Here is a 55249-nt window from a genome sequence, read left to right on the forward strand (position 1 = left end):
CACCGCGCCCGTCAGCACGACGATGTGCAGCGGCCAGATCCGCGCGATCCGCTTGCGCAGGAACGGGGCGATCCCCGCGACGCCCTGCGCGCGCAGGCGCTCGTGCCAGGTCAGCCAGATCACGAAGCCGGACAGCAGGAAGAAGAAATCGACCGCGAGATAGCCCTTGGCGAGGACTCCAAGCACGGCTGGTGGCAGGCCGGCGATCGACAGGCGGATATGGTAGAGGACGACGAACCAGGCGGCGATACCGCGCGCGCCGGTCAGCGCCCGAAGTTCGGCTCTCACGCGGTCGCCGGTCGCGTTTGCGACGTGCCGCGCATCGGCCTGAACGTCTGTTCGCTCCGCTTGCGGCCCAGATACGTGTCGAGGCCGATCTGCGCGCCGATCAGCATGTAGATAAACGGCTGGAACGCGATCGCGATGAACGCGGCACCGAGCAAGTAGACGATGTGCGCGCTCTGCAACGCAGCGGCGAGCGGTCCCGCCCAGGCGAGTTCGCCCTCGGGATCGCGGTAGCGGCGGCGCAGTACCTCCATCCGGACGATGCCGATCAGGTTGATCGCCAGCCAGAGCGCCAGCCCGGGATAGCCCTGTTCGCCGAGCATCTCGAAATAGGCGCTGTGATAGGCGCGCGCCTTGTCGACCTCGACCTTCGATCCGCCGGTGATCGCGCCGCCGTCGGCGGTCTTCAGGTCGTAGCGGATGTGGTTGCCGAGGAAGGCGTTGAACCCGCCGCCGAACGGATGTTCCTTCGCGTAGCCGATCGTCCACTTCCAAACCGCCAGCCGGGTCGAGGCGGACTCGTCCGCTTGATAGGTCTTGATGGTGTTCATCCGGTTGGTGAAGGTCGATGGGAGGAACGGCACGGCGGCCACCCCGAGCGCGGCGATCGCCGCCAGATACAGACCCTTGCGCTTGACCGCGCGCAACGACAGCAGCGCGAGCAGGCCGATGCACAACAGCCCGGTGCGGGTCGACGTGCCGACCGGGATCAGCAGGCACGCGAAGACGAGTGCAAGGCAGAAGCCCTTCAGCCGCCAGTCGCGCTTGAAGATCGTGCCATACCCCATGAACCAGAATATCACCGGGATGATCGCGATCGCGACGGTGCTGATCGTGCTGCCTTCGTACAGGCCGGAATTATTGTCGACCATCAGGTTCAACTGGCCATAGCCGCCACCGCCGCTGGCGATCGTCTTAATCCCGCCGACGATGATGATCGACGAGGCGGACAGCACCATGAACACCAGCAGCGCCTCGATCCGCAACCGCGTCCGCAGCGTCAGCGGCAGGAACGCAGCGAAGATCAGCGCCTTCCACACCCAGTCCCATTTTTCGAGTGCCTCGACCGGGAAGTCGGCGGCGAGCGTGGTGGCCCAGCAATAGAGCATCAGCACGACGATCAGGACCGACCGCGCGCCGACCCGCGTATCGCGCTTGTCGTCGGCGAGGATCCAGCCGCCGACCGCGAGTGCGACTGCGATCAACGAGATCGGGATGGTGTTGAGCAGCAGGTAGGTGAGGCGCTGCGGCGAGACGATATCGATATAGACGTAGACGAGTACCAGCAGGAACGGCCGCCGGAAGCCCATCCCGAAGAACGCGAGCAGGAACGCGATGAATGCGAGATCACGCACCGGGGCGGGTTTTCGTGTCGGGTTTGTCGGGCGTATCGTGCGGGCTCGGCTCGCGATCGAGGTCGGGGCGCTTGAGCAACAGGAACGCGGCGAGCATCATCAGGCCGTGGCTGAGGCCGAGCGCGAGGTTGTCGATCATGATGCGGCCTCCTTCCGGCAACAATGCTAGGACCGAGAGCCTTACGTCGGGTCGGTTGACGCGCCGTTAAGCGATGTGGTGGCAAGCGGATAGCACGATGCGCATTCTTCATATCCTCGATCACGGCCTGCCGCTGCAAAGCGGCTACACGTTTCGCACGCGGGCGATCCTCAAGGCGCAGGAAGGGCTCGGCTGGACGGTGGCGGCGGTGACCGGCCCGCGGCACGGAACCGCGCCGGCTTCGGTCGAGTCGGTCGACGGGCTGACGTTTCATCGGACTACGGCGGGGCTGACGTCCGGCCCGATCGGCGAGGTCGCGGGGATCGCCGCGTTTTCGCGGCGAATCGAGGCGGCGGTCGATGCGTTCAAGCCGGATATCCTGCACGCGCATTCGCCGGTGATCGATGCGCTCGCCGCACTGATCGTGGCGCGCAAACGCAAGCTGCCGCTCGTCTACGAGATCCGCGCGTTCTGGGAGGATGCGGCGGTCGGCAACGGGACCGGCACGGCGACCTCGCTGCGCTACCGGGCGACGCGGGCGCTCGAGACCTGGGCGGTGCGGCGTGCGGATGCGGTCGCGGTGATCTGCGAGGGGCTGCGCGGCGACCTGATCGCGCGCGGGATTGCGGCCGACAAGATCATCGTCTCGCCCAATGGCGTCGACCTCGACCTGTTCGGGACCGCGCCACCGCGCGACGACGCGCTCGGCGCGGAGCTGGGGCTCGACGGTGCGGACGTGGTTGGGTTCATCGGCAGCTTCTACGACTACGAGGGGCTCGACGATCTGATCGCGGCGATGCCGATACTGGTCGCCCGCCGTCCAAAGGCACGGCTGCTGATGGTCGGTGGCGGGCCGATGGAGGCGGCGTTGCGCGCGCAGGCGGCGGCCTCGCCGGTGGCGGACGCGATCCGGTTCATCGGTCGGGTCCCGCATGACGCGGTCGAGCGCTATTACGGGCTGGTCGATATTCTCGCCTATCCGCGCAAGCGGATGCGGCTGACCGATCTGGTCACGCCGCTGAAGCCGCTCGAGGCGATGGCGCAGGGGCGGCTGGTCGCGGCATCGGATGTCGGCGGCCACCGCGAACTGATCCGCGCCGAGGGCAAGGCGAGCGATACCGGCACGCTGTTCGCGCCCGACGATCCGGCCGCGATCGCGTCTGCACTGGCGGCGATGTTCGACGATCGCAGCGGTTGGGAGGCGCGGCGCGCGCAGGGCCGGGCGTTCGTCCAGGCGGAGCGTAACTGGTCGTCAAACATTCTACGCTATGCTCCGGTCTATCAGCGGCTCGTTTCCGCCGCAGCACGGGAAAATTCATGGTCGCGTTCCTCCGTCAAAGCCTGATCCGCTCGCTCCCCGTCTATGGCGCGGGCGTCGGCGCGGTGATTGTCGCGGGCAGCGTCCTGCTGGTGCCGACGGCTGTGCTCGAAAGCCTGGTCTGGACCACGGGGGTCGCGGCGCTCGTCCCGGCGGCAGCGCCGCCGCTCGGCACGACGGCGCGCCTGTTGCTGGCATTGGGCGGCGGTGCGCTGACCGCGGCGCTGCTCTGGTCGTCGCTGTTCCTGTTGGTAGGGCCTGGCGGGCTGCTGGTACGGCGGCCGCGCCGCGACGACGATTTGCCGGTGGTCCGCCGCGCTGACGCGCATCCCGACGCGCCGCCGCGCAAGCCGATGTCGGCCGCCGATCTGGGGACGCCGATGATGGAGGTCGGCGTCGGTGCCGCGCGCGACGAGCGTCCCATTCCGGTCGATCTCGATCTGCCGCTGGCGGCGTTCGACCCGAAGGCGATTCTGCCCTCGCCGATGGCCCCCGCGCGCCCGGTATCGTCGCTGATCCACGTTGCGCTGAACGCCACGGAGGGCATGACGCCGAGTAAGTCGTCGATCTCGGAGATCGTTGCCGGCGGCGAGACGCGTGTTCCGTCCGACGCTCCGGCAGCGAGGGGTCACCCGTATGTCGAGCCGCCAATGCCGGAGCCGGCGGTTGTCGCGCCGACGATGGTTCCTCCTGAGGCGTCGGATACTACAGAAGCGATTGAACCGCCGGCGGAGTCGGCGCAACCGCAAACGATCGAGACCTTGTTGCGACGGCTGGAGCAGGGCGCCCGGCGTCGGCGTCGGCTCGGCGCCCATTAATCGCGCACGTACCGGATCGAACTGAAACCGCTTTTTCTCTCTCTACAGCTCTGATACCCAAGCTTCGAAAACATCGAGGAGGGATCATGGCGGCGACCATAGACGAGCTTGCCCTGGACGGGCGTGCCGACCGAGCGGGACATCCCGTCGTTCCGCCCTCCGAGCAGGGTGCCTCGCGCTACGCCTGGTACGTGCTGTCGATCCTGTTCCTCGTCTACGTGCTGAACTTCGTCGACCGGCAGATCATCTCGATCCTGGCGGAAGACATCAAGCGCGACCTGGGGCTGAAGGACCAGGATCTGGGCTTCCTGTACGGCACCGCGTTCGGCGTGTTCTATTCGCTGTTCGGGATCCCGCTGGGGCGGCTGGCGGATAATTGGCATCGCGTCAGGCTGATGACGATCGGGTTGTCGCTGTGGTCGGTGATGACCGCGCTGTCGGGTTTCTCGAAGACCGGCGGGCATCTCGCCGCGGCGCGGATCGGCGTCGGCATCGGCGAGGCGACGGCGAGCCCGTCGGCCTATTCGATCATCTCCGATTATTTCCCCAAGCGGCTGCGCGCGACCGCTTTGTCGATCTATTCCGCCGGGCTGTATGTCGGCGGCGGCTGCTCGTTGTTCATCGGCGGAATGATCGTGCAGGGCTGGAACAAGGCGTATCCCGGCGGCGGACCGCTTGGGCTGGTCGGCTGGCAGGCGGCGTTCATGGCGGTCGGCGTGCCGGGGCTGTTGTTGGCGGTGTGGATCGCGACGCTGAAGGAGCCGATCCGCGGACTGGTCGAGGGCTTGCCCGAGCCGGAGAAGCATCCCGCCCCGTTCCGCGCATTCGGTGCCGAACTGGTGACGATCGTGCCGCCGCTGACGTTGATCGGTGCGGCGATGGGCGGTGCGAAGGCGCTTGGCTATAATCTGCTCGCGCTGGCGGTGGTGGTCGCGGCGGTGTCGGGGCTGATCGCGATCGGCGAGCCGTGGCCGCAATGGGTGGCGATCGGGATCGGTGTCTACGCGGTGTTCTCGTGGGCGTCGGCGTTGAAGCGGCGCGATCCGCCGACCTTCGCGCTGATCGTCGGGACGCCGGCGTTCCTGTGCACGGTGGTCGCGTACGGGCTGAACGCATTCCTTAGCTACGCGGCGAGCTTCTGGGCGGCGCCGTATGCGTTGCGTGAGCTTGGCGCGACGCCGGCGTCGGCGGGGTTCATGATCGGCAGCCTCGGCGCGACCGCAGGGTTCCTGGGGCTGACGATAGGCGGGGTGGTGTCGGATCGGTTGCGGCAGAAGAATCCGGCGGGGCGGCTGTGGGTGGTGATCTTCGGCGCGGTGGTGCCGGTGCCGTTCCTGGTGCTCGCCTTCACCGCGTCGTCGCCGACCGCGTTCTATGTGGGAATCTTTCTCGCGCAGTTGACCGCGTCGTGCGCGCTGGGCGCGGCGGCGGCGACCACGCAGGACATGGTGTTGCCACGGATGCGGGGGACGGCGACGGCGACGTTCTTCATCGGCACGACGCTGATCGGGCTGGCGCTCGGGCCGTATATGGCGGGGCGGGTGTCGACGCTGACCGGGAGCCTGTCGATCGGCATGCTGTCGTTGCTAGTGGTGACGCCGATTACGCTGGCGTGTGCGGTGGCGGCGTACCGTTTGGCGCCGGGGGCCGAGGCTACGCGGGAGGAGCGGGCGCGGGCGGCTGGGGAGGGGGTCTGAGCTTTGCTATCCTCCCCCGGCAGGGGGGCGCAGAAGGTGACGGAGGGGGAGGACCCCAAGCAGGCGTTGCTCGTTCCTCCCCCTCCGTCTGGCAAGGGCCAGACACCTCCCCCTGGTGGGGGAGGATCGCGCGGTTCGAAGGTCCGCGTGACCCGCACTCACTTCCCGTTCGTCCTGAGTAGCCGTCGAGTAGCTGCGACAGCAGCGTATCGAGACGGCGTATCGCAGGACAGGCTGGCGCACGGGACCGGTGCTTCGATACGAGCCCTCGATACGCTTCTTCGAAGCTACTCGGTCTCTACTCAGCACGAACGGTGGTTGGGGCCTTACCCCGCCTGGAACACGCCGCAGGCGATGCGGCCGCCGCTGTTGCCGGACGGATCGGTCATCAGGTCGTCGGGACCTGCATGCACCACGAAGGCCGAGCCGTCCGTATCCATCAGGCCTGCCATCGTCGCGCCGGGGATCGTGATGCCGATCGTGCCGCGACCGTCGGCGCCGATGATCAGGTTGGGCAGGTCGCCTTCATGCGGACCTTGCGGGTTCATGCTGCCGTGCTTCATGTTGGTAGGGTTCCAGTGACCGCCCGCGGTCGTGAAGTCGGGCGCGTCGCAGCGGCCGACCGCGTGGATGTGTGCGCCGTGCGTGCCGGGCGGCATCGCTTTCGCATCGAGCGTGAAGCGGAGGCCGCCGGCGACTTCGGTCGCGGTCGCGCGGCCAACGTCTACCCCGTTGGCGTTCTGGAGCATCGCGGTGGCGCGCTGGCCGCCCGCCATCGGTGTACCGGTATCCATGCCGGTCTTGTCGCAGGCGCTCAGGCCCATCGTGGCTGCGCCGAGTAGCGCCAGTGTCGCAATCCGCATGTCGTCTCTCCCTGTTGATACGCTGCGAACCCTCCGCCGTGGCTCAGGTTCCGCCCCCGTTGCCGAGACTCCACCGCGCGACCGGTTCGTAGGTCGCGCGATCGCGTCCGAGATGGCTCTGGTACAGGACGAGATGGCGCAACGGGAAGGGGGCGCTGGCGAGTCCGGCATGGACCGCCAGCCATTCCTCGATCGCAAAGCCCGTGCCCGCCGACCGCGGCAATCGCGCGACGGTGATGTGCGGCAGATAGGCGCGGCGTTCGGGTTCGAGCCCGGCGCGGACGCAAGCCTGGTCGACCTTCCGATGCAGCGCGGCGAGCGCGTCGTGCGGCGTCACGCCCGCCCACAAGGTGTCGGTCCGCCCGCGCTTCTCGAACCGGCCTACCCCGGCAAGCGAGATGCTCGGCACCGGTGCCACGACCTGGCTGAGCGCGACCGCGACATCCTCCGCGACCGGCCGCTCGACCTCGCCGATGAACCTCAGCGTCACATGGAGTTGCTCGTCGTCCTGCCAGCGGGCGGCAGGAACGCCCTCCATGATGTCGAGCAAGTCCCGGCGGATAACGGGCGGTGGGCGGAGGGCGACGAATAGACGGATCATATGTTGCGGGATGATAGCCGCCAACCCGCGCACCGATGCAACCACTCTGCTTGAAAAGCGTCCTGTAAAAGACGATATTCACCGTAACCGGCATTATGCCGGACAAAGGAGCTGATTTCACCATGGCTAACTGGTCTGACCCCCGGCCCCGCGCCGCGCCGTTCGGAACGGCGGCTACGGGCCAGCGTACCGAGGCCTATGATGCTGGCCTCCGGTCGTACATGCTGTCCGTCTACAATTACATGGGCTCGGCCGTCCTGCTGACCGGCGTCGTCGCGATGCTGTTCGCGATGGGCGGCGTCGAGTCGCCTGCCGCACAGGTGTTCATGAGCGGCGGCATCCTGAAGTACGTCATCATGTTCTCGCCGCTCGCGATCGTGTTCGGCATGAGCTACGGGCAGAACCGGATGAGCACTGGCACGATGCAGATGCTTTTCTGGGGCTTTGCCGTCCTGATGGGCCTGTCGATGTCGACCATCTTCCTGGTCTACAGCGGCACGTCGATCGCCGGTGCGTTCTTCGCTACCGCCGCCGGTTTTGCCGGCCTGAGCTTTTATGGCTACACCACCAAGCGTGACCTGTCGGCGTTCGGGACGTTCCTGATCATCGGCGTAGTCGGCCTGTTGGTCGCGAGCCTGATCAACATCTTCCTGCAGTCGAGCGTGATGCAGCTGGTGATCAGCGCGGTCGGCGTGCTGCTGTTCGCGGGCCTCACCGCCTACGATACGCAGCGCACCAAGAGCCTGTACGCGCAGGTCGCTGGCACCGACATGGTCGGCAAGGTCGTGATCATGGCGGCGCTCAGCCTGTATCTCGACTTCATCAACATGTTCATGTTCGTGCTGCGTCTGTTTGGTAGCAGCCGTAACTAACGCCCGCTAAGGGTGTGACGAACGCAGGGCTCGGCGGGACACCGCCGGGCCCTTTTCTTTTGGCCTTGAGACAGGAATGGGACGCGCAATGCGGCTCTCGATCGACGTGCGTCTGGATTACGGGATCACCGGAGACGCCGACGTGCTCCTCCAGATCGAAGCCGCGGCGATGGCCGACCAGAAAATCGAGTCCGAATCGCTGACCCTCTGGTCCGACAGTGCGATCCGTGCGGTGCGCGGCGAGGACGGCATCGGCCAGCGCTGCTGGTCGCGCGGGCACGGCCGCTTCACTGCGGAGTACAAGGCGATCGTCGCGGTTAGCCGCGAGCGCGTCCAGCTTGAGCTGTATCCGGCGACACCGCCGCGGATGCTCAATGGCGAACTGACGCCGTATCTGATGCCGAGCCGCTATTGCCCCTCCGACCGGTTCGAAGGCTTCGTCGCACGCGAGTTCGGCGGCCTCGAAGGCGGCCCGCTGGCCGCGGCGCTGACCGAATGGGTGTACCAGTCGCTCGACTATCGTTGCGGCTCGAGCAGCGGCGAGACGACCGCGCTCGACACCTTCGCGTCGCGCTCGGGAGTGTGTCGCGATTACTCGCATCTGCTCGTGTCGCTGGCGCGTGCCGGCGGGATTCCGGCGCGCTGCGTCTCGGCCTATGCGCCCGGTGTCGATCCGCCCGACTTCCATGCGGTGGCGGAGCTGTGGCTTGCTGGCGACTGGCGGCTCATCGACGCAACGAAGATGGCGACGTGCAGCGATATCGCGCGGGTCTGCGTCGGGCGTGATGCGACGGATATCGCGTTCATGACGGTGTTTGGGCAGGCGTATCTGTGGGAGCAGACGGTGAAGGTGACGCCGCTGGATTGATTAGCGTTACCCGCTCCTCTTGTTCTCCCGCGAAGGCGGGAGCCCCGTCTGGATCCCCGCCTTCGCGGGGAAACAAAGATGACTTCGACCGTTGGTCATCGCAAAGTTTTAAAAGGGACGTTCGCAATGACCGACATAGACAAGAGCGCGCTGGACAGCCTTTCGGTGGCGCCCGACGATCAGAACGCCGAGGGGAAGAGCTCGGGTCGCGATCCGCGCCAGGAAGCTGGGCAGGACAAGTCGATCGGCAAGCGTCTGCAGAAGAATCCCGACAGCGCCGATGCGCGCCTCGATAACGGGCTCGACGAGTCGATGGACGGTAGCGATCCGATTTCCGCGACTCAGCCTGGATCCGGCAGCGAACCGGCAAAGTCGTCGGGCTATGACGAGGAAGCCGAACGGGCGCTGCGCGAAAAGCAGGCGTAACCTCTCGACATTGCTGAACAATCAGGCGTCGGTCGGCAGCGACCGGCGCCTTTTTGTTACCTGAAAGCCGCGGTCGACGATCAAATCGCTCGATTTGGATCGCTTCGTCGCAGCGTTGTTGCAGCGCAACAGCTTTCATGGTCGCTTGGCGTTACGGAAAGATGACGCGCGATAGGGTCGTTGTTAACCATCCGAGCGCATAGTCTACCGGTCCTTGACGAGAGCGGGGTGACGACATGGCTTCCAGAATGAAACCGGCACAGGGCTCGATGACCCTCGCCGAGATGAAGGAATTCGCGGCTTTTCCGAGTTCGACGCAGCGCTACATCCGGCGGTCGCTGGATGTCGGTCTTGACCGCGACGACGCGACCGAGCGCTGGTCGCGCGACGTTGTCGAGGCCGCGAGCATCCGCGCGCAGGCGCGGCTGTACAATTCGCTCCCCGACCTGCGCGTGATGGTCCCCGACGACAGCGGGCTCGACGCGATCGAACCGTTTCTGGCGCCGCTGATGACGCTCGTAGCGTTCGATCTCGGGCAGGGGCGTCTGACGAGCTTCTCGTCGCTTCGGTTCCTGTACGAACGGTTGATCGGTGCGGAAGTGCGGCCGTGGCTGCCATCGGCCTTTTGCGCCGCCGCGGCATTGCCGCATCTCCATCCTGAACTGCGGCGCAAATTGCTCCAGTCGATCAGCGAAGCCGCGGCGACTGCGTCGGGTTGGTCGAACCGTCAGCCGGCGTTCTTCCCCTATTGGGTCGAGAAGGTCGATACGGGCACGACGCTGGCGAACTGATCTAGCGGCACGCGCGCCATCCGGTCGCGCCGCGGTCGGCTTGGTCGAGGTGCAAATGGTCGGCATGCGCGGCGTTGTAGTCGGGGGACAACGTCGTCGCGAACAGCCGGCACGCGCCGTCGCGGACTTCGCGCAGGAAGGCGGCTTTTGCAGCGTCGCCCTGCCAATCGCGCGCGACGGTGATGCGGGTTCCGTCGGTCAAGCGGAAGCCGGCGATATCGACGGCGTCGGCGGTGGAATGCTCGCTCCAGGTGCCGGCATCACGTCCGTAGATCCGGCGGCAACTATAGCTGCCGAAATGATCGATGCTGGCGACGCGCGTTCCGAAATGCCTTTGCGCGGCGGGCTGGACGACCGACCATTCCCACACCGATAGCGCCGCCGCGACCGGGCAGGCGATGCCGAGCCCAGGCGGCGTGTAGGCGATCCGCCGAGCGCCGTCGTTCGCCAGGCGCAGGCCATCGGCATAGCCGCATCGGCCCTCGCCCTGTCGCGGCGGCAGGATTGTGTAGCGCACGCCAGCGCGATCCAGCAGCCTCCGGCATTGAGGAAAGTCGCTGGTCAGCGCGGTCAGCTTGCGGCCGGTGAACATCCCGATCGGCTCGCCGAGATCGAGCGGGATCCAGGGCAGGTCCTGCGGTCGTCCGCGCAGCGCCGCCCATAGCAGCAGGATCAGCGCGGTCATGATCACGAGGCCGACGGCCCATCCCAGCGTCCGCCTCAGGGCGCGCACCCGGTCAGCCTCGCACCGCATCGTCGAGCGGCTCGGACGTGACGGGATAGCCGAGATCGTCCGGAATGCAGAGATGCTCGACACCGCCGCGCAGCGCCGCCCACGGCGTCACCGTGCGGATTGGATACGCCCGCGCATCGGCGACGGCCGCGTCGTAATCGCCGTGTTGCGCCAACCGCTCAAGGTTGCGGCGGGTCGGGAAGATGATGGTGGCACGGCCGGCATCCGCCTCGGCGAGCACGTCGGCGGCGGTCGCCCAGAACAGCCGGACATTCTCGGTCGCATCGACGCGGGCAGCGGGGGCGTCGGTAGGCAGGCGAGCGAGAAAGAACCGCGTATCGAAGATGCGCGAGGCGGCATGCGCGGGCAGCCAGCGCGCGAAATAGTCGAGCGCTTCGACGTCGATCCGCAGGTCGGCTTCCGCCAATAGCTGCGCGAACGGCATCCCGGCGTGCAGCCCAGCCCTGAGCGTTGTGATCAGTCGTTCGGAAATCGCAGGCGCTATCCCGATCGCCAGTCCGACCTCCTCGATCGTCTCGCGAATCGCGGCGATCCGCGCGGCGGTGTCGTCGTCGGGACGCTCGAGCATTGCCGCCAGCGCATGATCGCCGGGATCGACCCGACCGCCCGGAAACACGAGCGCGCCGCCTGCGAACGCCATCGCCTTGGCACGCTCGACCATCAGGATCTGGGGTGGCCCGACCGGCGCATCGCGGAACAGGATCAGCGTTGCGGCGGGAATTGCGGGAGGCGAGGGGGCGGACATCGTTCGCAATAACGCGCGAACGGGATAACGGGTAGCGGCTGCTACAAATTTGCGGCTGGTGACCCCTACGAGAATCGAACTCGTGCTTACGCCGTGAGAGGGCGTCGTCCTAACCGCTAGACGAAGGGGCCGTTAGCAGAAGCGGGCGTCTACGGAAGGTGGTGGCAGGCGTCAAGACACCTGCCGACTTTTCCTGCGACGCCCGCCGTTTTGTCAGGCCGCGACCTTCTTGCGCTCGGCCATTTCCTCGTTGAGCATCTCGGCCAGCAGGAAGGCGAGCTCCAGACTTTGACTCGCGTTGAGGCGCGGGTCGCAGTGCGTGTGGTAGCGATCCGCCAGCGACTGCTCGGTCACGTCGACCGCGCCGCCGGTGCACTCTGTCACGTTCTGCCCGGTCATCTCGGCGTGGATGCCGCCGGCGTGCGTGCCTTCCGCGCGGTGGACCGCGAAGAAGCCGCGGACTTCGGCGAGGATGCGGTCGAAGGGGCGCGTCTTGTAACCGTTGGCGGCCTTGACGACGTTGCCGTGCATCGGGTCGCAACTCCACACTACTGGATGGCCTTCGCGGGTGACCGCGCGGACGAGGCGGGGCAGGTTCGCCTCGATCTTGTCGTAACCGTAGCGGGTGATCAGCGTCATCCGGCCGGGGATGCGGCCGGGGTTGAGCGTGTCGAGCATCCGCAACAGCGCGTCGGGCTCGAGGCTCGGGCCGCACTTGATGCCGATCGGGTTGCCGATGCCGCGGAGGTATTCGACGTGGCTGGACCCCTCGAACCGCGTGCGATCGCCGATCCAGAGAAAATGCGCGCTGGTGTCGTACCAGTCGCCGGTCAGCGAATCCTGCCGGGTCAGCGCCTGCTCGTACTGGAGCAGCAGCGCCTCGTGGCTGGTGTAGAAATGCGTCTGCGCGAGCTGCGGCACGGTCTCGGGATCGATCCCGCAGGCGGCCATGAACTCGAGCGCCTCGCCGATCCGGTCCGCGGTCTCGGCGTATTTCTTCGACCACGGGCTGCGGCCCATGAAGTCGTGCGTCCAGCGATGGACCTGGTGCAGGTTCGCATAGCCGCCCTGCGCGAACGCGCGGAGCAGATTGAGCGTCGCCGCCGACTGCGAATAGGCGCGGATCATCCGCTGCGGGTCGGGCGCGCGCGATTCCGCGGTGAAGGCGATGTCGTTGACGTTGTCGCCGCGGTACGAGGGCAGCTCGACGCCGCCGATCGTCTCGGTGTCGGTCGAACGCGGTTTGGCGAACTGCCCCGCCATGCGGCCGAGCTTCACGACCGGGAGCTTCGACGCGAACGTCAGCACGACCGCCATCTGGAGGATGACGCGGAACGTATCGCGGATGTTGTTCGCGCTATGCTCGGCAAAGCTCTCGGCGCAGTCGCCGCCCTGGAGCAGGAACGCCTTGCCGGCCGCGACCTCTGCGAGCGACGCGGTCAGGTTGCGCGCTTCGCCGGCGAAGACGAGCGGCGGGTACGTGGCGAGCGTATCGGTCGCCGCGGTCAGCGCGGCGGCATCGGGATAGGTAGGGAGCTGTCGTGCCTCATGACGCGTCCAGCTGTCGGGGGCCCAGTTCGCGGCCATATCATGTCGTCCGATTGATGAATTGTGGGGCTGGCCATGCGCGAAAACGCCTTTTCGCGCAATGAAGTAAAGCTTTGGGGCGGGTGTGCCGGCTGGGTTCAATAGCCCGCGTCGAGATCCGCGACGTTCTTCATCGGTTTGCCTGCCCGGAACGCGGCGAGGTTTTCGAGGAACAGCGCGGCGCCGCGTGCGAACATCGTGGTCTGGCTGCGGCCCGAAAGATGCATCGTGACGATGGCGTTGGGCGTCGACCAGAGCGGGTGATCGGCGGGCAAGGGCTCGGGGCTGGTCGGGTCGAGCACCGCGCCGGCAATGCCGGCGTCGGTGAGCGCGGCGATCAGCGCGTCGTCGTCGATCATGTCGCCGCGCGCGATATTGATCAGCCAGGCCGACGGCTTCATCGCCGCGAGTTCGTCGTGGCCGATCATTGCGTGCGTGGCACCGGTCGAGGGGGCGGCGAGCACGACCCAGTCGAAGTCGCCGAGTTGGTCGCGCCAGGCGTCGGGCGTGATCGTGCCGTCGCGGCCGGTGCGCGTGACGCCGGTCACGGCGACGCCGAACGCGGTCAGGCGGTCGCCGATCATCTTGCCGATCGTGCCGTAGCCGATGACGAGCGCGCTGGTGCCGGCGAGTTCGGTCTTGCCGGGCGCGTCCTTCAGCCATTCGTGGCGGTCCTGCGCGCGCAGGACGGTGTCGAAGCGCTTGGCGGCGACGAGTACGGTCATCACCGCGTATTCGGCGACGGCGACGGCGTTGATGCCGGCACCGTTGGTCAGCGTGACGTTCCTGTCGCGCAACGTCTCCAGCGGAAATGCGTCGAGCCCGGCGTAGATCGTCGAAACCCATTTGAGGTTTGGCCCGGCGTGGCGGATCGCGTCGGCGACGAGTTCGGTCGGCTGCATGTCGACCCAGGCGATGTCGGCGCCGGCGATCATCGCGTTGGCGTCTTCGGGCTTTGCGAACCAGGCGGTCTCGAGGTCCGCGGGGAGGTGCGGTTCGAGGAGGGAGCGGGCGGCGGCTGGGAGGACGGCTTTCATGGGGGGAACATCGGTTGATGGCGGGGAGAGTCAAGTTTCGGGAGGCGCCGGGCGCCTTCTGCAATCCTCCCCCGCCAGGGGGAGGTGGCGCCGAAGGCGACGGAGGGGGCGGACACGGAGCAGGGGTTATCGCCTCCTCCCCCTCCGTCAGGCAAGTGCCTGCCACCTCCCCCTTGCGGGGGAGGATCGAAGAGCGCGGTAGTTCTTCGCGATATTAAAGCGCGATCTTCCAGTCCCAGCCTAGCGAGTCGCCATCCATGACCTCGACCCCGGCGGCGGCCAGCTCGTCGCGGATCGCGTCCGACGTGCCGAAATCCTTCGCGGCGCGGGCGTCGCGGCGGTCCGAAAGCCGCGCGGCGATGGTGGCTTCGTCGATCGTCGCGGTCACCGGGCGGATGCGCAGGTCTTCGCGGCGGATCGTTCCGAGATCGAGGCCGAGCACCGCGTCGAAATCGACCAGCGCGTCGAGCCGGTCCGCGGGTGCGATACGCTTGTCCGCGAGCAGTTCGTCGAGGATCGGCAGCGCGCGCGGGGTGGCGAGGTCGTCGGACACCGCAGCGTCAAGCCGTTCGCGGTAGTCGCGCGCGCTGCCCGACGGGCCGCCGGGCCCGCGCGCGGCCAGCGTCTCGACGGTCATCGCAAGCCGCTTCAACCGCGTCTGCGCCGCCGCGAGATTCTCCCACGAGAATTCCAGCTCGCTGCGATAATGCGCCTGGAGACACATCAAGCGGTAGGCGAGCGGGTGGAAGCCGCGGTCGACGAGCGTCTGCAACGTGGTGAACGCGCCGCCCGACTTCGACATCTTGCCCGAGCGCTCGACCAGGAAGTTGTTGTGCATCCACAACGTCGCGCCGGTATCGCCGCACTCGCAATGCGCCTGGTTCTGCGCGATCTCGTTGGGATGGTGGATCTCGCGGTGATCGATCCCACCGGTGTGGATGTCGAACGTGTCGCCGAGATACTGCTTGCTCATCACCGAGCATTCGAGATGCCAGCCGGGCGCACCGCGACCCCAGGGCGAGTCCCATTCCATCTGGCGGTTCTCACCCGGGGCGGACATCCGCCAGATCGCGAAGTCCTGCGGATGGCGCTTGCCCGCGACCGGATCGATCCGGCTTTCGCCCGCATCGTCCTGCGACCGCGCGAGGCGGCCATAGTCGGGGACGGTCGAGGTGTCGAAATACAGCCCGTCGGGCAACTGGTAGCAATGCTTCGCGGCGATCGCTTCGCCGAACGCGATCATCTCGGCGATGTGATCGGTCGCGAGCGGGAATTTGCTCGGGGGGCGGATGTTGAGATCGTCGAGGTTGCGCTTGAACGCGTCGGTATAATGGCGCGCGATCGCCCAGATATCCTGGCCGCTGGCTTTCGCCGCCGCTTCCATCTTGTCGTCGCCGACGTCCGCATCGGAGGTAAGGTGGCCGACATCGGTGATGTTGATGATGTGCGTGAGCGGATAGCCCTTCCACGTCAGCACGCGGCTGAGCGTGTCGGTGAAGACGTAGGCGCGCAGATTGCCGATGTGCGCGTAATTGTAGACCGTCGGGCCGCAGGAATAGATCCCGACATTGGTCGGATCGATCGGCGTGAACGTCTCGAGCTGGCGCGAGAGACTGTTATACAGGGTCGTGGGGGAGCGGGTCATGCGCGCCTCTTAGCGACGCGCGCGGGCGGCGGCAAAGCCCCCGCGCACGGCGCTCCCCCGTGGTGTCAGCGCGCGACGCCGATCAGGACGTTGGCGGTGTACCCGTCGGCGACCGATCCCGCGAAGGTCGGGGTCTGCTGCGCGATCTGTGCGGCGGTGTTGTCGCCGAAGACGTTGTCGCTCGCGGTCGTGATCTTCGCGAACCGGGTCGCGCTCGCCGGGTACAGCACCGTGTCCGCATAGACCGCGTTGCAGAGCGCGGTCGGCATCGCAAGCTGCGACGTCAGGACCGCATACCGCCCGCCGGTTGCGGCGGCCAGCGTCGAGAACACCTCGAAGTGCATGTGCGGATAGCGCCCGTCATAGCAGCCGGGGACGATCGTCGTGAAGGTGACCTGGCCCGCCGCGTTGGTGACTTGGACGCCGCGCAGATAGCTCTCGGTCGGCGCGCTATAGAGCGAATAATTGCCGTTCCGGTCGCACTGCCACAGATAGACCGCGTAGTTGGCCAACGGTGCGCAGGTCGCGTTCACATCGACGACGGTCAGCGTGATCGTCAATTGCGTCCCCGTCGCCACCGTCGTCGTGCTGATGAAGCTCGACCGGATATCGCTTCGGACGATGCCCGAGACGGTCAGTGCGTTCGAGGTCGAGCCGCTCGCGGTGTTGGTGCCATCGGCGGGGTAGGGGCCGGCGGTCTCGGTCGGGTCGACGATGCACCCCGTGCTGGTCGTCGTGGCGGTGGGCGTCGGTGTTGCCGTGGTGGTGGATGTGGGTGTCGCGGTCGTGGTGACGGTCGCCACCGTGTCGCTCGATTCGGAGTCATTGCCGCCGCAGCCTGCGACCAAGGCGAGCGTGCCGGCGCCGGCAAACCACTTCAGCGCACGCCGACGCGCAAGCATCGTCTCCATGACGGCGATGTCTTCGGCCAGGCTGTGGCCGTGGTGATGGCTGTCGTGGTGATAGTGCGTGTCGTCTCGATGCATTGTCGTGCCCCCGGTTGTAAGTGGGACCACCGTGGATGTCGTGTGTGCCGGCACTGTTTCGCGATATTGCTGGATGTTTCCAATAGCGCCGCATTCGTCCCGGTATCCGGCATCGGCCCGATGTTTGGCATCGGCCCGATGTTTGGCACTGGCCCAGTATTCGAAGCCAGTATTGTAAAACGCGAGGCCGGCGCGCGTGTCGCCTGCCCGTCATCGGTATCGGACGTGATGCAAGCTGGTGCAGCACGACCTGTTGCTGCACGGCGGGTTTGGCTTGAAACACCAGCGGACCCCTGATAGGGGCCACGGTTCATGCGGCGCGGACCTATTCGCGACGGCAAAAATCTATTCGACCGGAGCTTAACGGGTTTATGCAGATCATCGTACGCGACAACAACGTCGACCAGGCCCTTCGCGCGCTCAAGAAGAAGCTGCAGCGCGAAGGCGTGTATCGCGAGATGAAGCTGCGCCGGCACTATGAGAAGCCGTCGGAGAAGCGCGCTCGCGAGCGTGCAGCAGCGATTCGTCGTTCGCGCAAGCTCGACCGCAAGCGCGCCGAGCGTGACGGCGCACGGTAAGATCTGCGATCGGCCTTGCCCCGCTGACGGGTAGGGCCGATATTATCGGGGGCTGTCGAGATCGACGCCCCCGTTTGCTTTCCAACGGCACGCGCGGCGCTCCGGCGTGACCAGATGATCCCAGATTATCTAGGGCCTTGATCCGATGTCGACCGTCACAGCAGTGCCGCTGCAGCCCACCAAGCGCAGCTACCTCGTCTATCTCTGGCTCGGCATCGCGCTGGCGCTGATCGCTGCGGTCGCACTCGCGCGCCAAGGCGACGATCCGTTGGCGCGTAATGCCCGCGCGAAGGGTGTCGTCGTGACCGCGTCGGGTCTTCAGTACAAGGTGATCGCGCCCGGCAAGCCCGGCGCGCCGAAGCCGACTGACGCGGACGTGGCACTGGTGAACTACGAGGGCAAGCTGCTCAACGGCACGACCTTCGACAAGTCGCAGCAGCCGATGCCGATGCCGGTGAGCGCTGTGGTTCCCGGCTTCTCCGAGGCGCTGAAGCTGATGCCGAAGGGCGCGAAGTACCGCTTCTGGCTGAAGCCGTCGCTCGGCTATGGCGACAAGGCCGCCGGGCCGATCCCGGCGAATTCGGCGCTGGTGTTCGACGTCGAACTGCTCGACTTCCTGCCGCAGAGCGTCGTCCAGCAGATGCAGGCGCAGGCCCAGATGGGTCGCGGCGCACCGGGTGCGATGCCAGGCGGTGCTCCGGGCGGGGTTCCGGGTGGTCCGGCCGGCATGCCGGGTGGCGCGCAGATCCAGCCGCAGCAGTAAGTTGCGACGACGTAAGCCGGACGGTCCCCCGGCTTACGGATTTCAGGATCGAGACATGAAAAAACGCCCGCGGCCCATGCCGTCGGGCGTTTCTTCGTTCGGGCAGGCGATCAGTGCCGGGGAGGGAGGATCGGGCGAGGCTGGTCCGGCCAGATGCCGCGCGTATCGAGCACGGTCTTGTCGGCGCGTTCCTCGAGCGGGATCGATTTGAAGACGTCGTGATCGACCAGCACGACCATGATCGAGCAGGTTTCGATCGCGCTGTCGACGTCGATCAACGTCGCCCCCGTCTCGGCGAGCGCGACCGGCAGCGACTTGGCATAGGGCTCGACGATCCGGACGCGGTCGCCGAACGCCTCCGCCACCGCCTGCGCCACCTTAAGGGCGGGGCTCTCGCGGAAGTCGTCGATGTTAGCCTTGAACGCCAGGCCAAGGCAGGCGACGACCGCGTCGGGCATCGAATCGACCAGCGCCGAAACCTGCGCGATCACATGGTCGGTCTTGCCGTCGTTCACTTCGCGCGCGGTCCGGATCAGCGGGGTCTGGTCGGGCGCGGCGTGGACGAGGAACCACGGATCGACCGCGATGCAATGCCCGCCGACGCCGGGGCCGGGCTGGAGGATGTTGACGCGCGGATGGCGATTAGCGAGGCGGATCACCTCCCAGACGTCGACGCCCATCGTGTCGGCGATCAGCGACAGTTCGTTGGCGAACGCGATGTTGACGTCGCGAAACGCGTTCTCGGTGAGCTTGGTCATTTCCGCGGCGCGCGCGGTGGTGGTGACGCAGGCGCCGCGGACGAAGCGGCGATAGAACGTCAGCGCCTTGCGCGCGCACCGCGGCGTGATCCCGCCGATTACGCGGTCGTTGTCGATCAGTTCGACGAGAATGCGGCCGGGCAGCACGCGTTCGGGGCAATAGGCGATCGCGATATCCGCCTGCTCGCCCGCGCGGCCGGGGACGCGGATGTCGGGACGCAGCTTGGCCAGCACGTCGCGCACCCGTTCGGTGGTGCCGACCGGCGAGGTCGATTCGAGGATGATCGTGTCGCCGGCTTTGAGCACGCTCGCGATGGTCGTCGCGGCGTCGAGGACATAGCCGATGTTGGGCGCATGATCCGCGTCGAACGGCGTCGGCACAGCGATCACGAAGACGTCGGCGGGCTCGATCCTGGTCGACGCGCGCAACGTGCCACGCGCGACGACGCCCGAGACGAGCCCGTCGAGATCGACCTCCTCGATATGCACGCGACCCGAGTTCACCGTCTCGACCACCGATTCGGTCACGTCGACGCCGAGCACGCGCGCGCCGGTGCGGGCAATCACCGCGGCGGTCGGCAGGCCGATATAGCCGAGGCCCATGACGACGACGGAGAGTTCGGTATCAAAGAGCATGCGCGGCGGATCCCTTGTGGGCGAAAGTCTGGGCGATGATGGCGGCGATCCGTTCCGCGGCGTGGCCGTCGCCAAACGGATTGTGCGCGCGCGCCATCGCGGCATAGGCGGTCGGGTGGTCGAGGAGGGCGAAGATCTCGGTTACGATGCGGTCCTCGTCGGTGCCGATCAGCTTGGCGGTGCCCGCGGCGATCCCTTCGGGCCGCTCGGTTGTCTCGCGCATCACCAGCACCGGCTTGCCGAGCGCGGGCGCCTCCTCCTGCACGCCGCCCGAATCGGTGAGGACGATGTCCGCCATCCCGAGCGCGCGGACGAAATGCGGGTAATCGAGCGGTTCGATCCGCGCGACGTTGGCGCGGTCGCCGAGGATCGCGTCCATCACCGAGACGACGTTGGGATTGGGGTGGACCGGGAACAGCACCGCGACGTCGTCGCGCGCGGCAATCCGATCGATCGCGCGTGCGATCGCGGCCATGCCGTCGCCGAAGTTCTCGCGACGATGCGTGGTCACCAGGATCAGGCGCTTGCCCGCAAACCGCGTGGCGATGTCGTCGAGCCCGGCGGCCAGCGACGGATCGGCGGCGACCCGGTCGGCGGTCCAATGGAGCGCGTCGATGACGGTGTTGCCGGTGACGTGGATCGTGTCGGCGGCGATCGTCTCGCGGCGCAGCGCCTCCGCGGCGGTATCAGTCGGGGCGAAGTGCAGCGCGGCGATCGGCGCGACGATCCGGCGGTTCACTTCCTCGGGCCAGGGCTGGTAGATGTCGCCCGAGCGCAGCCCAGCCTCGACATGCGCGACGGGTACCTTGCGGTAATAGGCGGCGAGCGCGCCGGTCATCGCGGTGGCGGTGTCACCCTGGACGACGACCAGATCGGGGCGTTCGGCATCCATCACCTCGCCGAGCCCGGTCAGCAGGCGCGCGGTAAGGCGATCGAGCGTCTGGCCCGGTTCCATCAGGTCGAGATCGATGTCCGGCGCCAGCCCGGCGATCGCCAGCACCTGGTCGAGCAACCCGCGATGTTGCGCGGTCACGCAGGTTCGTACGGTCAGGCCAGATGTTTCCGCCAACGCGCGGATCACCGGGAAGAGTTTGATCGCTTCGGGACGCGTCCCGAAAATGACGAGGATCTTGGACATGGAACCTCTCTAGCCCGCGATATTTAATGACGCGCTAACCGGTTACAGCGTTTCTGCGATCAGGTGATCGGAATTGCGCGGGTCCGTAACGATCGGTAAATGGTGCACTGCAACTAAACGACCTCGAAGACACAATTGGAGCTTCCCATGACGATCAAGCCGCTTCGCAAGGCCGTATTTCCCGTTGCCGGGCTCGGCACGCGTTTCCTGCCGGCGACCAAGTCGATGCCAAAGGAAATGCTGACCGTCGTCGACAAGCCGCTGATCCAGTATGCGGTCGAGGAAGCGCTGGAGGCAGGGATCGAGCAGATCATCTTCGTCACCGGTCGCGGCAAGGGTGCGCTCGAGGATCATTTCGATATCTCGTACGAGCTCGAGGACACGATGCGCGCGCGCGGCAAGTCGCTCGATTCGATCAAGAATATCCGGATGAAGCCAGGGTCGCCGGTCTATGTCCGCCAGCAGGAGCCGTTGGGTCTTGGCCACGCGGTATGGTGCGCGCGCGAGATCGTCGGCGACGAGCCGTTCGCGGTGCTGCTGCCCGACGAGTTGATGGTCGGCAAGCCGGGCTTCATGAAGCAGATGGTCGAGGCGTATAACAAGGTCGGCGGCAACGTGATCGGCGCGCTCGAAGTTGCCGATTCGGAGACCGACAAATACGGCATCATCTCGCCCGGCGCGATCGATGGACGGCTGACCGAGGTGAAGGCGCTGATCGAAAAGCCCAAGCAGGGGTCTGCGCCGTCGAACCTGATGATTCCCGGCCGCTACATCCTCCAGCCCGACGTGATGCGGATCCTCGAGACGCAGGAAAAGGGTGCAGGCGGCGAGATCCAGCTGACCGACGCGATGGCGCAGCTGATCGGCAACCAGCCATTCCACGGCTTCACGTTCGACGGCCAGCGGTACGATTGCGGCGACAAGGCGGGGTATATCCAGGCGAACCTGGCGATTGCATTGTCGCGCGCCGATATCGGTCCGGCGGTTCGCGAGTTCGCCAAAGGCCTGTTGCAGGGCTGAGCCGAATCGGTCCGCCCTGTTCCGGTGGGACAGGGCGGACCGATCAGCCCGCTGCGGTGGAGCGCTGCAGCACGTCTTGCCCGCAGCCGCGGCATCCCGGATCCTTGGGCAGGCGAATGGTTCGGAACCGCAGCCCGAGCAGATCAACCAGCAACAACTTGCCCGCCTGATCGTCGCCGAACGGTGCGATCGCGCGGAGGACTTCGAGCGCGGCGAGGCTGCCCAGCACGCCGGTGACGGGGCCTAGCACGCCGTCCTCCGCGCAGCTCGTTTCCGCACGCTCGGGATCGTCGCCGACGAAGCAGCGGTAACACGGCTTGTCGAGTTCCCACCCCCGATAGGTCGCGAGCTGTCCTTCGAACTGGCCGACGGCGGCCGACACGAGCGGGATGCGTAGCGCGTAGGCGGCATCCGCGACGCAAAAACGGGTCGCGAAATTGTCGCAGCCGTCGAGCACGACGTCGGCGCCTGCCAACAGCGACGCGGCGTTGGTTGGATCGATCCGCGCGCGGTGCATGTCGACCGAGACGTGAGGGTTGATGCGCCCGACCGCCGTCGCCGCTGCCGCGACCTTGGCGATGCCGGTGTCGGCGGTCGTGAAGATGGTCTGGCGCTGAAGGTTGGACGGTTCGACCGCATCGTCGTCGATCAGGATCAGCCGCCCGATCCCGGCCGCGCCGAGATACTGGATTGCGGGCGAACCGATCCCGCCGGCGCCGACGATCGCGACGGTCGCCCCCTTCAGGCGCGCTTGCCCGGTGCCGCCGAATTCCTTGAGAACGATATGCCGTGCATACCGCGTGAGCTCGTCGTCGGAGAGGATCATGCGCCCCAGGCGAACGTCAGGCTGGTGCGATACCAGGTGTCGGTATCGGTATCGACCACGTCGATCGCATCGCGCGCGCCGAGGATGACGCCGGCGGCATATTGCTCGACCGTCGGGCAGTCGATCGCGCGCGGGGTGATCCGTCGGACGCGGCCATCGGGAGTCATCAGCACCGCAAGATCGACGCTGAGCGTCCAGCCTTGCGTCGTCCGGAGCGCCTTTCCACACCGCCCGGCCATGACTTCGCCGTGAACATAGGCCGAGGTGTTGGCGAGCGTCGTCGATCGTTGGCGGATGCGCAGAACCGGCAGGGTACTCCAATCCTGCGGTGCGAGCGGGACGCTTGCGGAGCCCCCTGCGCTGGAAGGTGCGCTTGGAGCGGACGGTGCAGCCGGAGGCGCCGGTGTGATCGCACTAGGGGGCACGACGACCTGGAGCAGAGCGAGCAGCGCGCCGATCATCGCCCGGTCGATCCGAAGCCGCCCGTGCCGCGCGCCGTATCGTCGAGCGTCGCGACCTCGTTAAGCGTCGCACGGAGTACGGCCGCAGGGACGAGCTGCGCGATGCGGTCGCCGCGCGCGATCTCGAACGGTTCGCGACCGAGATTGGCGAGGATCACCTTCACCTCGCCGCGATAGTCGCTGTCGATCGTGCCGGGGGTGTTGAGGCAGGTCACGCCGTGTTTCAGCGCGAGGCCGGAGCGGGGGCGAACCTGCACTTCGTGGCCGAGTGGAATCGCGATCGCAAACCCGGTCGCCACCGCGGCGCGGTCGCCGGGCGCGAGCGTCAGCGCTTCGGCGGCGACCACGTCCATTCCGGCGGCGCCATTCGTCGCATAGGCGGGCAGCGGCAGGCCTTCGCCGTGGGGCAGGCGCTTGAGTTCGATCCGGATCATGACTCGGGTTCTAGCGCATCCGCGATGCGATCCGCCAGTCGGAGCGCAACCGTCTCCTTCGGCAGCCGCTCCCAGCTCTCGACGCCGGTCGCGGTGACCAGGTGGACGCTGTTGTCGGTGCCCCCCATCACGTCGCCCGATACGTCGTTCGCGACGATCCAGTCGGCGGCCTTGCGGAGGCGTTTGGCGGTGGCATGCTCGATCACGCGTTCGGTCTCCGCCGCGAAGCCGATTACCAGCCGCGGCCGCTGCGGTCCGTGGGCGAGCGTGGCGAGGATATCCGGATTTTCGGCCAGCGAGAGCAGCGGAGTCGCACCGTTTTTCTTGATCTTCTGCGGGGCGGAGTCGACGTGCCAGTCGGCAACTGCCGCGACCATCACCGCGGCGTCGACCGGCAGCACGCTTTCTACCGCGTTCGCCATCTCGCGGGCGGTCTCGACGTCGATCCGGTCGACGCCGGTCGGCGTCGAGAGCGTGACCGGACCGGCGACCAGCGTCACGCGCGCACCGAGCGCGGCCAGCGCTGCGGCGATCGCGAACCCCTGTTTGCCCGATGAGCGGTTGGCGATGTAGCGAACCGGGTCGATCGGTTCGTGCGTCGGGCCGGCGGTGACGAGGATATGGCGGCCCTTCAGTCTGCCGGGGCGGGGCGGTGCCAGCATCACCTGGACCGCAGCGGCGATCGCCGGCGGTTCTGGCAGGCGGCCGGGGCCGAATTCGCCGCAGGCCATCATCCCCTCGTCGGGCTCCAGCACGGTAATCCCGTCAGCACGGAGCAGCGCCACGTTACGGACGGTCGCTGCATGCTGCCACATGCGGACGTTCATCGCCGGCGCGACCAGTACGCGCGTGTCGGTCGCGAGCAGGAGCGTGGTCGCGAGATCGTTCGCCATGCCGGTCGCCATACGCGCGATCAGGTCGGCGGTCGCGGGCGCCACGACGATCAGGTCGGCTTCCCGGCTGAGCTGGATATGACCCATCTCGGCCTCGTCCTTGAGGTCCCACAGCGTCGTGTAGACCTTGTCCTCGCTGAGCGCGGCGAGCGTCATCGGCGTCACGAAATGATGCGCGGCCTCGGTCATCACGCAGCGCACCGCATGGCCGCTCGACTTGAGCAGGCGGATGAGTTCGGCGGCCTTGTAGGCGGCGATCCCGCCCCCGACGATCAAGAGGATGCGCTTCATGAGAGCGTCTCTAGCGGATTATCCGCGTCACGGTAATGCGGCGGTTGTCGAGCGCGGCGGCGACCAGATCGCGCAACGCATCGGGGACGAACACGAGCCCGGTCAGCAGCAGCGGCGTCACCAGCAGCGCCCAGTGCGGCGTGTCCTCCGCGCCGAACACCGCGATCAGCAGCGCGGTCAGGCCGATCGTCGCCAGCGCTCGCAACGCCAAGCGATCACGCCATGTCGCCCAGCCGAACAGGGCAAGGCCGACGATAGGTGCCGCCAGGGCCAGCGGCAGCCAGTCCAGAGCGGTGGCGGAGACCGCCGCCGACACGAATGCGCCGATGCCGAGCAGGCGGATCGCGTCGAACAGCGTGTCGTCGAGCGGTTTGACGACCTGCGCGACCGCATAGGCATGGACCGCGAGCACGCCCGCGACGACGATCAGCGCGGCGGCCCAGCCGAACGCCTCGCGCCGCTGCCGCTCGGCGAGCGCGAAGGACAGCATGACGACCAGATAGAGCGCGGCGATCTCGCTCAGCACCGCCGCCGCCAGCCCGAATGCGACTGCATCGATGAAGCGCCCCTGCCGCCGGAGCGCGAGCGACAGCGTGATCGCCAGCCCGGCCCACAGTTCGGGCACTGCCATGAAAGACGACTGGAGCACCGGCGCGAGGCTGGCGAACAGGAGCAGCGCGATCGCCGCCCGCGCGCCGCGCGTCTTCACCGCGGGCCGCATCCGGGTGTACCAGGCCACCGCGGTGGCGGCGGCGAACAGATAGAGCATCGCCATCGCCACGATTTTCGGCGGCGCGGCCTCGACCACAGCCAGCGTCGGCAGGCGGAACGCGGTGAACGGCGCGAGCGGATAGCCGCCGGCGCGGAGTGCATCCGCCGCCACCGCATAGTAAGTGCCACCGTGGCGCACACCCTCGACGATCATCGCGTACAGCGCGGTATCGGTATGACCCGGCGCGACCGACAGCGCGGCCAGCGTGGCGCTCAGCAACAGCGCCAGCAGCGCGACCCAGGCCCGCGCGGCTGGCTGCGTGATGTTGGCGAACCGTGATGGCGCCGCGAGCCAGACCGGGGTCAGCGGTCGGCGCATCGTCACGTCAGCCCGAACCACGTTCCTGCGATACCGATCGCCGCGGCGATGACCGCCACCGCCGCATAGCGCCAGCCTGTACCGATCCGGATGATCTCGACTTCGCGCAGCGGCATCGTCGGCGGCGCGCCACCGGGGGCGGGGTACTGCGCCTCGATCCGGCGGACCAGTTCCGGCAGCCGGGTCAGCGTCTGGAAATCCTCGATCAGCCGGTCGGCGATCATCGCCTCGGGGCCGAGCTCGCCGCGGATCCAGTCGCGGACGAACGGTTCGGCGGCTTCCCACAGGTTGATGTCGGGGTTGAGGCTGGTGGCAACGCCCTCGACCATCACCATCGTCTTCTGGAGCAGCAGCAGATGCGGCTGCGTCACCATGTCGAAATCGCGGGTGATCGAGAACAGGCTGTCGAGCATCATGCCGATCGACATGTCCTTGACCGGCAGCCCGCGCATCGGCTCGCCGACCGCGCGCAACGCCGTCGCGAACTCGCCGACGTCGTGATAGGCGGGGACGTAGCCCGCCTCGAAATGGATCTCGGCGACGCGCTTGTAGTTGCCGGTGATCAGGCCGTAGAGAATCTCGGCGAGCCAGACGCGGGCGCGGCGGTCGATCCGGCCCATGATGCCGAAGTCGATCGCGGCGATGCGGTTGCCGGGCAGCGCGAACAGGTTGCCCTGGTGCATGTCGGCGTGGAAGAACCCGTCGGCAATCGCCTGCCGTAGGAACGCGCGAACGAGCGTCAGTGCGAGCGCGGGCAGGTCGTAGCCGGCGGCGACCAGCGCCGGACGGTCGGACAGCTTGATTCCGTCGATCCACTCGATCGTCATGACCTTGGCGGTCGAGCGCGCCCAGTCGATCGCGGGGATGACGAAATCGGGCTCGGCGGTCATGCCTTCGGCGAGTTCGGAGGCGGAGGCAGCTTCGCGGCGGAAGTTCAGTTCGCGCAGCGTCCAGCGCTTGAACGTCTCGATCGTGAGGCGCGGGCGGAGGCGCATGGCCTCGGGGCTGAGCGCCTCGAGTTGCGCTGCGGCCCAGCTATAGGTGTCGATCGCGCGGGCGAAATCGTCCTCGACGCCGGGGCGAAGGACTTTCACCGCGACCTGGCGACCATCCGTCGTGACGGCGCGGTGGACCTGCGCGATCGATGCGGCGCCGACCGGGATCGGTTCGATCCGCGAGAACAGCGTCTCCAGCGGCTTGCCGAAGCTCGCGAGCATCGCCGCCTCGATCGTCGCGTAGGGGACGGGGGAGAGCTGGTCCTGGAGCCGCAACAGATCCTGCGCCGCCTCTTCGCCGACGAGGTCGGGGCGGGTGGCGAGCGTCTGCCCGAGCTTGATCGCCGCGGGCCCGATCGCCTGGAACGCATCGGCATAGCGCGGCACTGTCGGCACGCGCGCGCCGAACCGCGCGATCCGCGCGAGGCGGCGGACCGCTGCGGGGGTGTTCGGGTCGCGCTCGATACCGCGCAGCGCGCCATGGCGAGCGAGGATGCGGCCCCATTTCAGGAGGCGCCAGACGTGGGTTGTGGAGGCGGTCACCAGGCGAAAGCGCCTTGAGAAGGGGTTTGTTCACGCGAAGGCGCGAAGGCGCGAAGAGAAGACAGAAATGGTTCGTGCAGAGGCGCAGAGGCGCAGAGGTGTGGAGCCCCGCCGCGGATGCGGCTTTTCATCACTGACGAAGGAGGAGCGAAGCGCAGCGGCGCGCAGAAGGCCGTCGCGCCTTCACTTCTGCTTACTCTCCGCGCCTCTGCGCCTCTGCGCGAACACATCTTCGCGCGCCTTCGCGTGATCACTAGATCTTCCACCCGCTGTGGATCGCGACCAAGCCGCCCAGCAACGGCTCGACCTTGGTCTGCACGAAGCCGGCGTCGGCGATCATGCCCTTGAACTTGGGCATGTCGGGGAAGCGGCGGATCGATTCGATCAAATAGCGGTAGCTGTCAGCGTCCTGCGCGAGGAGCTGGCCGAGCTTCGGGACCATCTTGTGCGAATAGGCGTCGTACACCTCGGCGAATCCCGGCCACACCGTGGTCGAGAATTCGAGGCAGTAGAAACGCCCGCCGCGGCGCAGGACGCGGTGGGCTTCGCGTAAGGCCTTGGGGATGTCCGTCACGTTCCGGATGCCGAATGCGATCGTGTAGGCGTCGAAGAACTTGTCGGGGAAGGTCAGCGTTTCCGCGTTGGCTTCGGTCCAGACCAGGCCGTCGATGCCGCGCTTCTGCGCGCGCTGCATGCCGACTTCGAGCATCTGCGGGTTGATGTCGGCGACCGTGATCGACGCGCCCGACGGCTCCATGCGGAACGCGATGTCGCCCGTGCCGCCGGCCATGTCGAGGATCTGCTCGCCTTCGCGCGGCTTTACGCGGCGGACGAAGCGGTCCTTCCACAGCCGGTGCATGCCGCCCGACATCGCATCGTTCATCAGATCGTATTTGCCGGCGACGTTCGAGAAGACGCCGCCGACACGGGCGGTCTTCTCGGTGGCGGGGATGTCTTCGTAGCCGAAGGAGACGGTATCGGGCGTCGAAGCAGGCGTGGGCGCGATCAAGTCGTTCATATCCTGCGCTCTAGCCGCGCCTTGTGGCGCGAGCAAACGCAACCTAGCTGCAAACCGTGCCGGAATTACCAGAAGTCGAAACCACCGTGCGCGGGCTCGAACCCGTGCTGAAGGGCCAGCGCCTGATCGCGGTCGAGCCGCGTCGTGCGGACTTGCGAAAAGCGATCCCGGTCGACCTGCGTCAGCGGATGACGGGGGCGACCGTGACGCACCTGGGCCGTCGCGCCAAATACGGGCTGATCGATACCGACCGCGGCGACACACTCGTTTTCCATCTCGGCATGTCGGGGCGCTGGCGAGTCGATCCGAGCGAACTGCTCGCGCACGATCACCTGCTGATCGGGACGGCGGCGGGGCGGACGGTGGCGCTCAACGATCCGCGGCGATTCGGCTTTCTAGATCTGTGGGCGACCGAGGACATCGCGAACTACCCGCCGTTCCTCAGCATGGGGCCGGAGCCGCTCGGGCCCGACCTGACCGCTGCGTACCTGCTGGAAGCGCTTGAGGGACGGGGGGCGTCGATCAAGGCGATGCTGCTCGACCAGCGAATCGTCGCGGGGCTCGGCAACATCTATGTGTGCGAGGCGCTGCACATGGCGAAGATCGCGCCCTCACGCGCGGCGGGGCGGATATCGCCGTTTCGACTCGAGCGACTCGTCGAGGCGATTCGGGCGGTGCTGACGGCGGCGATCCTCGCGGGCGGCTCGTCGCTGCGTGATTACGTTCGGCCCGATGGCGAACTCGGCTATTTCTCCAAGCAATGGCGTGTCTATGGGCGTGAAGGCGAGGCGTGCGAATGCGGTGCTACCGTGAAGCGACGCACGGAGGGCGGGCGCTCAACGTTCTGGTGTCCGAAGTGCCAACGCGGTTGACGATCTAACGCAAAGTGAGTAGGGCCGCGGCTTCGAGAGGGCGTAGGAGCAATCCGGCGCCCCTTTTTATTCATTCGAACATCCAGAGGGCTTCATGGCGAACACGCCGCAGGCGAAAAAGCGTATCCGTCGCAACGACCGTCGCGCGGAAGTGAACGGCAACCGAGTCGGCCGTATCCGTACCTTCATCAAGAAGGTCGAGGCCGCACTGGCTTCGGGCGACAAGGGCGCAGCGACCACCGCACTGGCCGCGGCACAGCCTGAGCTGCAGCGCGGCGTCGCCAAGGGCGTGCTCCACAAGAACACCGCGAGCCGCAAGTTCGCGCGTCTCACGAAGGCCGTGACCGGGCTCGCCTAAGCGACCGTCTCACTGTCAGAGCGGATCACCCGCCGGGCATTCCCGGCGGGTTTTTTGCGTCTGCGAAGGGAACCGTCCGGGAGTCCGCGTAACCCAAGGAATTCCCGCGATTCGAGATCTGATTCGTCAAGTCACGAAAACACCGAATTCGCAAAAAATATGTAAACACAGCAACTTATAAAAATTCTGACGCTTTTCCGCAGGTTGTTCAAGTCAACCCGCTTTATTTCGAAAATGTGACGTGTGCAGGTCTTGCCCGGATCGTCGATCGCTTCATAACAGGGGTCACAGCGACGGTGGTTTCCACCGCTGCATTACAAACAGGGCGAAGATGCCGGACGACCTTTGCCGGTCGTCGGGGGGACCATTTTCTGTCGGGGCTATGTCACCTGCGCGCGTGTCGTGCGGGGTCGGAGAAGTGTGCGCGTGACGAAGTGGCAAGGACCAATGACCCACGCGACCGAGGCCGAGAAGGCCTGGGCCCGCGTGCGTGCGTCCTTGCGCGAGTCGGCGGGCGCGCGGCTGTTCGAACAGTGGCTGAAGCCGATCGAGCTGATTCCCGGCGAGGACCGTGACACGATCCGCTTGGCGCTGCCGTCGGCGTTCATGACGAACTGGGTCCGCAATCACTACGCCGACCGACTCGTGCTCGAATTCCAGCAGATCCTGCCGCATATCCGCACCGTCCAGATCGAAACCCGGGCACCGGGTCGTGCCCCCACCGTGCTCGCGATCGAGCCGGTGGCGAATGCGGTCGCAGTCGAGCCTCCCGCGCCGATGTCGGTCGCAGAACCCAAGCCAGTCGCGGAGCCTGCACAGGTATCGATGAAGTTCGGTGTCGATCCGTCGCTGAAGCCAGCGCCGGCGCCTGTTGTGGCCGCGGCTCCGGTCGGCGTGCCGGCCGAGCGCCCGCCGCTCGACCCGCGCTACACGTTCGAGCGGTTCGTCGTCGATCCATCCAACAAGGTCGCGTTCAACGCCGCCAAGGTACTCGCCGAACCCGGCCCCGTCCGGTTCAGCCCGCTGTTTCTCCACAGCGGCACGGGGCAGGGCAAGACCCATCTCATGCACGCGATCGGTCATGCGTTCCTCGAGCATAATCCGAACGCGATCGTGCTGTGCATGTCCGCCGAGCGGTTCATGTACGATTTCGTCGCGTCGATGCGCGCGCGTGATACGCATGCCTTCAAGCAACGGCTGCGCGGTGCCGACCTGTTGTTGATCGACGACCTCCAGTTCATCGCCGGGAAGGACGCGACGCAGGAAGAATTCTTCCACACGGTCAACGAGATCATGGCGGCGGGCAAGCGGCTGGTGATCTCCGCCGATCGCTGTCCGCAGGCGCTCGAAGGCGTCGAGGCGCGGATCATCAGCCGGATGGCGGTCGGGCTGGTCGCGGACATCAAGGCGCCCGACCTGACGCTGCGCCGGACGATCCTCGACCGGAAGCTGGTCGACCTGCCCGACATGCGCGTGCCGACCGACGTGCTCGACCTGCTCGCCAGCCGCATTCATGCGAACATCCGCGAGCTTGAGGGCGCGCTGAACCGGGTGGTGGCTTATGCACAGCTGACAGGCGACACGATCGACCTCGACTTCGCGGTCGCGACGCTCGGCGAAGTGCTGCGGGGGGCGCAGAAGCGCGTGACGATCGACGAGATCCAGAAGCTGGTGTCCGCGCATTTCGAACTGAAGCCGCTCGATCTGATTTCCGCGCGGCGGGCTCGGGCTGTGGCGCGGCCGCGGCAGATCGCGATGTATCTGGCGAAGCGGCTGACGACGCGTTCGCTGCCGGAGATCGGGCGCAAGTTCGGCGGACGCGATCACTCGACGGTGATCCATGCGGTTCGCAAGATCGAGGAACTGCGCGATTCGGACCGCGATATCGATGCCGCGGTGCGCGTGCTGATGCGCGAGTTGGAAGGCTAACCTTCCTTCGTCATGCCGGGCCTGTTCCGGCATCCAGGCTTCCGCAAAATCGAGAGACGTGAGGTCGAGGAATCGTGGACCCCGGAACAAGTCCGGGGTGACGGAGAAGGCAGCTTAGACCTGCAATCCCATCGCGTCCTGCGTCGCCTTCAACACCGGCGCCGCCAGCGCGCGCGCCTTCTCCGCGCCCGCCTGCAGCACCGCCGTCACCGCGCTGCGATCATCGAGCAACCGCACCATCTCGTCGCGGATCGGGCCGAGCTTTGCCACCGCCAGATCCGCCAGCGCGGGTTTAAACGCGCCGAAGCCCTTGCCGCCGAACTCGCCGAGTACGGTCGCCACGTCGCTATCCGCCAGCGCCGCGTAGATCGTCAGCAGGTTGCGCGCCTCGGCGCGGTCGCCCAGTTCCTCGACCGTCGCCGGCAGCACGTCCGGGTCGGTCTTCGCCTTGCGGAACTTGTCGGCGATGGTGTCGTCGCTGTCGATCAGCTTGACCACCGACTGCTCGGACGGGTTCGACTTCGACATCTTCGCCGACGCATCGCGCAACGACATGATCCGCGGCGCCGCCTTGCTGATCAGCGGGGCGGGGAGCGTGAACAGCTCCACGCCGTAGTCGCCATTGAACTTGGTGGCGATGTCGCGCGCGAGTTCGAGGTGCTGCTTCTGGTCCTCGCCGACCGGAACGTGAGTCGCATTGTAGAGCAGCACGTCGGCGGCCATCAGCACGGGGTAGTCGTACAGCCCGACGCTCGCGCCCTCGCGGTTCTTGCCCGCCTTGTCCTTGAACTGCGTCATCCGGTTGAGCCAGCCGACGCGCGCGACGGTGTTGAGCAGCCACGCCATCTCGCTGTGCGCGGGTACGCGCGCCTGGTTGAACAGGATCGATTTCGCCGGGTCGATGCCGGCGGCGATCATGGTCGCTGCGACCTCGATCGTGTGCGCCGATAGCTCGGCCGGGGCGATCCATTCGGTCGGCGCGTGGAGATCGGCGATGAAGAACATCGACTCGCCGCCCTTCGCCGCCACGTCGTCCTGCAGCGCCACCCACTGCTTCACCGCGCCCAGGTAATTGCCGAGGTGGAGATTACCGGTGGGCTTGATGCCGGAGACGACGCGCATGGGAAAACCTTATTTGGAACGACGCAGAAGCGTGGAGATGTCGCCCAGCCGGAACGCGCCGGTGAGCAGGGTCGCGATCGCATAGACGACGCCGCCGGTCGCGACCAGCACCAGCATCGCGCCCCAGCGCTGGATGCTGGTGCCGGTGACGAACGGCTGGAACAGGTCGTTGAGGAAGAACATCACGCCGCCCATGATCAGCGCGGCGACCAACAGCCGCCACGTCCGCCGGACCAGCCGCGCGTCGGGCGTGAAGTGGCCGCGCAGGACGAGCGTGCGGTACAGCATCGCGACGTTGACCGTGCTGGCGATTGCGGTGGCGAGCGGCGGGCCCATGTGCCCGAGCGGCTTGATGAAAGCGAGGTTGAGGACGAGGTTCACGACCATCGACATCGTCGCATAGCGCACCGGCGTCTTGGTGTCCGACCGCGCGTAATAGCCGGGCGTGAGCACCTTCACGAGGATGTACGACGGCAACCCGATCGAGAAGGCGGCGAGCGCCTGCGCGGTCGGCAGCGTCTGCGCGGCGGTGAACTTGCCGTGCTGGAAGAGCGCGGCGATGATCGGCCCGCCGCACACGATCAGCGCGACCGTCGCGGGGAGCGTGAGGAACAGCGCCAGCTCCATGCCGCGGTTCTGCGTGGTCATCGCCTCCGCCTCTTCGCCGCGTCCAAGCTGGCGCGAGATAGTGGGCAACAGGACGGTGCCGAGGCCGATCCCGATCAGCCCCAGCGGCAACTGGTTCAGCCGGTCGGCGAAGTAGATGTACGAGACCGAGCCCGCGGGCAGCAGCGCGGCGGCGAGCGCGGTCGACACGACGAGGTTGATCTGCACCGCGCCCGCGCCGGCCGCGGCAGGCCAGATCAGCGACATGAGCTTCTTCACGTCGGGGTTCATCAGCGGGCGCTTGAGACGCAGCCGGACGCCCGACGAACGGCAGGCGTAGATCAGCCAGAGCAGCTGGAGCGCGCCCGAGATTGTGACCGCGATCGCCTGATTGCGCGAGGTCAGCAGCGGCTCGTGCGCGTGGAACAGCAGCAGCGCGGCGATCAGCGTCGCGTTCAGCAGGATCGGCGCGGCGGCGTTGATCCAGAACTTGTGCAGCGAATTGAGGATGCCACCGAGCAGCGACACGAGGCTGATCAGCGGCAGATAGGGGAGCATGATCCGCGAGAGATGGACGACATAGTCGAACTTGGCCGAGCCGACGCCGTTGAACCCGAAGGTCAGCAGCCATGTCAGCGGCCAGGCGAGCGCCTCGAGCAGCACGGTCATGATCAGCAGCGTCGGCAACAGCACCGACAGCGCGTCTTCGGCAAACGCGATGCCGTCGGGCAGCCCGCGGCCCGACTTGTCGCCGACCTTCCGGTTGAACATCGGAATGAACGCGGCGGAGAACGCGCCCTCCGCGAACAGCGCGCGGAACATGTTGGGGAGGCGGAACGCGATCAGGTACGCGTCGGACGCGAACCCCGCGCCGACGAACCGCGCGAACAGCGAATCGCGGACCAGCCCCAGGATCCGGCTGGCGAGCGTGAGCCCGCCGACCGATCCCAGCGCCTTGGTGAGGTTCATCGAACCGCGCTCCGACCGTGGATCAGGCTTGGCCGAAATCGCCGACGTTGGGCTGGATACCCTGCTGTTCGGACTGCTGGATGTAGAGCTGCGAGAAGTCGATCGGCTCGAGCAGCAGCGGCGGGAAGCCACCGTCACGCACCGCATCCGACAGCACGCGGCGCGCGAACGGGAACAGCAGGCGCGGGGCCTCGCCCAGCAGGAACGGCTGGACATGCTCGGCGGGGATGTTGCGGAGACCGAACAGGCCGGCATAGGAAAGGTCGACGATGAACGCGACTTGGCCCTCGGTCTCGGCGCGGACGTCGATCTTCAGCACGACCTCATGCACCTCGTCGCCGACCTGCGCCGCGCCGATGTTGAACTGCACGTCGATCGCGGGCGGGGTCTGGTTCTGGTAGACGGCGGGCGCGTTCGGGTTCTCGAACGACAGATCCTTGACGTATTGCGAGATTAGACCGGCCGCCGGAATGCTGTCTTCGCCGTTTACCAAGCTGTGGTCGGGCGTCATCGCGCTATTGTCCTGATCATCCATGCGTCGTGTCCTTGAAGGTGGCGTATATAAGAATGCCGTAAAATCGGGACCGAAGCGGAGCGATTGTGCGTTCCCGTCGGTCGAGCCGGTGCGATTAGCAGTGCCGGGGGGGTGTTTCAACGGGCGCGGGTTTGAATAACCGCAGCTTTCGCCTATGTTGGACCGAAGATCGGAGGCACGGTTGTTTTACGTAGTTCTTCTCGCGATGGTGGCCGGGTTCCTCGCCATGCGTCTGTACAGCGTGCTCGGTAAGCGAACCGGGCATGAGCAACCGTTGCCGCGTGCCGCCGAAGAGCGTCCGGTGCCGATCTCGGTACCGCGCACGATCGACGCCGTCGCCGAACCGCGCGACGCCGCCAATCGCAACATCGAGCCGCAGGCGGAAGCCGGGCTCCGGGCGATCATCGCGGGCGAGCCCGGCTTCGATGTCGGTCGCTTCCTCGAAGGATCGCAGGCCGCGTATCGCATGATCCTCGAAGCCTTCTGGAAGGGTGACGGGGATGCGCTGGCCGATCTCGCCGTGGACGACGTCCGGGCGGCGTTCGCCGAGGCGATCGCAGCACGCCGCGAGGCGGGCGAGGTGCTCGACAATCGACTCGTGACGATCGAGCGCGCGGTGATCGCCGATGCGCGCGTGTCGGGTCGCGAGGCACAGATCACCGTGCGGTTCGACGCCGATATCGCCGCGGTGACGCGCGATGCCGAGGGCGTCGTGCTGGCCGGCTCGCTGACCGACGCGGTCGAGACGCACGACGTCTGGACCTTCGCCCGGACGCTGAAGAGCAGCGATCCGAACTGGAAACTTGCGGATACCGACGAAGCCTGATGCGGGATATTCGGGGTGGCGGACTAGCCGTAGCGCTCGCGCTGACACTGAGCGCGTGTGTCGGGGGCGTCGAGCCGCCCCGTTCCGGCCCCGCGCCGATTGAACGGCCGTCCTCGCGCCCGGACGAACCGGTCCGAGTCCACCCGTCGCGCGATACCGGGGCCTCGCCCAATATTCGCGGCATTCAGGTTCCGGCGCGGATCGTCGGTGCGGTACCGTTGCTGGCCGCCCCCGCGACGCCCGCGATCGAGCCACTCAACGCCGCCGCGGCGGGCGTCACGCCGGGGCCCGCGGTCGCGAGTCTGCCGATCGACGATCTCCAGGCACAGGCGGCGCTCGCCGCGTTCGTGACCAGCTGCCCGTCGCTGATGCGCAGGAACGATTCGTCCGGCCTGACCCGCGGCGCCGACTGGCAGCCGGCGTGCGCCGCCGCGGCGTCGACCGACCGGCGCAATGCGCGCGCATTCTTCGCGCAGTGGTTCGAGGCGGCGCAGATCGGCGACGGCAAGGCGTTCGCCACCGGCTATTACGAACCCGAAATCGCCGGCTCGCTGGAGCGGCGCGATGGTTATGCGCCGATCTATGGTCGGCCGAGCGATCTGATCGACGTCGATCTCGGCGCGTTCTCGACCTCGCTAAAGGGCAAGAAGGTGCGCGGGCGCGTCGATGGCAGCAACCTCGTCCCCTATTATGACCGGACCGCGATCGAGCAGGGCGCGTTGGCGGGCAGGGCGCCGATCCTCGCCTGGGCGCGCGATCCGGTCGAGCTGTTCTTCCTCCAGATCCAGGGGTCGGGGCGGTTGCGGCTGCCCGACGGCGAGATCCTGCGGATCGGCTATGCCACGCAGAACGGCCGTGATTACACGGGCATCGGCGCGCTGATGAAGTCGCGCGGGCTTTTGCAACCCGGCCAGACCTCGATGCAGGGCATCGTCGCGTGGCTGCACGCGCATCCGACCGAGGGGCAGGCGATCATGCGCGAGAACAAGAGCTTCGTGTTCTTCCGCGAGCTCGAAGGGGCACCGTTGGGGGCGCTCGGGCTGCCGGTCACCGGTCAGGTCAGCGCGGCGGCCGACGTCAAGTTCGTGCCGCTCGGCGCGCCGGTATTCCTGTCGCTCGATCGCCAGGACGCGAGCGGGTTGTGGGTGGCGCAGGACACCGGCGGCGCGATCAAGGGCAGCAATCGCTTCGACACTTTCTGGGGCGCGGGCGCGGCAGCCGAAGCGACCGCCGGCGGCATGGCGGGGCGCGGCACCGCGTATCTGCTGCTGCCGATCGGGACGGTCGCGCGGCTGAACGCTCAGGGTGATGGGGCGCGATATGGCGGGCCGACCACTCAACCCTGACGAAGCCCAGCTTTGGGCGAGGGTAATGCAGACCGTGCGACCGATGCGCGTGGTCGCCGTGCGGATCCCCGAGCGCGCGCCGCCTTTGCCGCCACCGCCCAAGCCGATAATCGGTCCCAACGGCAAGATCGTGCCCGCACCGCCTGCGCCGATGGGGCGGGTGAAGCCGCTCGTTCGTACGGTCGTGACGCCATACGCGGCAAGGGCTGGGGGCGGGGCGGGGGCCAAGCCTGTCGTCGCGCGGCCGGCGGCCAAACCGATCACGGCCAACACGCTCGATGGCGGCTGGGACAAGCGGCTCACGCGAGGCGTAGTGAGTCCCGACAGTTCGATCGATTTGCACGGGCATACGCTGGCGTCCGCGCATGCGCTGCTCGATGTCGGCCTGGGCCGGGCGATCGCGCGCGGCGACCGCGTTCTGCTGCTGGTGACGGGCAAGCCGCCGCGACCCGAGAGCGAACGCCCGCATGCTCGGGGTGCGATCCGGTCGGCCGTGACCGACTGGCTGGCGGGCTCGCGCCACGCCGACTCGATCGCCGCCGTCCGCGGCGCGCATCCGCGGCATGGCGGGCAGGGCGCGCTGTATATCGTCCTGCGGCGGGGGCGGGAGTAGACGCTGCCGCTACGCCACGACGCAGTCCCATCGTCCCGCTGCTCCGGGCAGAACTGCCTTATACATAAATTGTCCGGGCAGAATGACAACTGTTGCCCAGCTTCCTGTCGCGTCGAGGATGCTGCATCTCAGGGCAATCGGAGCCGTGTTCACAACTCTCAAATAATGCACCCCGTCGACCCAATCATCATAGGCCCTTTGCGCGACGGCGGGAGAGCCTGAAAATAGCGAAATGGCAAGTATAAGCTTGGATACGTTGAACATCATCGCCTCCTAAAATTATCTCCGTATTTAAGTATTATCTAATGAGTAAATAAGATCATGCCGATAGTGCTTTTGCAACGATTCTATTTGAATATTTTAGTATTCAGCGTTTAAAATAATAGTATTGATCTAAAAGCGATGCAAATGACGTTAATTATGATCATGATTATCTGTATATTACACACAAAAGTCATATTCCAATTATGGGAATTGACCGGGCGGATCCAACGTGCGGAAGCAGCAGGCCCTTATGGGGCACACCTTAGGGAACCGTATGCGGGGTGATGGCTTCGGTTCTAGTACTGCTGCTGCAGTGAAGAATTGACCGACCCCTTCCGGGGTGGCGCGCGCCAATACAGTATGCCTCTCGGCGTGTTATCCTTGAGCGCGCGCGATCATGTCGGCGTAGATATCCGTCAGCGTCCGCAGGTCCGCGACCGCGACTGCCTCGTCGACCTTGTGCATGGTCGCGTTGATCAGGCCGAACTCGACCACCGGGCACAGCTTCGAAAGGAAGCGCGCGTCGGAGGTGCCGCCGGTGGTCGACAGTTCGGGCGTGATGCCGGTGGCCGCCAGGATCGCCTCGGACACGAGCGTCGAGAACGCGCCCGGCGCCGTCAGGAACGCCTCGCCCGAGACCTTGCCGGTCACGACCGATCCGGGCGCATGCCGATCGGCGATCGCGCGGATGCGGTCGATCAGGTCGGCGCCACGGTGGCGGTCGTTGAAGCGGATGCTGAGCCGCGCGGACGCCTTGGCGGGGATGACATTGTGCGCGGGGTTGCCGACGGTGATGTCGGTGACCTCGATATTCGACGGCTGGAACCAGTCGGTGCCCTCGTCGAGCACGACGCCGTCGATCTCCGCGAGGATCGCGATCAGCCGCGGGATCGGATTGTCGGCGAGATGCGGATAGGCGACGTGACCCTGACGTCCCGGCACGTCGATCCCGATGTTGACCGAGCCGCGCCGGCCGATCTTGACCATGTCGCCGAGCCGCGCGGTCGAGGTCGGTTCGCCGACCAGGCACAGGTCGGGCACGACGCCGCGCGCGGCCATCCGCTCCATCAACGCGACGGTGCCGTAGGTCGCAGGACCCTCCTCGTCGCCGGTGATGATCAGTGACAGCGTGCCCCCGTCTCGATCGGCGTCGGTCCGGCTCGCCGCGGCGACGAACGCCGCGATCGCGCCCTTCATGTCGACCGCACCGCTCCCGTACAGCAGCCCGCCACGGACCTCGGCGGACCACGGCGAGCCGGTCCAGCCGTCACCCGGCGGGACGACATCGACATGCCCGGCAAACGCCAGATGGCGCGGTCCGCTGCCACGCGTGGCGAGCAAATTCTCGACCGGGCCGTCGGGTGCCGCGCCGACCACGAAGCGGTCGACCGCGAACCCGATCGGGACGAGCGCGGCTTCGAGCACGTCGAAGACGCTGCCCCGCGCGGGCGTGACGCTATCGGCGGCGATCAGCGCCTGCGCCAGCACGACCGGGTCGATCGGCCCGCTCATGCAGCGGGCGTCGGCACCGGCTGCTCATACTGCTCGAGCACCCATTCCTCTTCCTGCGCGGCGGCGATCCAGTCCTGCATGAACGGATGTTCGAACATCGCCTGCATGTACCCGGTCGCGAAGCGCGCGATCGGCAACTGATAGGTGACGATCCGCGTGACGACCGGCGCGAACATGATGTCCGCCGCGCCGAACTGGCCGAACAGGAACTGGCCGTCGCCGCCGAACCGCGCACGCGCCTGCGCCCACAGCTCCATAATCCGCTGCAATTCGATCAGGACGTCGTCGTCGGGTTGGCGGCTGGGAAAGATCTGGCGGACGTTCATGCTGTGCTTGCGGCGCAGCGCCTGGAAGCTCGAATGCATCTCGGCGGCCATCGACCGCGCCATCGCGCGCGCGGCGTCGTCGACCGGCCAGAACCGATCGCGCCCGACCTTATCGGCGAGGTATTCGACGATCGCCAAGCTGTCCCACACCACCGCGTCGCCGTCCCACAGGATCGGCACCTTGCCCGACGACGGCGCGAACTCGTCGCCCGACCGGCGCTTTTCCCAGTCGGCGTCGTACATCGGCACGACCACCTCCTCGAACGGGAGCCCCGAATGCTTGCAGGCGAGCCAGCCGCGAAGCGACCAGGACGAATAGGCCTTGTTGCCGATGATCAGTTTCATGGCCGCGGTGCTAGCCGCGTCGGCGGGCGGGGGCAACGTCCGGTTTGGGCATGATCCGGGCCAGTTCGCGCGGCATGACGCGGTGGAGCACGATGATCGCTGCCAGCGCGACGACCGTGCCGAGGAGGATGTCGATCAGGTAATGCGTGCCCTCGACCGGCGTCGACAGCAGCATCGCCGCGTTAATCGCGATCACCGGCCAGCGCAGCCGTGGCAACCGCCACGCGGCGTTGATGTAGATCGTTGCGGCGGCGGCGTGGAAGCTCGGCGCCGACACGATGCCGCGCAGGTGCCCGAGGTCGACCACGCGCACGCTGTGATCGCGCAGCGCCGGGATCAGCCCCTGCTGCCACTGCTCGCTCTCGGGCATGTAGGCGATCGGGGCGTGCCACAGATACGAGAACGGTCCCACCGCGGGCATGAAGGCATAGAGGATCAGCGTGCCGACCGCGGTCAGCCAGAACACCGCCAGAAACCGGTGCGCCGCGACCCGGTCGCCGGCGAAGGCGAAGGTCGCCAGCAGCACCGCCGGGGTCAGGTAGATGCTGCGATACGCCGCGAGGCCGAGCGACTGGAGGACCGGCGTGGCCGCGACCAGCCGGTACCAGGCGAGCCAGTCGAAATGCAGCATCAGGTCGATCCGCTGCAACGCGGCATCATGAAACCCCTGCGTCATCGCCGCGACCGGATAGCTGGCGACCGCGCCCATCAGCGCGAGCATGGTGAACACGCCGTAATATTCGGCGGTATCGCCGAGCGCGCGGGCATGCCGCCAGTCGCGGTTGCGGACCCAGAACCGCACGAACAGCAAGACCGCGCCGCATGCATAGAAGGGCAGGTTGTCGCGATCGGTCGGATCGATCGACAACCCCGCGACCCGCATCGTCACCGCGAGCACGGCCAGGCTCGCGATCATCCCGCCGCCGATCCACCAGCCGTAATCGGGAAGTGCCGTCGCGACACGCAACTCTGTGTGGAGGGGGGCGGTTACCGGCGGGCGGGCTGAAATCGAGACGTCAATCATGGTCGTCGGGGCATTTATCACAGGCAAGGCAAGCAATCACCGTCGACCGGCTCGGCTTTCGCTCACCTGAACGGGATCGCGCGGTCAGACGCGTTTGCGGGGAGATCACCCGCCGACGCGCCCGTGCCACCGGTCTTTTCAGGTCGGCGGGACTGGCCGCCGACCCGACCTTCAGAACGAACCAGGCACCATTCTCTGCGCGGTGGTGGGGGCGTCGGGGATCAGCAGATCGCGGCGCGTGGCGGCGGTGCGTGCCGACTGAGCGCTCGCATCGCCGGAAATGGGCGTGCAACTGCGACCGGCGAGGAAGTCGAGCGCCTGACGCGTCGAGGCCTCCTGCGGATCGCCGAGCTGATAGCCGATATCGTCCGCCGCCTTGCAGCTCGCCTCGACCGTGGTCGCCAGGCCGTCATAGTAGTTGCCGTTGCGTGCGGCGTTCTGCGTCGCCAGCGCGACGACGCGGAGCCGATCGTCGCAGGCTGCCCGGTCGAGCGGGATCTGACCGACCGGCTTGCCGTAGGTGTTGGTCCCGATCAGCGCGGAATTGGTGTGCAGATACGGCGTGAACGCGTTGATCACGATCTCGCTCGCCGATGCCGTCCCGCCGGTGCCGATGAACGCGATCCTGGTCGGGGCGATCGATTCGGCCTGTGGCTTGAAGAAGCGCGTCGTGTTGTTCGCGGCCTTCTCGGTGCGGAACGAGACGTAATCGAACACCTCCGAGGTCGAGCGGCCGCCACCGAGCAGGTCGCCGAGATATTCCGCCGTGTCGATCAGGCCACCGCCATTGTAGCGCAGGTCGACGATCACGTTGGTGATGCCCTTGGCGCGGAAATCGGCGAAGGCGGCTTTCAGCGCGGGCTCGGCGGTGGTGATGAAGGTGCGCAGGTTGAGATACCCAACCTGACGCCCGCCATCGGTGATGACCTTGGCACCATAGCGCGACGAGACCGGGAGCAACGTGAAGTCGGTCTTGGTGACGGTCACGTCGCGGGTGCCGGCGGCGTTCGCAATGCGCAGGACACGCGAGGTTCCCGCGGTGTTGGGGCCGAGCGCGGTGTTCAGCCCCGCGGTACCCTCCGCCGCGATGATCGCCGGCACGGTCCGGAGGTTCGCCGAGGTCGTGCCGATCGCCAGGATCTCGGTACCGCGATCGATCCCCGCGGCGAGCGCCGGCGTGTTCTCGAACGTCTCGGCGGAGAACAGCCGCTGTCCGCTCTGGTCGAGGCCCAGGCGGAAGCCGAAGCCCGCGCTGGCGCCAGAATTATAATAGGCGTTCTCTTCCTTGATCGACGTCAGATAGGTGAAGAACCGATCTTTCCGTTGCGCCCGCGCGGTGGCGGTCAAGGCATCGATGTAGGCGTCGACGGTCGTGTACGGCGCCGGATCCAGGCTGGCCGGCAGCGTATCAGGGAACAGATACCATTCGCGAAGCTGCGCCGCCGCCCAATCCTGCCGTTCGCGAAGCGAGCACCCCGTCGAGGCGGTGGGCGTCGGCGTCGCCGCCGAGCTGTTGCCCGAGGTGATCGCCCCGCTGTCGCCACCCCCGCAACCCGACAGCATCGCCGTCATCGCCAAAATTGCGCCAAACCGCTTACGCATCGATTGTTTTCCCCTTTTGGGGGAAGCTACGGATTTCGAAACGTAATGTCAGCCGGAAACGAGAGTTTGATCCCAAGTCGTTCGATCAGCTGACGGCTTCGACCACCGCTGCGCGAAGTTCGGGGATACCCATGCCGTATTCGCTCGACGTGACGAGAATATCGGGATGCGCGGCCGGGCGTTTCCGCGCTTCGGCGGCGGTGCGCTCGGTGACCTCGACCAGTTCGGACGCCTTGATCTTGTCCGCCTTGGTCAGAACCATGCGGTAGCTCACCGCGGCCTTGTCGAGCATTTCGAGGATCTCGCGGTCGACGTCCTTGATGCCGTGGCGGGAATCGATCAGCACGAGTGCGCGCTTCAATACGTCACGCCCGCGCAGGAAGTCGTTGATCAGGAAACGCCATTTCTTGACGACGTCCTTGGGCGCCTTGGCGAACCCGTAGCCGGGCATGTCGACAAGTCGGAACGCGAGCGGCGCGCCGACGTCGAAGAAGTTCAGTTCCTGCGTACGGCCGGGCGTGTTCGACGTGCGTGCCATCGAGTTGCGCCCCGTCAGCGCGTTGAGCAGCGACGACTTGCCGACGTTCGAGCGACCCGCGAACGCCACCTCCGGCACCGACGCATCGGGCAGGAATTCGAGCGTCGGCGCAGACTTCAAGAAGCCGACATGCCCCGCGAACAGTTTGCGCGCATGCTCCAGCATCTCGGGCGTGAACGGTGCGTCGGTCTGCTCGAGATCCGGGCCGAGGTTGGATGGCTCGTTCACTTGGTCACCGGCACTTTCAGACCCGGATGGCGGGCGTAGAGCAACTTCTGTTGAATGATCGTCAGGCAGTTCGACGTGATCCAGTAGACCTGGAGGCCGACCGCGAACGGCGCCATCACGAACATCAGCACCCAGGGCAGCAGCGCGAATACCTGCTTCTGCGTGTCGTCCATCGGTGTCGGGTTCAGCTTGAACTGGAAGTACATGCTGATGCCCAGGATGATCGGGACCACGCCGATCGCGATCATGTGCGGCGGCGTGAAGGCGAGCAGGCCGAACAGGTTGAGCGGCGTCAGCGGATCGGGCGCGGAGAGATCCTTGATCCACGCGACGAATGGCTGGTGACGCATTTCGATCGTCAGCATCAGCACCTTGTAGAGCGCGTACATGATCGGGATCTGGAGGAGCGTCGGGGCGCAACCGGCGAGCGGGTTGACGCCCTCGGCCTTGTACAGCGCCATCGTCTCCTGCTGCAGCCGGACCTTGTCGTCCTTGTGCTTTTCCTGGAGCGCCTTCGCCTTGGGCTGGACCGCACGCATCGCCGCCATCGACTTGAACTGGCGCTGCGCGATCGGGAACAGCAGCCCGCGGATCGTCACGGTGAGCAGGATGATCGCGACGCCGAAGTTGCCGATCACGCGGAACAGCCAGTCGAGATAATAGAAGATCGGCTTCTCGACGATCCGGAACCAGCCCCAGTCGATCGCATAATCGAGCTTGGCGACGCCGCCGGCCTGATCCGAGTAGCGATCGAGCAAGCGGACTTCCTTGGCGCCGGCGAAGAAGCGCGAGGTCTGCGTGATCGCCTGGCCAGGGGCGAGCTGCTTGGGCTGGAGCGCGTAGTCGGCCTGGTACGCCTTGTTGGCGCCGGCGCGGAACTGACCGTCGAACGACTGCGCCTGATCGGGGATGATCGCGGTCAGCCAGTATTTGTCGGTGAAGCCGAGCCAGCCGCCGGTCGTCGTGAACTTCTGCGCGGCGGCGTCGATGTCCTTGTAGTTCGGGCGGTAATGCGCACCGCCATTGTCGACCGACATCGGCCCGACATGGATCGTCATCGACGACGGATCCTTCGAGATGCCGACGCGGTTGACGAGGCCGTAGGGCGCGACGGGGACGGGCCCGGTGCCGGCGTTCAGGACGGTCTGGCGGACCGTGAACATGTAATCCTGGTCGACCGCGATCTGGATGCGGAAGCGCTGGCCGGTGGCGTTGGTCGCGTCGAGCGTGACCGGCGTGGTCGGCGTCAGCGTGGTCGCGCCCGAGGGCGTCCAGACGGCGTCGGCGGCGGGCGGGGTCAGCCCTTGCGCGCGCCAGCCGAAGCTTGCGAAATACGCGTCGGGTGCGCCGGCCGGCGAGAGCAGGCGGATCGGCGGCGAGTTCTTCGCGACGGTCTCGTCATAGCCCTTGAGCACGAGATCGTCGATCCGCGCGCCCTTCAGGTTGATCGACCCGGACACGCGGGGGGTCTCGATGCGGATGCGCGGCGTTTCGGCGATCACGGCGGCGCGATCGCGGACTGCGGCGGCACCATCCGCGGCCGGATCGGCGGCGGGGTTCGCCACGGCCTTGGTCTTGCCGCCCTCGATCTTCGTGACCGGCGGATTCGCGGTCGGGAAGAACTTGCCCTGGATCAGCGGCCATCCGAACAGGATCAGCGCCGCGATCACCGCGAACAGCACGAAATTCTGCTTGTCGTCTTTCACAGGGCGGCGTCTTTCAATTTCTTGTCGATATCAGGGACTGGGTCAGGGCCGTACCCGCCCCACGGATGGCAACGCGCAATACGCTTCGCCGCCAACCAGCCCCCCTTGAGCGCGCCATAGCGCCCAACGGCCTCGATTGCATAGGCGGAACACGAAGGATCGTAGCGGCAGCTCGACGGCAGGACGAGCGAAGGGCCGAGTTGCCAGCCGCGGGCGAGGAGGATGAGGAGGCGGGCTAGCATGTCAAAACCGACGTTCGCCCACGCCGTCAAATTGTTTCCCCGCGAAGGCGGGGACCCAGACTGGGCTCCCGCCTTCGCGGGAGAACACGAAGCGGGGGAAGGCAGCGAGGTTAGACCCGATCCACTCGTCCCCAAACACCACCCCGGCGAAGGCCGGGGCCCAATTGGGGGACAACGGTAACGAGGCGCAGCCATTCATCACGGCCGCTTTCCCATTTGGGCCCCGGCCTTCGCCGGGGTGGTGGCCTGTGCTCGCGTGGTGGCCTGTGCTGGCGTGGTGGTGTCTGCTGACATGGTAGCAGCAGCGGCCGGCGTCACCTTGCGGAACGCCTTGCCAAGCTCAGTCCGCAACAGCGCGAAGTCCCGCTCGACCCCGCCGTTGCGCCCGATCAACACATGATCAGCCCCAGCAACGCCGCGCTCCGCCAACAGCTCACGCGCCAAAGCCCGCAACCGCCGTTTCATGCGGTTCCGGACGACGGCGTTGCCGATCTTCTTGGTGACGGTGAAGCCGATTCGCATCGTCTCGTCACCGTCATCGCGGGGGCGCATGAGCAGGACGAATCCCGGCATCGGTGCGCGCTTCCCCGCATTCGCCGCGAGAAAATCGCGGCGTTTGTCGAGTATCGTTAAGCTGGCGGCGCCAGCGGGTATAGTTAGGCCGACAGCTTCTTGCGACCGCGGGCGCGGCGTGCGTGGATCACTGCCCGGCCGCCGACCGTCGCCATCCGTGCGCGGAAGCCGTGACGGCGTGCGCGTACCAGGTTGCTCGGCTGAAAGGTCCGCTTCATTGGTCATTCCCTAGGTCATCAAATAGAAAACGGCCGCCACGGGGACGGCCTTGATGGCTGGGCGCTTACGGAAAGGGCGGCGGTAAGTCAATTCGCACCGGCCTTGGCAGCCGCGCTTTTCGACGCCTTCGCCCGCTCGTGCCGCCGCATCGCGCTCTGCCGCCGCATCATCCGGTCGACAAACTGACCGGTCCGCGGCCAGCGCCGCTTCAGCCGCGCCCATTTCAGCCGCGCCCAGCGCGAATTGCGCAGCACCAGCACCATCCCGCCGGCGAACAGGAATATCCCCGCCGGCCCCGGCAACGGCGCAAGGATCGGGGCGCTCAGGATCAGGACCACCCCGAGCAGCAACTGGCCGATGCGCAGAATAGGGGAGCGGACGGCTTTCACGGAAGGCATGTGGGTCCGGTGTATTAGGTTAACAAGACGGGGAAGCGGGGCAAGGTCACGTGCCCGGCTTGCAGACATGGCAATTCGGGTATGAATAAGGCGTGACGTCGGGTCGCGGGGGAGCGGGCATGGCGGCGATCGTAACGACGGTGGCGTATCTCGGGCTCGAAGCGCGCGCGGTCGAGGTGCAAGTCCAACTGATTCCAGGACTTCCCGCGTTCAACGTCGTCGGATTGGCGGACAAGGCGGTCGGCGAAAGCCGTGAGCGCGTGCGCGGGGCGATCGCCGGCATGGGGCTGTCCCTGCCACCGAAGCGCATCGCGGTGAACCTGTCGCCCGCCGATCTGCCGAAAGAAGGATCGCATTTCGATCTTCCTATTGCGCTGGCATTGCTGGCGGCGATGGGCGTGGTCGATGCCGAGGCGCTCGCGGATTACGTGATCGTCGGCGAACTTGGGCTCGACGCGCGGATCACCGCCTCGCCGGGCGTGCTGCTGGCCGCGCTGCATGCGTCGGAAGTGGGGAAGGGGCTCGTCTGCCCCGCTGCGCAGGGGTCGGAGGCGGCTTGGGCGGGCGAGATCGAGGTGATCGCCGCACCCGACCTGTTGTCGCTGCTCAACCACTTCAAGGGTCATGGCCTGCTTAGTCCCCCCAAGCCGGGAATCGCCGAGGCGTCCGACCACGGTCCCGACCTTCGCCAAGTAAAAGGTCAGGAAACCGCCAAGCGCGCGCTGGAGATCGCCGCCGCCGGCTCGCACAACCTGTTGATGGTCGGGCCGCCCGGCTCGGGCAAGTCGCTGATGGCGGCCTGCCTCCCCGGCATCCTGCCGCCGCTCGATCCGGCCGAGGCGCTTGAAGTATCGATGGTCCAGTCGGTTGCCGGCACCTTGTCGGGCGGTCGGCTGACTCGGACGCGGCCATTCAGGGCGCCGCACCATTCCGCCTCGATGGCGGCGCTCACCGGCGGCGGGCTGAAGGTGAAGCCGGGTGAGGTCAGCCTCGCGCATCTCGGCGTGCTGTTTCTCGACGAACTCCCCGAGTTCCAGCGCGCCGTGCTCGATTCGCTGCGCCAACCGCTCGAAACCGGCACGGTCAGCGTCGCGCGCGCCAACGCACACGTCACCTCCCCGCCCGTGTCCAGCTGATCGCCGCAATGAACCCGTGTCGGTGCGGCCATCTCGGCGATGCGAGTCTCGCCTGCGCCCGCGCGCCGAAATGCGCGGCGGACTATCAGGCGAAGGTGTCCGGTCCGCTGCTCGACCGGATCGACCTTCACATCGACGTCCAGGCCGTCAGCGCGGCCGATCTGATCCTCCCGCCGCCGACCGAAGGCTCGGCGGAAGTCGCCGCCCGCGTCGCCGTAGCCCGCACGATCCAGTCCGACCGCTACCGCGACCATCCGGTTCGAACGAACGCCGAGGCGGATGGTGCGCTGCTCGACTCCGTTGCCATGCCCGAAGAGGCCGGCCGCAAGTTGCTGGCTCAAGCCGCCGAAGCGATGCGCCTCACCGCCCGCGGCTATACCCGTATACTGCGCGTCGCCCGCACCATCGCCGACCTCGCGGGCAGCGAGACCGTCGGCCGGATCCACATCGCCGAAGCGCTCAGCTATCGTCGCCAGCCACCGAGAAACTGAATCGATACGTTTTCCGATGAAGACGGCTTGCCGCGGCGGAAAGCTTCGTCTAGCCAACCCGCCGCTGCCCCTGTGGCGAAATTGGTAGACGCGACCGACTCAAAATCGGTTGCCGCAAGGCATGCTGGTTCGATTCCGGCCAGGGGCACCATCTCTTCCCGACGATCATTCTCCGACCACCGACCACCGACCCTCGGGGCGGGCAGCAATACCGCCCGTTTCCTTGCGAAAATTTCGCCGGTAAGGACGCGGTATGGCGAAGCGACCGGTCCGATATGTCTCGTCGCGACGGCGCAAGCGATCCGGGCTGAAGCCATCGTCCGAGCATTGGCTGCTCCTGCTTGGTGCGGTTGTTGCGTTCGCGGTCGTCATCGGATGGCTGACGGATGTGCCCTGGCCGACCGAAACCAACGCGGGTAATCGCAAACCGCGGCTGACGATGGCGCAGGCGCGCGCCTCGAACGCCCTGGTCCCGATCGCCACCGCCAAACGCCGGGCGGCGACGCCGTTCCGGTTCCGTGGTGGTCCGGCCGCGCGGCTCCAGGCAACCGACTGCCTCGCGACCGTCGCGCTGTACGAGGCGGGTGACGACCGCGATGCGCAGCGCGCGGTCATCCAGGTCGTGCTCAACCGGGTCGGCGCGGCGGGATTTCCCAAGACGGTGTGCGGCGTCGTCTATCAGGGCGCGAACCGGACGACCGGGTGCCAGTTCTCGTTCAGCTGCGACGGGTCGCGCACGCGGCGGCCCGAACATGAGGGCTGGGAGCAGGCGCGTCGCGCCGCCCGCCGTGCGCTGAGCGGCTATGTCTACGCGCCGGTCGGTCGCGCGACGCACTATCATACCGACTGGATGGTGCCGTATTGGCGCAGTTCGCTCGTCAAGGTGGCGACCGTCGAGTCCCATATCTTCTATCAACGGCGATGACGTCTATGCACAGATTTTCGACAGCGCTGGCCAGGGTCGCCTGCCTCGCCGTGTTCCTCGTGACGGGGTGCGCGGGCGGATCGTACCGTCCGGTCAGCGACGCGCAGGTCAAGCTCGGCGGCCCGTATCGCGTCCGCGGCACGACCTATGTCCCGGCGGCGGATCCGAGCTACGACGTGCTGGGCTATGCAAGCTGGTACGGCAGTGAATCGGGCAACCGGACCGCCAATGGCGAACGGTTCCGTGCCGAGTGGCCGACTGCGGCGCATACGACGCTGCCGCTACCGACCTATGTCGAGGTCACCGCGCTCGACACCGGTCGGCGGATCATCGTGCGGATCAACGATCGCGGGCCGTTCGCGGGGCATGCAAGGATACTCGATCTGTCGCGCGGCGCCGCCGAACTGCTTGGCATACGCGCTGGCGGGCTAGCCGCCGTGCGGGTGCGCCGCGTCGAACCGTCGGACGAGGATCGCGCCCGGTTGCGCAAGGGGAAGCCCGCGCGATCGTTGCCGCCGATCTCCGAGCATGACAGGCTGAGCTTCCGATCGCAGCTTTCCGCCGCGGGCTTCTGAAGTGTCGCGCGCGCCTACATCGCCAGCGCGCGGTCGTAGCCGGTGAGTTCGAGATAGCCCCGGCCGCCACGCGTCCGCACCGCCCCCTCCCAATAGACCGGCAATCCGCTGCGGCGTGCGTCGAGTTCCTGCGCGGCGAACATCGGCGTCAGGCGCCAGCGCTGGATCCGGTTGGCGGTGCGGACGCTCAGCTCCTGCGCCACCGGATAGGTCGCGCCGGTCGCCTTGCTCCGCCATGTCGCGAGCGGGCGGAACGCGACGTCGGTGGGCCCGAACACCGTCGTGGTGCCATCGGCGCGGCGCAGCGACCCGCCCGACCACAGGATCCCGCCCCCCTTGCGGCGGATCCGGAACGCCATCAGCGCCGAGCCGTCGTCGAAGTTGAGCCCGGTCCAGTCCCACCCTTGCGCGGTCGGGGCGAGATAGTTCGACGACCATTCGCGATCGAGCCACGCCTCGCCGCGCACCGCGACGGTCTGCGCGCCGCGCGTCACTCGCCCGGTCACGCGCAGATGCGGGATCGAATAATAATAGCTCGCCTCCTCAGGCCGCGGCCCCTTGCGGCTATACCCGCCACGACCTTGCGGCAGCGGCGGCTGGGTGGGCTGGAGATCGAGCGCCAGCCCGAAACCGTCGGCGGTCACGCGCGTCGTCCAATGCCCGTCCTTCGCGCGCCGCATGCGCCAGTCGCGGATCGCGACGTCGGCATCACCGGTGCGCGCCTGCGCCAGACCGAAACCGGCCCGCGCCGCACGCTCGCCGTGGAGCAATCTTCCAGTCGCGGGATCGGATAGCGCGGCGTGCGCGAACAGCACCTGGTTCGGCGCGAACCGGCTCGGATTGCGCGAGTCGCCGGGCGGCCGCGTGCGGAAGAAGGTGACCTGAAAGCCGAGATCCTCGCCTGCATCCGTCTTCAGCCAGCCGGTGACGTACCACCATTCGGTGCGGAACGTCGGATGCGCACCGTGATCGGCCGGGAATCGCAGCACGATACCCGGGCGGACGACCGGGTAGGGCGTCGCAGGCGGGGCGGCGATGCCGACCGTCGCGATCAAGCCGAGCAACAGTCCGATACGGTGCATCACCAATCCTCCCGTACCGATTGCACCGCGCTACTCGCAGTCGCCCGGCGTCCTGCCAGCACCGCAGTCACCGCGGCTGCACCGGTCAAGGCCGCCGCAACGCCGAGCAGCGTCTCGTAGGGAATCCGCGTCGTCATCGTCCAGTTGAACGACTGCGGATTGATGACGTGGATCAGCACCTGCGACAGGATCAGCCCCAGCCCGATCCCGGCGAGCGCGCCGGTCAAGCCAACGATCGCGCCCTCGATTCCCAGCATCGCGGTTAACTGGCGGCGGGTCAGGCCGAGGTGCCGCAGCATCCCGAATTCGCGTTCGCGCGCGATCGTCTGCGCGGACATCGTCGCCGCGACCCCGGCCAGCCCGACCAGGATCGCGACCGCTTCGAGCAGGTAGGTCACCGCGAAACTGCGATCGAACAGCGTCAGCGCGAGCTTCCGCAGTGTCGCCGGACGACCGACCTCGACATTGTCGCGCAGGCTTGCCGGCAACCGCGCTGTCATCGCGTCGGCGACCTTGCCGATATCCTGGCCGGGCGCGACCATCGCCGAAATTTCGTCGCGGCCGTCGTCGCCGGTGAGCCGCTGGTAATCGCCCTCGTCGATCAGCACCGCACCCGCCTGACGCCCGTAATCTCGCCACACGCCCGCGACCACGAACCGCGTTCGTCCGGCGATCGGCAGCGTGATGGTCTCGTCGGGTTCCCAGCCATAAATGCGTTGCGCGGGTTCGGAGACCCAGACGGGCAGGGCGTTGGTCGGCAACGCTGACCCCTTCGCGATCAGGACCAGCAGCGGATCGCGACCGCCGCGCTCGGGCCGTGCGATCAGGCTAATCGGCGGACGATCGGGCGTTATCGTCAGCGGGATCTGGCGGCTGAAAGCGAGCCGCGTGACACCCGGCGTGGTAGCGAGGCGTGTCCGGGTCGCCGGATCGAAGCTCGCCCCCGCGGTCGTCCGCAGATACAGATCGGCGCCAAGCACCTGCCCGAGCCATTCGTCGACCGCGCCACGAAAGCTGGTCACCATCGTCGCCATCGCGATCATCAGCGCGGTCGACGCGACGATCCCGCATAGCGCGGTTGCCGCCTCGCCGGGCGCACCGTGAAGATGCCGCACCGCCAGCAGCCCAGAAACGCTGCCGTGCGTGCGCTTCGCCAGCGGGGTCAGCAGCGTGCGCGCAAACCACGGAACGCCGGCGACTCCGCCCGCGAGCATCAAGGCCATCCCGGCGAAACCGAACAGTGGCAGGCCGTCGATCGCGGGGAGCATCGCCACGCCGCCGCCGACCAGCAACAGCGCGGCGGCGGGCCACCACGGCACGGTGCGGCGCGGGTCGAGCACGTCGCCTGCGTTCTTCAACGCGGCGGCGGGCGCGGCGCGGGCGGCGGCACGCGCAGGCAGCGCACTGCCGAGCACCGCGGCGAGCAGACCGAGCGCGAAAAAGCCGAGCGCCGCCTCCGGCTGGAACACGACATGCGCCGCGCCGCCGCCGAAATAGCCCGCGCCGAGATCGCCACCGAACCAGTGCAGCGCTGCCCAGGCGAGGCCGTAGCCCGCGGCAAGTCCTGCCGAGGCGCCGACCAGACCGATCGCCAGCCCCTCGACCACTACCGCCGCGACGATCCCGCCGCGCCGCATGCCGAGAGTGCGCAGCAACGCGAACGCGCGCTGGCGACGGACCACCGACAGCGACTGCGCCGAATAGACCAGGAAACCGCCGGTCAGCAGCGCGACCAGCGCCAGCATGTCGAGGTTGACGCGGTACGCTCGCGACAGCGAATCGCCCTGCGCGTTCTGCGTCTGCGCGCTCGAGAGGATAGCATCGGCGGGGAGGATCGCGCGCAACGCGGTCTCCGCCGCTGGCCGATCCGCCAGCGCGAGGTCGATCCGGTCGACCCGGCCGAGCCGTCCGAACCGCCACTGCGCCGCGGCGATGTCGATCACCGCGACCACGGTTGCGGCATCCGACGCGGGAAGCGTGCCGGCGATGCGCAGCGGCACCGACCGGCCGTTCGCGCTCACCACGATGCGTCGCCCGACCGCGGTCCGGGCCTGCGTGAGCGCGGCGCGCGACAGGAACACCGAATCTTCGTCGAACGCGGTATCGGCATTCGACGCGTCCTGGCCGAGACTCGGCGGACGCACGCCGATCAGCGACGGCGTTACCATCGCCGCGCGGATAACATCGACGCCGAGCAGCGTCAGTCGGGTCTTGCCGATCCGCGCATCGAGCGACACGACCGGGCTCGCATCGGCGACGCCGTCGGCGCGTGCCACGCGCGGATAGAGCCGTTCATCGACGCCGAGCGGGCTGGTCGCGCGGACTGACAGTTCGGCCGCACCGCTGACGCCGCGCATCGCCCCGTCGAACGCCGCCAGCGCCGAACCGTTGACCAGATGGACTGCGAACCCGAGCGCCACGCCGACCAGAATCGCGACCGCGGTGAGCAGGAATCGGGCAGGGTGGAACCGCCATTCGCCGCCGATCAGCCAGCCGAGCGCGAGGCGGCTCGATCGCAGGCCCGGCTCGCCCCGGTCGCCTGGCTTAAGCGCCACGATGCTCCACCAGCCCGTCGCGTCCCAGCGTCAGCACGCGGTCGGCGATCGCCGCGGTCGCTGCCGAATGCGTCACCATGATCCCCGCTGCACCGTTGCCGCGCACTGCGTCGGCGAACAACGCGAGCACGCGCGCCGCCGTCTCGGGGTCGAGATTGCCGGTCGGTTCGTCGGCGAGGATCAGCGCAGGCCGGTGGACCAGCGCGCGGGCGATCGCGACGCGCTGCAATTCGCCGCCCGACAGATCGCGCGCATAGCCGTCGCCGCGGCCACCAAGACCGACCGCATCGAGCATCGCTTCCGCGCGCGCCTTGGCCGCACCGGCATCGGGCGAGATCAGGGCTAGCGGGAGCGCGACGTTCTGCTGCAGCGTCAGATAGGGAAGGATATGAAAGGCCTGAAACACGAAGCCGATCCGCTCGCGCCGCAGCCGGGTCCGCGCGGTTTCGTCCAGCGGGCCGAGCACCACGCCGTCGATCGCGACGCTGCCCTCGTCGGCGTCGTCGAGCCCGGCGAGGATGTTGAGCAGGCTTGATTTGCCGACCCCGGACTCGCCGATGATCGCGACCAGTTCGCCGGCCGCGACTTCGAGGTCGAGACGCTCGAACAGCCGCCGCGGTCCCGGCACCGATTTGCCGAGCGCGTTGACCGACAACAGGGAGGCGGCTTCGCTCATGGCCGACGCGTGCAGGACGAGCGCGGGTTGGACAAGTCCGATTCTGCGGCTGTCACCGGATCTGGTTCATCGATGTTATCGTGCCGGTATTTCATACGCGGCTCCCGCCGCTTGTCCGCGCCGCTTCGCTCCGGCACGATAATCGCAACACAAAACGCGAGAGGGTCCGATGGCGCAGTACGGCGATTTCCAGAACGCGATCTATGGCGCGGGCTTGCGCGGTGTCGTGCCGAAGCTCCCGGTCGATTTCGCAACGCTCGAACGGCGCGCCAGCGCGGCGCTGCCGCCCGCGGTGCTGTCGTATCTCCAGGGCGGGTGCGGCGACGAACATACCCAGGACGAGAATGCCGCCGCGTTTCGTCACTGGGGCCTGGTGCCGCGGATGATGGTCGATTGCCGGACGCGCGATCTGTCGATCGAGTTGTTCGGGCTGACTCTGCCGACGCCGCTGTTCATGGCCCCGGTCGGGATCAACGGCATCTGCACGCAGGATCAGCACGGCGATCTCGCCGCGGCACGCGCCTCGGCGATGACCGGCGTGCCGCTGATGGCGTCGACCCTCTCCAACGATCCGCTCGAAACCGTGGCGCAAGCGCTGGGCGATACGCCGGGCTTCTTCCAGCTCTACACACCCAAGGACGTCGGGGTCGCCGAGAGCCTCGTCCACCGCGCCGAGGCGGCGGGGTACAAGGCGATCGTCGTGACGCTCGACACCTGGGTGACCGGCTGGCGTCCGCGCGATCTTAATGCGGCGAACTTTCCGCAGCTCCGCGGCCATGTGCTGATGAATTATTTCTCCGACCCTGCCTTCCGCAAGCTGCTGGCAAAGCCACCCGAGGAGGATCCGGCGGCGGCGATCGGCGCGTGGGCGGCGACGTTCGGACGGGTGCTCACCTGGGCGGACATGCCGTGGCTGCGTTCGCTCACCAAATTGCCGATCGTGCTGAAGGGCATCTGCCACCCCGACGATGCGCGGCGCGCGATCGACGAGGGCGCGGACGGCATCTACTGCTCCAATCACGGCGGTCGGCAGGCGAATGGCGGGATCGCCGCGATCGACATGCTCGCCGATGTCGTTGTGGCCTCGGGCACGACGCCGGTGCTGTTCGATTCGGGCGTGCGGTCGGGGGCCGATGTCGTCAAGGCGCTCGCGCTCGGCGCCACCGCGGTCGGGGTCGGTCGCCCCTATACCTACGGACTGGCGCTCGATGGCGCAGAGGGTGCGGCGCACGTCCTCAAGTGCCTGCTTGCCGAGGCCGACCTGCTGATGGCGGTCAACGGCTATCCGACCATCGCCGATGTGCGCACGGCCGGCGCCGTCCGCCAGCCGCGCTGAGCCGCTCAGTCGATACGGTACTGGATCGGCTTGAAGCTGCCGCCGTTCGATTGCAGCGCCGAGCACGCGGTCATGCCGATCACCAGATC

57 protein-coding genes, 2 tRNA genes and 1 pseudogene (2 of these 60 cut by a window edge) are annotated in these 55249 nt (G+C 67.1%); 22 read left to right on the forward strand and 38 right to left on the reverse strand.

Annotated elements, in window-relative coordinates:
• The 3 genes in view from ACLBWL_RS06270 to ACLBWL_RS06280 are tightly spaced (each overlapping or abutting the next) and all read right to left on the reverse strand, a layout consistent with a single transcriptional unit that may run on beyond the window.
• Positions 1–288: the 5' end (the start) of an acyltransferase family protein gene (locus ACLBWL_RS06270; protein ID WP_447791188.1), read on the reverse strand. Its footprint begins 789 nt before the window's first position; only the first 288 of its 1077 coding nucleotides appear in the window; its start codon is at positions 286–288; its stop codon lies off the left edge, out of view.
• Positions 285–1640 (reverse strand): putative O-glycosylation ligase, exosortase A system-associated, encoded by a 1356-nt coding sequence (locus ACLBWL_RS06275; protein ID WP_447791190.1) that lies wholly within the window; start codon positions 1638–1640, stop codon positions 285–287. The genes ACLBWL_RS06270 and ACLBWL_RS06275 overlap by 4 nt, the downstream gene beginning before the upstream one ends.
• Entirely contained in the window at positions 1633–1779 is a 147-nt protein-coding gene (locus tag ACLBWL_RS06280) for a hypothetical protein (protein WP_183128742.1), read from the reverse strand. Before ACLBWL_RS06280 ends, ACLBWL_RS06275 begins: the two co-directional genes overlap by 8 nt.
• Before the next feature lie 97 nt (positions 1780–1876).
• Between ACLBWL_RS06280 and ACLBWL_RS06285 the strand changes: the two genes are divergently transcribed.
• The 3 genes from ACLBWL_RS06285 to ACLBWL_RS06295 all read left to right on the forward strand — a co-directional run bounded on the left by ACLBWL_RS06285 (position 1877) and on the right by ACLBWL_RS06295 (position 5612).
• Entirely contained in the window at positions 1877–3124 is a 1248-nt protein-coding gene (locus ACLBWL_RS06285; RefSeq protein WP_447791192.1) for a TIGR04063 family PEP-CTERM/XrtA system glycosyltransferase, read from the forward strand.
• Positions 3097–3915, forward strand: coding sequence for a hypothetical protein (locus ACLBWL_RS06290; RefSeq protein WP_447791194.1), 819 nt, complete (start codon positions 3097–3099; stop codon positions 3913–3915). Before ACLBWL_RS06285 ends, ACLBWL_RS06290 begins: the two co-directional genes overlap by 28 nt.
• Before the next feature lie 86 nt (positions 3916–4001).
• Complete coding sequence (locus tag ACLBWL_RS06295; RefSeq protein WP_447791196.1) at positions 4002–5612, forward strand: spinster family MFS transporter; 1611 nt, start codon at positions 4002–4004, stop codon at positions 5610–5612.
• 326 nt (positions 5613–5938) lie between these two features.
• Here ACLBWL_RS06295 and ACLBWL_RS06300 read toward each other — a convergent pair whose 3' ends face one another.
• Both ACLBWL_RS06300 and thpR read right to left on the reverse strand, forming a co-directional pair.
• Positions 5939–6475, reverse strand: coding sequence for a superoxide dismutase family protein (locus ACLBWL_RS06300; RefSeq protein ID WP_447791198.1), 537 nt, complete (start codon positions 6473–6475; stop codon positions 5939–5941).
• A 43-nt stretch (positions 6476–6518) separates the two neighbouring features.
• A complete protein-coding gene (gene thpR, locus ACLBWL_RS06305; protein ID WP_447791200.1) occupies positions 6519–7076 on the reverse strand; it encodes an RNA 2',3'-cyclic phosphodiesterase in 558 nt (185 codons plus the stop codon).
• Positions 7077–7198: 122 nt separating this feature from the next.
• Here thpR and ACLBWL_RS06310 point away from each other — a divergent pair, with 122 nt between their 5' ends.
• The 4 genes from ACLBWL_RS06310 (at position 7199) to ACLBWL_RS06325 (ending at position 10033) form a co-directional block, all read left to right on the forward strand.
• Positions 7199–7948: a Bax inhibitor-1/YccA family protein gene (locus tag ACLBWL_RS06310; protein ID WP_447791202.1), complete on the forward strand. Its 750-nt coding sequence runs from the start codon at positions 7199–7201 to the stop codon at positions 7946–7948.
• A gap of 88 nt (positions 7949–8036) precedes the next feature.
• Positions 8037–8816: a transglutaminase-like domain-containing protein gene (locus tag ACLBWL_RS06315; RefSeq protein ID WP_447791204.1), complete on the forward strand. Its 780-nt coding sequence runs from the start codon at positions 8037–8039 to the stop codon at positions 8814–8816.
• 126 nt (positions 8817–8942) lie between these two features.
• Complete coding sequence (locus ACLBWL_RS06320) at positions 8943–9242, forward strand: hypothetical protein (protein ID WP_447791205.1); 300 nt, start codon at positions 8943–8945, stop codon at positions 9240–9242.
• Between the two features lie 236 nt (positions 9243–9478).
• Positions 9479–10033 carry a hypothetical protein gene (locus ACLBWL_RS06325; protein WP_447791207.1) on the forward strand — a complete coding sequence of 185 codons (555 nt, stop codon included), beginning with the start codon at positions 9479–9481 and terminating at the stop codon, positions 10031–10033.
• Position 10034: 1 nt separating this feature from the next.
• Here the strand turns inward: ACLBWL_RS06325 and ACLBWL_RS06330 are convergent, their stop codons facing one another.
• The 7 genes from ACLBWL_RS06330 to ACLBWL_RS06360 all read right to left on the reverse strand — a co-directional run bounded on the left by ACLBWL_RS06330 (position 10035) and on the right by ACLBWL_RS06360 (position 16787).
• A complete protein-coding gene (locus ACLBWL_RS06330) occupies positions 10035–10718 on the reverse strand; it encodes an extensin-like domain-containing protein (protein WP_447792026.1) in 684 nt (227 codons plus the stop codon).
• A 52-nt stretch (positions 10719–10770) separates the two neighbouring features.
• A complete protein-coding gene (locus ACLBWL_RS06335; protein WP_447791209.1) occupies positions 10771–11532 on the reverse strand; it encodes an NUDIX hydrolase in 762 nt (253 codons plus the stop codon).
• Positions 11533–11588: 56 nt separating this feature from the next.
• Positions 11589–11663 (reverse strand) — tRNA-Glu (locus ACLBWL_RS06340).
• 82 nt (positions 11664–11745) lie between these two features.
• Entirely contained in the window at positions 11746–13119 is a 1374-nt protein-coding gene (locus tag ACLBWL_RS06345; protein WP_447791211.1) for a class II 3-deoxy-7-phosphoheptulonate synthase, read from the reverse strand.
• A 98-nt stretch (positions 13120–13217) separates the two neighbouring features.
• On the reverse strand, positions 13218–14156 hold the full coding sequence (locus ACLBWL_RS06350; RefSeq protein WP_447791213.1) for a D-2-hydroxyacid dehydrogenase: 939 nt from the start codon (positions 14154–14156) through the stop codon (positions 13218–13220).
• A gap of 214 nt (positions 14157–14370) precedes the next feature.
• The gene (gene cysS / locus ACLBWL_RS06355; protein WP_447791215.1) at positions 14371–15801 is read right to left on the reverse strand and encodes a cysteine--tRNA ligase; all 1431 of its coding nucleotides are present in this window, start codon (positions 15799–15801) and stop codon (positions 14371–14373) included.
• A 65-nt stretch (positions 15802–15866) separates the two neighbouring features.
• The gene (locus ACLBWL_RS06360; protein ID WP_447791217.1) at positions 15867–16787 is read right to left on the reverse strand and encodes a dioxygenase family protein; all 921 of its coding nucleotides are present in this window, start codon (positions 16785–16787) and stop codon (positions 15867–15869) included.
• A gap of 371 nt (positions 16788–17158) precedes the next feature.
• Here ACLBWL_RS06360 and rpsU point away from each other — a divergent pair, with 371 nt between their 5' ends.
• Entirely contained in the window at positions 17159–17365 is a 207-nt protein-coding gene (rpsU, locus tag ACLBWL_RS06365) for a 30S ribosomal protein S21 (protein ID WP_055878578.1), read from the forward strand.
• A 145-nt stretch (positions 17366–17510) separates the two neighbouring features.
• Positions 17511–18128, forward strand: coding sequence for an FKBP-type peptidyl-prolyl cis-trans isomerase (locus ACLBWL_RS06370; RefSeq protein ID WP_447791219.1), 618 nt, complete (start codon positions 17511–17513; stop codon positions 18126–18128).
• 110 nt (positions 18129–18238) lie between these two features.
• On the opposite strand, the gene wecC is transcribed toward ACLBWL_RS06370, so the two are convergent.
• Both wecC and wecB read right to left on the reverse strand, forming a co-directional pair.
• Positions 18239–19522, reverse strand: a complete 1284-nt coding sequence (wecC, locus tag ACLBWL_RS06375) for a UDP-N-acetyl-D-mannosamine dehydrogenase (RefSeq protein WP_447791221.1) — start codon at positions 19520–19522, stop codon at positions 18239–18241.
• Positions 19512–20660: a non-hydrolyzing UDP-N-acetylglucosamine 2-epimerase gene (wecB, locus tag ACLBWL_RS06380; protein ID WP_447791223.1), complete on the reverse strand. Its 1149-nt coding sequence runs from the start codon at positions 20658–20660 to the stop codon at positions 19512–19514. The genes wecC and wecB overlap by 11 nt, the downstream gene beginning before the upstream one ends.
• A gap of 147 nt (positions 20661–20807) precedes the next feature.
• Here wecB and galU point away from each other — a divergent pair, with 147 nt between their 5' ends.
• A complete protein-coding gene (gene galU, locus ACLBWL_RS06385) occupies positions 20808–21680 on the forward strand; it encodes a UTP--glucose-1-phosphate uridylyltransferase GalU (protein ID WP_447791225.1) in 873 nt (290 codons plus the stop codon).
• 43 nt (positions 21681–21723) lie between these two features.
• Here galU and ACLBWL_RS06390 read toward each other — a convergent pair whose 3' ends face one another.
• From ACLBWL_RS06390 to ACLBWL_RS06420, 7 genes are all read right to left on the reverse strand, one after another.
• Positions 21724–22506, reverse strand: a complete 783-nt coding sequence (locus ACLBWL_RS06390; RefSeq protein ID WP_447791227.1) for a HesA/MoeB/ThiF family protein — start codon at positions 22504–22506, stop codon at positions 21724–21726.
• Positions 22503–22967, reverse strand: a complete 465-nt coding sequence (locus ACLBWL_RS06395; RefSeq protein ID WP_447791229.1) for a hypothetical protein — start codon at positions 22965–22967, stop codon at positions 22503–22505. The genes ACLBWL_RS06390 and ACLBWL_RS06395 overlap by 4 nt, the downstream gene beginning before the upstream one ends.
• The gene (dut, locus tag ACLBWL_RS06400) at positions 22964–23401 is read right to left on the reverse strand and encodes a dUTP diphosphatase (protein WP_447791231.1); all 438 of its coding nucleotides are present in this window, start codon (positions 23399–23401) and stop codon (positions 22964–22966) included. Before dut ends, ACLBWL_RS06395 begins: the two co-directional genes overlap by 4 nt.
• Complete coding sequence (gene coaBC, locus ACLBWL_RS06405) at positions 23398–24585, reverse strand: bifunctional phosphopantothenoylcysteine decarboxylase/phosphopantothenate--cysteine ligase CoaBC (protein ID WP_447791233.1); 1188 nt, start codon at positions 24583–24585, stop codon at positions 23398–23400. Before coaBC ends, dut begins: the two co-directional genes overlap by 4 nt.
• 10 nt (positions 24586–24595) lie before the next feature.
• Positions 24596–25696, reverse strand: a complete 1101-nt coding sequence (locus ACLBWL_RS06410; protein WP_447791235.1) for a hypothetical protein — start codon at positions 25694–25696, stop codon at positions 24596–24598.
• Positions 25678–27213, reverse strand: coding sequence for a 2-polyprenylphenol 6-hydroxylase (ubiB, locus tag ACLBWL_RS06415; RefSeq protein WP_447791237.1), 1536 nt, complete (start codon positions 27211–27213; stop codon positions 25678–25680). The genes ACLBWL_RS06410 and ubiB overlap by 19 nt, the downstream gene beginning before the upstream one ends.
• Positions 27214–27466: 253 nt before the next feature.
• Positions 27467–28231: a class I SAM-dependent methyltransferase gene (locus tag ACLBWL_RS06420; protein WP_447791239.1), complete on the reverse strand. Its 765-nt coding sequence runs from the start codon at positions 28229–28231 to the stop codon at positions 27467–27469.
• A 56-nt stretch (positions 28232–28287) separates the two neighbouring features.
• Between ACLBWL_RS06420 and mutM the strand changes: the two genes are divergently transcribed.
• From mutM to dnaA, 3 genes are all read left to right on the forward strand, one after another.
• The gene (gene mutM, locus ACLBWL_RS06425; protein ID WP_447791241.1) at positions 28288–29103 is read left to right on the forward strand and encodes a bifunctional DNA-formamidopyrimidine glycosylase/DNA-(apurinic or apyrimidinic site) lyase; all 816 of its coding nucleotides are present in this window, start codon (positions 28288–28290) and stop codon (positions 29101–29103) included.
• 94 nt (positions 29104–29197) lie between these two features.
• Complete coding sequence (gene rpsT, locus ACLBWL_RS06430; protein ID WP_031394736.1) at positions 29198–29461, forward strand: 30S ribosomal protein S20; 264 nt, start codon at positions 29198–29200, stop codon at positions 29459–29461.
• Positions 29462–29908: 447 nt separating this feature from the next.
• Positions 29909–31390, forward strand: a complete 1482-nt coding sequence (dnaA, locus tag ACLBWL_RS06435; protein WP_447791244.1) for a chromosomal replication initiator protein DnaA — start codon at positions 29909–29911, stop codon at positions 31388–31390.
• A gap of 114 nt (positions 31391–31504) precedes the next feature.
• Here the strand turns inward: dnaA and trpS are convergent, their stop codons facing one another.
• The 3 genes from trpS to secB are packed head-to-tail and all read right to left on the reverse strand — an operon-like array spanning position 31505 to position 34622.
• Positions 31505–32512, reverse strand: a complete 1008-nt coding sequence (trpS, locus tag ACLBWL_RS06440) for a tryptophan--tRNA ligase (RefSeq protein WP_447791246.1) — start codon at positions 32510–32512, stop codon at positions 31505–31507.
• Positions 32513–32521: 9 nt separating this feature from the next.
• Positions 32522–34087, reverse strand: a complete 1566-nt coding sequence (gene murJ, locus ACLBWL_RS06445; RefSeq protein WP_447791248.1) for a murein biosynthesis integral membrane protein MurJ — start codon at positions 34085–34087, stop codon at positions 32522–32524.
• 22 nt (positions 34088–34109) lie between these two features.
• Complete coding sequence (gene secB / locus ACLBWL_RS06450) at positions 34110–34622, reverse strand: protein-export chaperone SecB (RefSeq protein WP_447791250.1); 513 nt, start codon at positions 34620–34622, stop codon at positions 34110–34112.
• 181 nt (positions 34623–34803) lie between these two features.
• On the opposite strand from secB, the gene ACLBWL_RS06455 reads away from it, so the two are divergent.
• From ACLBWL_RS06455 to ACLBWL_RS06465, 3 genes are read left to right on the forward strand one after another with little or no spacing between them, the layout of a single operon-like run.
• Positions 34804–35448: a Tim44/TimA family putative adaptor protein gene (locus ACLBWL_RS06455; RefSeq protein ID WP_447791252.1), complete on the forward strand. Its 645-nt coding sequence runs from the start codon at positions 34804–34806 to the stop codon at positions 35446–35448.
• Positions 35448–36794 (forward strand): murein transglycosylase A, encoded by a 1347-nt coding sequence (gene mltA / locus ACLBWL_RS06460; protein WP_447791254.1) that lies wholly within the window; start codon positions 35448–35450, stop codon positions 36792–36794. Before ACLBWL_RS06455 ends, mltA begins: the two co-directional genes overlap by 1 nt.
• A gap of 25 nt (positions 36795–36819) precedes the next feature.
• Positions 36820–37407: a Smr/MutS family protein gene (locus ACLBWL_RS06465; protein ID WP_447791256.1), complete on the forward strand. Its 588-nt coding sequence runs from the start codon at positions 36820–36822 to the stop codon at positions 37405–37407.
• A 639-nt stretch (positions 37408–38046) separates the two neighbouring features.
• Here the strand turns inward: ACLBWL_RS06465 and dapE are convergent.
• From dapE to ACLBWL_RS06515, 10 genes are all read right to left on the reverse strand, one after another.
• A complete protein-coding gene (gene dapE / locus ACLBWL_RS06470; RefSeq protein WP_447791258.1) occupies positions 38047–39183 on the reverse strand; it encodes a succinyl-diaminopimelate desuccinylase in 1137 nt (378 codons plus the stop codon).
• Positions 39180–39854, reverse strand: a complete 675-nt coding sequence (locus ACLBWL_RS06475; RefSeq protein WP_447791260.1) for a glutathione S-transferase family protein — start codon at positions 39852–39854, stop codon at positions 39180–39182. Before ACLBWL_RS06475 ends, dapE begins: the two co-directional genes overlap by 4 nt.
• Positions 39855–39864: 10 nt before the next feature.
• Positions 39865–40878: a phosphatase PAP2 family protein gene (locus tag ACLBWL_RS06480; RefSeq protein ID WP_447791262.1), complete on the reverse strand. Its 1014-nt coding sequence runs from the start codon at positions 40876–40878 to the stop codon at positions 39865–39867.
• A 171-nt stretch (positions 40879–41049) separates the two neighbouring features.
• Positions 41050–42480, reverse strand: coding sequence for a S41 family peptidase (locus tag ACLBWL_RS06485; protein ID WP_447791264.1), 1431 nt, complete (start codon positions 42478–42480; stop codon positions 41050–41052).
• An 85-nt stretch (positions 42481–42565) separates the two neighbouring features.
• The gene (gene yihA / locus ACLBWL_RS06490) at positions 42566–43183 is read right to left on the reverse strand and encodes a ribosome biogenesis GTP-binding protein YihA/YsxC (protein ID WP_056487036.1); all 618 of its coding nucleotides are present in this window, start codon (positions 43181–43183) and stop codon (positions 42566–42568) included.
• Positions 43184–43242: 59 nt separating this feature from the next.
• Positions 43243–44952 (reverse strand): membrane protein insertase YidC, encoded by a 1710-nt coding sequence (gene yidC, locus ACLBWL_RS06495; RefSeq protein ID WP_447791266.1) that lies wholly within the window; start codon positions 44950–44952, stop codon positions 43243–43245.
• The gene (gene yidD / locus ACLBWL_RS06500; RefSeq protein WP_056062193.1) at positions 44949–45194 is read right to left on the reverse strand and encodes a membrane protein insertion efficiency factor YidD; all 246 of its coding nucleotides are present in this window, start codon (positions 45192–45194) and stop codon (positions 44949–44951) included. The genes yidC and yidD overlap by 4 nt, the downstream gene beginning before the upstream one ends.
• A 198-nt stretch (positions 45195–45392) precedes the next feature.
• Entirely contained in the window at positions 45393–45767 is a 375-nt protein-coding gene (rnpA, locus tag ACLBWL_RS06505) for a ribonuclease P protein component (RefSeq protein ID WP_447791268.1), read from the reverse strand.
• Between the two features lie 83 nt (positions 45768–45850).
• Positions 45851–45985, reverse strand: coding sequence for a 50S ribosomal protein L34 (gene rpmH / locus ACLBWL_RS06510; protein WP_031393806.1), 135 nt, complete (start codon positions 45983–45985; stop codon positions 45851–45853).
• Positions 45986–46072: 87 nt separating this feature from the next.
• Entirely contained in the window at positions 46073–46384 is a 312-nt protein-coding gene (locus ACLBWL_RS06515) for a hypothetical protein (protein WP_447791271.1), read from the reverse strand.
• A 119-nt stretch (positions 46385–46503) separates the two neighbouring features.
• Here ACLBWL_RS06515 and ACLBWL_RS06520 point away from each other — a divergent pair.
• From ACLBWL_RS06520 to ACLBWL_RS06540, 5 genes and pseudogenes are all read left to right on the forward strand, one after another.
• Positions 46504–47621, forward strand: a pseudogene (locus ACLBWL_RS06520) (YifB family Mg chelatase-like AAA ATPase); the annotation flags it as partial.
• On the forward strand, positions 47616–48011 hold the full coding sequence (locus ACLBWL_RS06525; protein WP_447792029.1) for a magnesium chelatase subunit ChlI family protein: 396 nt from the start codon (positions 47616–47618) through the stop codon (positions 48009–48011). The pseudogene ACLBWL_RS06520 and the gene ACLBWL_RS06525, both read left to right, overlap by 6 nt.
• A 66-nt stretch (positions 48012–48077) precedes the next feature.
• Positions 48078–48162, forward strand: a tRNA-Leu gene (locus tag ACLBWL_RS06530).
• Positions 48163–48264: 102 nt separating this feature from the next.
• Positions 48265–48936, forward strand: coding sequence for a cell wall hydrolase (locus ACLBWL_RS06535; protein WP_447791273.1), 672 nt, complete (start codon positions 48265–48267; stop codon positions 48934–48936).
• 5 nt (positions 48937–48941) lie between these two features.
• The gene (locus ACLBWL_RS06540; protein WP_447791275.1) at positions 48942–49511 is read left to right on the forward strand and encodes a septal ring lytic transglycosylase RlpA family protein; all 570 of its coding nucleotides are present in this window, start codon (positions 48942–48944) and stop codon (positions 49509–49511) included.
• A 14-nt stretch (positions 49512–49525) separates the two neighbouring features.
• Here ACLBWL_RS06540 and ACLBWL_RS06545 read toward each other — a convergent pair whose 3' ends face one another.
• The 3 genes from ACLBWL_RS06545 to ACLBWL_RS06555 are packed head-to-tail and all read right to left on the reverse strand — an operon-like array spanning position 49526 to position 53824.
• Positions 49526–50593: a lipocalin-like domain-containing protein gene (locus ACLBWL_RS06545; RefSeq protein WP_447791277.1), complete on the reverse strand. Its 1068-nt coding sequence runs from the start codon at positions 50591–50593 to the stop codon at positions 49526–49528.
• A complete protein-coding gene (locus ACLBWL_RS06550; protein ID WP_447791279.1) occupies positions 50593–53148 on the reverse strand; it encodes an FtsX-like permease family protein in 2556 nt (851 codons plus the stop codon). The genes ACLBWL_RS06545 and ACLBWL_RS06550 overlap by 1 nt, the downstream gene beginning before the upstream one ends.
• Positions 53138–53824 (reverse strand): ABC transporter ATP-binding protein, encoded by a 687-nt coding sequence (locus ACLBWL_RS06555; RefSeq protein WP_447791281.1) that lies wholly within the window; start codon positions 53822–53824, stop codon positions 53138–53140. The genes ACLBWL_RS06550 and ACLBWL_RS06555 overlap by 11 nt, the downstream gene beginning before the upstream one ends.
• 169 nt (positions 53825–53993) lie before the next feature.
• Between ACLBWL_RS06555 and ACLBWL_RS06560 the strand changes: the two genes are divergently transcribed.
• Positions 53994–55160, forward strand: a complete 1167-nt coding sequence (locus ACLBWL_RS06560) for an alpha-hydroxy-acid oxidizing protein (RefSeq protein ID WP_447791283.1) — start codon at positions 53994–53996, stop codon at positions 55158–55160.
• Between the two features lie 5 nt (positions 55161–55165).
• Here ACLBWL_RS06560 and ACLBWL_RS06565 read toward each other — a convergent pair whose 3' ends face one another.
• A protein-coding gene (locus ACLBWL_RS06565; RefSeq protein ID WP_447791285.1) for a DUF1989 domain-containing protein crosses the window boundary here: on the reverse strand, positions 55166–55249 show its final stretch. 504 nt of this gene lie beyond the right edge of the window; only the last 84 of its 588 coding nucleotides appear in the window; its start codon lies off the right edge, out of view; it ends in the stop codon at positions 55166–55168.

The organism is Sphingomonas sp. M1A8_2b (assembly GCF_053345535.1).

Excerpts from the sequence above, each read along its gene's own strand:
- ACLBWL_RS06280 (WP_183128742.1), bottom strand. The coding sequence starts at position 1,779 with ATGATCGACAACCTCGCGCTCGGCCTCAGCCACGGCCTGATGATGCTC.
- ACLBWL_RS06285 (WP_447791192.1), top strand. The coding sequence starts at position 1,877 with ATGCGCATTCTTCATATCCTCGATCACGGCCTGCCGCTGCAAAGCGGC.
- ACLBWL_RS06290 (WP_447791194.1), top strand. The coding sequence starts at position 3,097 with ATGGTCGCGTTCCTCCGTCAAAGCCTGATCCGCTCGCTCCCCGTCTAT.
- ACLBWL_RS06295 (WP_447791196.1), top strand. The coding sequence starts at position 4,002 with ATGGCGGCGACCATAGACGAGCTTGCCCTGGACGGGCGTGCCGACCGA.
- ACLBWL_RS06300 (WP_447791198.1), bottom strand. The coding sequence starts at position 6,475 with ATGCGGATTGCGACACTGGCGCTACTCGGCGCAGCCACGATGGGCCTG.
- thpR (WP_447791200.1), bottom strand. The coding sequence starts at position 7,076 with ATGATCCGTCTATTCGTCGCCCTCCGCCCACCGCCCGTTATCCGCCGG.
- ACLBWL_RS06310 (WP_447791202.1), top strand. The coding sequence starts at position 7,199 with ATGGCTAACTGGTCTGACCCCCGGCCCCGCGCCGCGCCGTTCGGAACG.
- ACLBWL_RS06315 (WP_447791204.1), top strand. The coding sequence starts at position 8,037 with ATGCGGCTCTCGATCGACGTGCGTCTGGATTACGGGATCACCGGAGAC.
- ACLBWL_RS06320 (WP_447791205.1), top strand. The coding sequence starts at position 8,943 with ATGACCGACATAGACAAGAGCGCGCTGGACAGCCTTTCGGTGGCGCCC.
- ACLBWL_RS06325 (WP_447791207.1), top strand. The coding sequence starts at position 9,479 with ATGGCTTCCAGAATGAAACCGGCACAGGGCTCGATGACCCTCGCCGAG.
- ACLBWL_RS06330 (WP_447792026.1), bottom strand. The coding sequence starts at position 10,718 with ATGACCGCGCTGATCCTGCTGCTATGGGCGGCGCTGCGCGGACGACCG.
- ACLBWL_RS06335 (WP_447791209.1), bottom strand. The coding sequence starts at position 11,532 with ATGTCCGCCCCCTCGCCTCCCGCAATTCCCGCCGCAACGCTGATCCTG.
- ACLBWL_RS06345 (WP_447791211.1), bottom strand. The coding sequence starts at position 13,119 with ATGGCCGCGAACTGGGCCCCCGACAGCTGGACGCGTCATGAGGCACGA.
- ACLBWL_RS06350 (WP_447791213.1), bottom strand. The coding sequence starts at position 14,156 with ATGAAAGCCGTCCTCCCAGCCGCCGCCCGCTCCCTCCTCGAACCGCAC.
- cysS (WP_447791215.1), bottom strand. The coding sequence starts at position 15,801 with ATGACCCGCTCCCCCACGACCCTGTATAACAGTCTCTCGCGCCAGCTC.
- ACLBWL_RS06360 (WP_447791217.1), bottom strand. The coding sequence starts at position 16,787 with ATGCATCGAGACGACACGCACTATCACCACGACAGCCATCACCACGGC.
- rpsU (WP_055878578.1), top strand. The coding sequence starts at position 17,159 with ATGCAGATCATCGTACGCGACAACAACGTCGACCAGGCCCTTCGCGCG.
- ACLBWL_RS06370 (WP_447791219.1), top strand. The coding sequence starts at position 17,511 with ATGTCGACCGTCACAGCAGTGCCGCTGCAGCCCACCAAGCGCAGCTAC.
- wecC (WP_447791221.1), bottom strand. The coding sequence starts at position 19,522 with ATGCTCTTTGATACCGAACTCTCCGTCGTCGTCATGGGCCTCGGCTAT.
- wecB (WP_447791223.1), bottom strand. The coding sequence starts at position 20,660 with ATGTCCAAGATCCTCGTCATTTTCGGGACGCGTCCCGAAGCGATCAAA.
- galU (WP_447791225.1), top strand. The coding sequence starts at position 20,808 with ATGACGATCAAGCCGCTTCGCAAGGCCGTATTTCCCGTTGCCGGGCTC.
- ACLBWL_RS06390 (WP_447791227.1), bottom strand. The coding sequence starts at position 22,506 with ATGATCCTCTCCGACGACGAGCTCACGCGGTATGCACGGCATATCGTT.
- ACLBWL_RS06395 (WP_447791229.1), bottom strand. The coding sequence starts at position 22,967 with ATGATCGGCGCGCTGCTCGCTCTGCTCCAGGTCGTCGTGCCCCCTAGT.
- dut (WP_447791231.1), bottom strand. The coding sequence starts at position 23,401 with ATGATCCGGATCGAACTCAAGCGCCTGCCCCACGGCGAAGGCCTGCCG.
- coaBC (WP_447791233.1), bottom strand. The coding sequence starts at position 24,585 with ATGAAGCGCATCCTCTTGATCGTCGGGGGCGGGATCGCCGCCTACAAG.
- ACLBWL_RS06420 (WP_447791239.1), bottom strand. The coding sequence starts at position 28,231 with ATGAACGACTTGATCGCGCCCACGCCTGCTTCGACGCCCGATACCGTC.
- rpsT (WP_031394736.1), top strand. The coding sequence starts at position 29,198 with ATGGCGAACACGCCGCAGGCGAAAAAGCGTATCCGTCGCAACGACCGT.
- dnaA (WP_447791244.1), top strand. The coding sequence starts at position 29,909 with ATGACCCACGCGACCGAGGCCGAGAAGGCCTGGGCCCGCGTGCGTGCG.
- trpS (WP_447791246.1), bottom strand. The coding sequence starts at position 32,512 with ATGCGCGTCGTCTCCGGCATCAAGCCCACCGGTAATCTCCACCTCGGC.
- murJ (WP_447791248.1), bottom strand. The coding sequence starts at position 34,087 with ATGAACCTCACCAAGGCGCTGGGATCGGTCGGCGGGCTCACGCTCGCC.
- secB (WP_447791250.1), bottom strand. The coding sequence starts at position 34,622 with ATGGATGATCAGGACAATAGCGCGATGACGCCCGACCACAGCTTGGTA.
- mltA (WP_447791254.1), top strand. The coding sequence starts at position 35,448 with ATGCGGGATATTCGGGGTGGCGGACTAGCCGTAGCGCTCGCGCTGACA.
- ACLBWL_RS06465 (WP_447791256.1), top strand. The coding sequence starts at position 36,820 with ATGCAGACCGTGCGACCGATGCGCGTGGTCGCCGTGCGGATCCCCGAG.
- dapE (WP_447791258.1), bottom strand. The coding sequence starts at position 39,183 with ATGAGCGGGCCGATCGACCCGGTCGTGCTGGCGCAGGCGCTGATCGCC.
- ACLBWL_RS06475 (WP_447791260.1), bottom strand. The coding sequence starts at position 39,854 with ATGAAACTGATCATCGGCAACAAGGCCTATTCGTCCTGGTCGCTTCGC.
- ACLBWL_RS06480 (WP_447791262.1), bottom strand. The coding sequence starts at position 40,878 with ATGATTGACGTCTCGATTTCAGCCCGCCCGCCGGTAACCGCCCCCCTC.
- ACLBWL_RS06485 (WP_447791264.1), bottom strand. The coding sequence starts at position 42,480 with ATGCGTAAGCGGTTTGGCGCAATTTTGGCGATGACGGCGATGCTGTCG.
- yihA (WP_056487036.1), bottom strand. The coding sequence starts at position 43,183 with ATGCTGGAGCATGCGCGCAAACTGTTCGCGGGGCATGTCGGCTTCTTG.
- yidD (WP_056062193.1), bottom strand. The coding sequence starts at position 45,194 with ATGCTAGCCCGCCTCCTCATCCTCCTCGCCCGCGGCTGGCAACTCGGC.
- rnpA (WP_447791268.1), bottom strand. The coding sequence starts at position 45,767 with ATGCCGGGATTCGTCCTGCTCATGCGCCCCCGCGATGACGGTGACGAG.
- rpmH (WP_031393806.1), bottom strand. The coding sequence starts at position 45,985 with ATGAAGCGGACCTTTCAGCCGAGCAACCTGGTACGCGCACGCCGTCAC.
- ACLBWL_RS06515 (WP_447791271.1), bottom strand. The coding sequence starts at position 46,384 with ATGCCTTCCGTGAAAGCCGTCCGCTCCCCTATTCTGCGCATCGGCCAG.
- ACLBWL_RS06535 (WP_447791273.1), top strand. The coding sequence starts at position 48,265 with ATGGCGAAGCGACCGGTCCGATATGTCTCGTCGCGACGGCGCAAGCGA.
- ACLBWL_RS06540 (WP_447791275.1), top strand. The coding sequence starts at position 48,942 with ATGCACAGATTTTCGACAGCGCTGGCCAGGGTCGCCTGCCTCGCCGTG.
- ACLBWL_RS06545 (WP_447791277.1), bottom strand. The coding sequence starts at position 50,593 with ATGCACCGTATCGGACTGTTGCTCGGCTTGATCGCGACGGTCGGCATC.
- ACLBWL_RS06555 (WP_447791281.1), bottom strand. The coding sequence starts at position 53,824 with ATGAGCGAAGCCGCCTCCCTGTTGTCGGTCAACGCGCTCGGCAAATCG.
- ACLBWL_RS06560 (WP_447791283.1), top strand. The coding sequence starts at position 53,994 with ATGGCGCAGTACGGCGATTTCCAGAACGCGATCTATGGCGCGGGCTTG.